The following is a 52,228-nucleotide window of genomic DNA, read 5'->3' as shown; positions in this document are numbered from 1 at the left end:
TGGGAAACTCGCGCTCCGACCAACTGAGCTACGTCCGCATCTGGATCCGCCAACATGGGCAAGATGGGTGAGGCCACCTTGCCCTTGCAGGCGGATCCATAAATACCTCTCCAGATTGTTAAAGACACGTCAGTGACCCCGGCCTCGCCGGCACTGGCCTGACGTTCACTACCCGTCAGGTCTTGATCAACTCGGGACGTCGCGTTTCGCCAGCCCCCTTGAAACTCGTTACTGCGACTGCCAGGAAAAACAAAAAGCCCGGAGTCCTGTTAGGGAGCATCCGGGCTTTTCGCCTGATCTTTCGATTGATCGCTGGACCTTACGTGGCTCCAGCGATCCGGGGTCTCCCCCCTCGGATGCTTCCTGTGCTTCCCTTCCACTGATAGCTACGCGGGTAGCCGACCGTGGTAAGACCAAACGTCGGAATGCAGATGGACTCATGGCGCTCATTGAGCGTGGGTCGCAACGATGACGACGACGGTTGGCCGGCGGCCGCGGCTTGTGCCGCTGCGCGATCGGTTCTGTCGTTCAGTTTCGTTGCCATGACGTTTGTCCGGACGAGACCGTTGAGCGCATCTCCGACGAGCGCAGACGACCGGGACGCATCGCGTCCGGCTATGGTCGTCAGGTTCATCAGATTTGCAGCCACAACACTCTCCACAGGTGGTTGGTTAAACCCCGCTTTGGGGTTCGATGGACTGCAGTATGCCGAGCCGAGTTTTCCGTGTCAACTACTTTTGTGCATGGGATGGATATTTTTTCCTCTGCACGCACACTTTAGACTTGTCATGGACATTCTCTGCCCCCACTCCGGTCAGGATGCGCTATCATTCGCCTGTCGTAGTGAGGGACGACATTATGGGACAACTGACTGAATTTAAAGACGAATCGCCAGCCGTCGAGTTGCGCGTGCGCGTTTGCATGGCCAAGCGCGGCATCAAAAGCATCGCCGAGTTAAACCGGCAACTGCAGGAAGAAGGTGTGGAAATTTCGCACCAGCAACTATCGCGTGTCGTCGATAACAAGGCGCAACACCTGAGCGTTGCACTGCTTGCTGGACTCATCAAAGTGCTGAGATGCAGGATAGACGAGCTGTTCTCAGTGAAATCGACACAAACCACATAGCGGCGTAATCACGCCCAACAGGCGGTTCGTATCGCCCGGGAACCAGCTCGACCTTGAGCCATTCCGGATCGGTCGGCCTCGTGAATCGCTGGGTCTTCCAGTATTCGCGTGAGCAGGCACGTACATCCTCGCGGTGATCCCGCCACCAGCCTTTGAACTTGGGGCGTTCAAGCTTGCCCAATTCGGCTCACTTGATGAGCGTGGTCCCGGTATCTCCCGCTTCCATTCCCGCGTCGGTCGGGAACAACCATTCGTCCGACTGAGGGGGAATGTCGCCGAAGCCCTCACCCCGGAGTAGGCATCCGGGGCGTAAGGGATGAAGGATGGATCAGGAGAAGAGACCGAGACTGTCGTCGGTGGAGATCGCCGTGCATTCCGCGGCGGCGAACGCGGCAGCGTCCGTATTCGGCGGGGCAGGCGTGTCGCAGGACGATTCCCAACCGGAACCGCTGCTGCCGGTGTCGATTGAAGCCGCCCGCTCCGCTACCTGCTCGCGAACGCGGTCCTCGGTGATCGATTCGATCATCAGCGTCCGGAAGCTCGTCGGGATATCGGTCATGAAATAGAACCAGAGGTCCGAATCATCGGTACTCGACGAGGCGGTCGATGTCAGGCGTGAAGAGGTTGTTGCTCCTGATGCTCCCACCGGAGCAACAGGACGGGGAGCGCCCCCCGTCGGCGCCGCACTCGCGCGGCCGACCGAAGCGATGTTGCGGATTTGCGCCGCCGCCGCGAGCGGAATCTTGATATTGGCCTTCTTCGCCTTCTGCATCACGTCCAGAAGATCGATCGCCTTCTCAGCCTGTTGGTTCAGCGCCCCCTTATCGGCGATCAGCGAGGCCATCTTGCCGGCGTTTTCCTCGTCCATCGCCTTCAGCTTGCCGAACTGTCTCTGATCCAGATAGCCGGCCAGACGAGTCTGCAGCATCTCGTAGTCCCTGTTGTAGGTTTCGCTGTGAAATCCAAGAACCGTCCAGTTGCGCTCAAATACCGCGAGCACATCACGCGTGAGGAAGGCAGGAATCACATCCTGGAGGGACCGCAGCGTCTTACCGGAGATCTTGGGCAGCAACGCCTCGACCGTGCTGTTCAGATACGCCTTGCGTTGCTGGTTCAGCCTCGCGATCTCGTCGTCAATACTCTCGATCCGGTGCTGGATCGATTCCAACGCACGCGATAGTGCCGCCTGGGCATTGTCGAAGTCGGGCTTGTTGTTTTGCGGCATGTGATCTTCTCCGTTACGCGGCGAGCGCACCGTCTTCCTGACGGCTCGCGAAATAGTTGGCGAAATACTGGACGAGGCCGGGCTTGTTCAGCCCTGGCGCCCATTCGAGAGGTTTCCCCGGCTGAATGAGCAGATCGGTCCACGGATCGAACCCGAGATCCGTGATGTCGTGCATGCGCAGGAAGTAGCGGCGGTTCACCGCATCTCCATGCCACAAATGGCGGATCTGTCCGGGAACAACTCCTAGACTACCCTGCACCAGCCGATGGAATCGATCGCCCCACTGTTTCAGATGCGCGATCTGGCGACGATCGTGCTTCAGCGCGTTCTGGATGCAGAAGTTGTAGTCGCCGAAGATGGCGTGCGCCATGAAATGGTCGGCGCTGCCCGAGATCGCATGCTCGTACAGGCCCACCTCAGCGAAGATTTCCCGGCGCATCGCCCAGCCATATCCGGTATGCCCGTGAAGATCGTAGCGGCCAGCATTGAGCAGGCTGGGCTTGCTGTTCATCATTGCCGCAAATGACCGGGCAATATCCGGCTTCGCACCTTCGATGTTGCCGCGCTCCAGGCGCAGACAGGTTTCGAATACCTGAGCAACTTTTTTTTCATGAAGGACCCGCAAGAGGTCTTCCGGCCACGTCTCGCTCTCGAACAAGATATCGCAATCGATCCAGATGACGCCTTTGCACGACGCCGGAAGCCACGGCTCGGCCATGTTCAACAGGCGCTCCTTTTGCCAGAGCAGCGTCCTAGAGCGTACCCGGATCACGTCCAGTGATTCCGGCAGTTCGAAAGGATCGTCGCCAAATGCACACTCAACGGTCAGGCACGGGACACCAGCGCGACGCATGCCTTCAATGAACAGATCGTAGTTCCGCCGGCGAGTGGCATATCCGCAAGGGTTGAAGTAGGTTGTGACCGCGAATAGCTCGCTCATAGAATCCTTGTCCTATTCCTTTTCGACGGTAATGCTGCCCAGCCCGCACATCTCGACGTGCACGCGGCAGCCGCACTTCGCACAGGAGGCATCGCCCTCGCAGCCCGTTCCGGCACGGCGACCACAGCGTTGCAGCTGAGATTCCCCGATCCAGATTCGCGCGCCACACCCCTCACCCGGGCACGACACGACGAGCGCAGATGACTCCCCTTCCGGGAAACCAGTTGCGCCCACATCCGGGGCAAGACGCTTGCTGTTCACGAGATTTCCTTCGGGTACCGAGTAAGGGTTGCTACTGCTAACAGAGCGAGCGTACCGGACAGGCGACCCGATTCAAGGGGCGCCGCGCACTCGAGAGCGAGATCTGGTCCATCAAGATGGAATCCGATATGCCAGCGGACGAACGTCGACGCGATCGAGGTAGTTGGCGATCTGCTCGTGGCCGAGTTCGCCACGCGCGAGGATGTCATCGGCCAGCTCAACCAACAACTCCCGGTTACCGGCGAAGAATTCACGCAGGTCGTTCCGCTGACGTTCCTGCAGGGCGTCGATCGTGTCCCGGTTGATCTGCCGTTGCCAGAAGCTAACCGGGCAACGATAGAAGGCGCCAGCGCTTCCAGCGATGGCAAACCGCGTAGCCGATTCCATCCATTCGGCGTAGTCGTCTGTTCCCCCATTGCCGCGGGAGCCCAACACTGCAAATTCCGCCTCGAGGCCCGCCAGATTGATCAGCATCGCGATATAGGCGTAGGTTGCCGGTACCTGCATCGGAGTGAGCTTGACCTCACCGCCTCTCGAGTTCTGTTCGTCGATCACCGCGCGGACAGAGACACGCATGTCGCTGGGCCGTTCGGGGAGTAGCCTGTAAAGCAGCGTATGGCCGGCCTCGTGGATTGCGACTCGCCGCATTTCCTGGGGGGATTGTGTGTAGGGCCGCACGATCACTTTCTTGGCGGCCGGGGCAGATCGACGCTTGGCCACCAAGGATTCCACAGCAGCAACAACGGCCACGGCCGCCAGAGCCGGAATTGCCGCTCGCGGCACGTCGCTCAACGCGGACAGTAGCGCGGAGATATCCGGAGCGCCAAGGCTCAAGAAGAGAATGACGACCGTGAGCGCAAGTGCGCGGAGCAGTGTCCTGCGACCGTCCGGTAGGATCAACTGAGTCAGCCCGATCCACATGAGGCCCACCAACACGATATCGGCACACAGGTCGAGCGTGAGAGTTCCCTGAAGCGGGGGACGCGGAAGCAGGAGGAGAACTCCCGCCGCGACGGCAAGCCATGTCGCCCCATCGCTCGCTACCCTAAGGGCACGTTCATGCCATTTGGGGGCCCGCAGGGCCAACCGATTGACTAGCTTGCTCATAGAGGAGTTCCAGAGAAACCGAAAAGCTGGCAGAGTCACATTGCCCCCTACCAGCGCCGACGCATCAGATTGCTGCGCCCGTCTTCGGATCGACGAGCTTGACCGTCACAACGACGTCTTGCTTGCCGCTCGCGTCGGACGCGGAGTTGACGACGGTTTCGACGCCGGCCTTGACCTTGACCGCGGATTTGAAGCCGTTCTTCGACACGTCGGGAAGCTGGATCGTGCCGATGTCGGCTTTGAAGTCGCGCATGGAGTTGAGGCGGGCACTGTCGTACACCAGATCGAGGAGCACGTCACCGTTCGGCAGCACACGCGGCAGCACGCCGAAGTCAAAGCCCGTCTTGAGATCCGCATACGACACGCAGTTCTTGGTCGGATTGTCCTTGCACGGAGCGATCGCGCTGACGTAGGAGATACTGGTGTGCTCGTCCACGTTGGTGCTCACGCCGTCGGCTGCGGTCAGCACGACCGAGGTCGCCTTGTCGCCCTTGTCGCTCTTGATGCTCAGCGTGATTTGCACGACCTTGGCGTTTGCCGACACCGAGGGAATGTCCGCAGACGCCGTAGCGCAGTAGCCGAACATCAGGGCACCGCACAATGCAAACAGGCCACGGGTGGATTTGAGATTCATGTTTCACTCCAGGTTAAGTCACGCCGGCAACATGCGAGCGCGCACGATTCAGTTCAAAGCAGAGCTTGTTTGCGGCTGGCAGAACACGGTACGAATACGGTCACGTCCACCGGGCGATTTGGAATCACTGCGAAGTGCTCGCGCCTCTGTCGACTACCTTGGCCAGCACAGAAATGGTTTGCGCCTTCGAATCGTTCGCACAGGACTCGACGACCGTATCAACGTCGGGCTTCAGCGTCACAGTGGATTCCAGGCCGCACGTGTATGTATTCGGAATCTGCACCGTACCCACCTCGTTGGTGACGTTCTCCAGTGAGATCAGCTGGCTGTTGGAGGCTTTCAGATCGAGCACGACGTAGCCGTTCTCCAGTACATGCGGCTCGGCGGCGATTTCCAGTCCAGTCACCAGCGGCGACGTAGTCACGCACATTTCGTTACCGATCGAGGTCGGACCGACTGAAAGTCCTCCGCTGGCTGTCGACGAATCTTCCTTTTTGCACGGCCCCACATCGCTGACGTAGCCCCCCTGGGTGACTGACCGGTAGTGAGTCGACTTCCCGTCATGCAGAACCAACGGGACGCTCGCCAGCGTCTCGTTCTTCGATTGGACGGTCACCGTGAGCATCACGACCTTGGAGCTTGCCGGCGGCACGGCCCGAGCAGCCGGCGCCTCCCACTTCTTGTCCCGGCACTCGACGACGGCGCCGCTGGCATCCAGCGTGATAGTTCCGTTGACAGTACAGGAGCTGTCGAGCTTCACATCGGAGGTGGCAGGTTTGCTGCTCGTCACACTTTGCGCATTTGCAGCAGCGCACATGCAGAGAGCGAGCACGGCACTGATAGCACCGAGGCGACGCGTAGCGTTCCACTTCATCACTTCACTCCTCAAAAAATGTTCAAAGCAGGCCGAGCAAATCTGCGCTGTTCACTCCAGCGAATCGCCGCGATTCGACACGAGGCCATCTAGATTCAAGTCCCCGCCTGCCCACGCGACTTCCACTTCGTTCTGGTCATCCCACAACACCAGATTTGCCTTGCAGCAGTGGCTGACCCAGACTTTGCAGGTCTTGCTCTTCAGCAGCACGTCGTCCTGAGTTTCCTCTCGGGAATATTCAAAGTCGGCCTGCACCGGACGACAATTCCCGCAACCGTTCTCACAGGTCCACTGTTGACTGTCGGCCAGATCGGGCAAGACCACATCCTCGATATGACGTTCTTTCGGCAAGGCGACAGCGGTATCCATAGGTGATCCTCTTAGGGATTGATACGTGACCGCTCACCGACCGACAGTAGCGGCCTGGTGCTTGGTCTGGACGAATTCGCTGATCTTCTGTCGCACCGGCGCCAATGCGGAGTTCACTTGCTCAACCTCGTTGGCCATGTCGACGCGATTTCCCGTGGTGTCGATCGGGCTGTCGCCGATGCAGAGCGTCCATTGGCCAGTGCTCGACTTGCAGGGATGCGGCAGATCCGTCTGCTGCGCCTGTGCGGCGGCTGGACCAACGATCAGGATGGAAGCGGCCAGCGTCGCGAACACGAATTTCATGGACAAGCCCTAGGCTGATGTGGAATCAGCCACCCATTATCGGGATCGGGAAAAATCCGACAATTCGGAAACAGGCTGCAAAATAGGGGGGATTTGCGCGATTGCGTGGGCTTTTTGCAAGCTTCTTAGGAAAGGATCGGGTGTGCTCGCGCGCCGCCCGATGGGCAAAAATGAAACCCGTTCGGGATGCGTTCGCCGCCATCGCAACCTGCCGCTGCGTGCTATGCACCAGCCGCGTGTGCTCGTCGATCCGAAACCAGAGCTCTCACCGCAGAGAGGTACCGGTGCAACGTCGGGTGCAGGGAGTGCTCGCGGGTTCCACGGCCGTCAATTCGGCCCGAGCAAACGCATCCTGAACGGGTTGAGGCGGCTCGCCCGCCACGGAGGACAACTTCGAAACCGGTGCGGGCGAATTCACGAGATAGACTACCGTGCCCGCCGGCTTCGACGACGAGCCAGCCGCGGCGATAGGCATGATCCACGCGTCTTTTGTGCCATGAACCTTGCCTTGCTCGTCCACCCATCCGCCCCAAGGGCCAAGCAGCGCAGCCTCGCGGGGTGCATCTTCCACCGGCACGATTCGGTCCGTCACGATCAGGGCGACTCCCGGCTTACCGCCAACCGGCGCCGCACGGAACGACACCTCGCTGCGCGCTCCTTGGTATTCGAGAGGCAGGTGCTTTTGTGCTTGTCTCTTGGCATCGTCCATGTCACAGACAAACGCCACGCTCTCGCCCATCGTCCAGCCTGGCATGTCGCAGGGATTCGACCTCGCGCCCGCCGGCGCCAGCCCGAGGAAAATCAGCAACGCACCAATCATGAATCGTCCTTTCTGTTTTTTCGGGCCGCCTGGCGGGCTTGCGCCAGCTTAGCCTCTCCCAACACCAACACCTGGCGAAGAACCAGCAGCTTGTACCGGCATCGCGGCAGAATCACATAGAGGTGTTCGTCTTCCGTGGCCTGACCGACCGTCCGCTCCTTGATCGCGATTCGCAGCGCGGTCTTACAAAGATCTTCGATCGCGAACAATACGATGATCGACAGCACGGCAAACGCATCCGCATCGTCGGGAAAGCAGACACCCAGGACCGTCATGAGGGCAGTGACGAAAACGGCTTCCTTCGCTTGCCATGGAATCCTGCGGATCACGGTCAGCACCTCGTCAAGCTCCGGTGGCCAGCACGGCGATCAGCGTCACATCGGCCGGATCTCCACCGCGAGCCTTCACCGCATCCACCCTTTCATTGAAGTCTTGATCTGCCCCGTCGAAGTCGTGGCCGTGATCTTCTACCGTTCCTGCGGAATCATCGCGCACTTCATAGCGCTCGATATATACGGTTGCCGCTCTCAGCATAGATTCCCTCACTCTCTCTCGGTCAAACCGCGCGCCCATAGGCCGCTTCCTTTCAATTCTGGAGGATTCGGCAAGATTGGACCGCTCGAAAACGACGCGCATCCGGGCGTACTTTCGCCTTTCAGATTACCGGCGATCGAGGCCGATTCAAGGGGGATCAGTTGGAGGGTCGAACCGGAAGCGGAGCTGCTCGCCGGCTTCGGCATCGAGGGGCTGCAGGATGACATCCTCGCGCCGAACCCATTGCGGGCTGACACGGCTCGACACGCCCTTCTGGAACTTGACGAAGTCGCCGTTCGGGTGAACCTCGACGATGTAGCCGTAGACGAAGCCACCCGTTGGCTCCGGCACCTTGCAGGCACGTCCTTCAGACTCAAGCGCTTCTTCACGGGTCAGGCTCAATCCGGCCTCCCCTTCGACTGCTCGTAGTTCGCCCAGGCCAGGATCGCGCCGTCGATATCCTCGTTCCGGTCCGGAAACCTGCGGACAAGCTCAGCCCTCAGCGTCGTCACCTTGCGGATCTGCTGGAACCGCGCGATGTTCACCGCTGCGAGCAGCATTTCGAACACGCCCTCAGTCATCGAGGCACCGGATCGCCAGTCGCGCTTCGGCGGTGATCTGCGCCTCGAGATCGTCCACGGCTTCCGCGACGATTTCATCATCGCCGGCCCGGTAGCGTTCGCGGGCCTGGTCCATCGGAAGCACGACAGCATTCGGCCAGCCGAACTGGTCCGCGGTGATGTCCGCGACGAAGCCCACGCCGCCCGGTGTTTTCCCTTCTACCCAGTAATGGCCATTCCACATGCCAGCCTGGTCGATGGCGCCTTCGCGGAGAGCTCCATCGCCCCCGCGCACGGCCGCCGCGCACTTGCCGAACTGCTCGAGCGAGTTTCGCAGCAGGATCGCGCCGTAAGCGCACGTCCCCCTCGTCCTTGCGATGTTGCTGGCAGAGAGCACGCGATCGAACACATCCCGCATCATTGTAGTAAGCCGAGCCACCTCTTGTAAGTCCGGGTCACAGTCAAGCGCGATTTGAGGGCCCGGCCAGTGACCCGTGGCCGACTTCCATTTTGGATTGTCAGGCTCGACTTTGCGCATGGTTTCCAGCGCGTCCGGATCACGGTAGTCCGCCATACACCGAACGCAATCACTGCCACAGTCACCGGTGTCCGGTTTCCCTGGCCGGTCGAACTGCTGGCCGCAAATCCGGCAGGCGTGCGATTCGGGTTGCTGTGGCATGACAAGTTTCCATGGCAATAGTCGGGCCAATGATAGCAGCGAGCACCGGCAGAACAAGCCGTTCCACAAAGGCAAACAGCCCATCCACCAAAAGGGTGAATGGGCTGTTTGGGTACGATTCAGACCTAGGTTATGCGGCCATGAGTCGATTGATGATGCCGTCGGCATCGCCACAGAACGGCGCCACCATGTCGAGCGTCAGGTCGATAGCCCGTTTCCGGGCTTCGAGCGTCAGCCACGGCTTGCCGATCGCCGCCAGATTCGGGAGCTCCGCCATCGCCGTCAGCAGCAGATTTTCGGCCTGGATGCGGGTGTTCTCGGCTTCGAGCAGCGGACAGTTGTCCGGCGCTCTGACCTTGAGCCCTGCCGCATCGCGTGCCTCGAAGCACTGCTTGAGGTAGATCGCGAAGTCCGACTCTTCCAGCATGTACGATCGCTTCCGGTCGAGAATGACCACGTCGTCACACCCGTGCTCGACATACTTCCGCGCGATGCGAAACTGATGACGAGTCAGGATCTCCGTTTCATACGCGACGACGACCGGGCGGACTACATCCTCATGAGACATCGAGAGCAGCAGGTTCTCTGCCGCCCGGATCATGTTGGCATTCGGGACAAACTCGCCCGACATGGCCTTCGTGATCTGCTCGTGGACCTCGGAATCGACCTTCTGCGCGATCGACTCCGGGATGTCCCCGATCTTACTGTCGCCGCCCATCCAGTCACTATCGGCATGCCATGCCTGACTGCCGACAGGACGGAACACGTGATGCTTTTCTGGCCGGCCCAACTCGCCTTGTCGAACCATGCATCGCCATTCGAAACCGTCGATCTCGACCGGCGTAGAAACGAAGAAATGCGTGCCGGCTTTGAGGCCGGACGATGCACCTTGAACTGCTTGAGTCATGTTCCTGCTCCTGAGTAACGCGAAGCAGGCCCCGTAGCGGGTGACTGCCCCGCTTGGGTAAAAAGTGCTTTCCAGATATGGCCGGTTAAACCTCGGTTCCGCCAATCCAACAATCGCCGAGATAGGCATCCGCTACGTCGCCGTCTACGGCATGCACAACGTCCTCATGATTGAGCGACTTGACTATCGCGTCAGCCGTCCATGGAACGGATGGCGAGACGCTGAACACGACATTTCCGGTTGGCCCCCGAACAGAAAGGATCTCGTTTTCACGTCCGATCAGCAGGTCCCGCTCGCCAATGTGGATCGGGAGCCCTACCAGCTTGATGCCGCATGCTGTCCCATCGTATGCGCCCTGCTCGATTCCACGCATCTGTACCGGCTTGGGATATCCGAACCTCTCGAATTCCGGAACGCCGCCACATTTCTGAATAAAGGCGTCACCGTCGACGCCGTTTTCGACAGCGTGGCCCCGAAACTCATCAAGTCTTTCCATAGCCTGCTTGATCTTCCCTTCGCGATCTTGCAGTTCCAATGCCAGAATATGGCCATTCCCACGCGCCAGTTGCACCCCGTGAAGAGCCGCCTCCTGCTCGCGCAAAACGTTCAAAGCGTGCTTGACGTAGAACTGAACAGACTGTGGGATCTTTGTTTCGTGCATTCTCCTTCTCCTTGAGTGACACGAAGCAGAAACCCGGGCGGGTAACTGCCCCGCCTAGGTTGACCTTCAGGCTTCGACGCTATTGCTTCTGCTCTTGCGCGACCGATGCAGCCCACGACTTGTACTCCGCCGTGCCATTCTTCTCCAGCCATCGCTGATGGTCTCGCATCGCGGCGACGCTTTCGAAGCCGAGAGCTTTCGCCTGTTCGAGGTTTTGGCAAACCGCAGTCCGCTCCCAGCCATCTTGTGGGAATTCCTCGCCCATCACCTCTGCAACTTCGTCGACGAGATCGATGCGTTTTACGGCGATGAAGGTCGCCAGATCGAGCCGCGTTACGCCATCGATGTTGTCTGCACGTACGGAGCTGAGTACGCGATACACATCCACCTTGCGCAACTGGTCGATCGAGTCGGCCGCGATCTTGATGAACTGCTCGAGGTCACTAGCTTGTCCGCGGTCGCCGTGCGCATGCACATTGACATGAGGCAGTTCCCGCTGAAGCGCTTCCCATGCGGCATATTCCGCCGGCAAAGTTGCCTTCACGTATGCGCGGTCGCCAAAATGGGACGCTTTACATCCAATCCCTGCTGCGCTTCTCGTTGGAATCGCGGCACAATGGCCTCGGGAGTTTGTGTAAATGTCCCAATTGCCGTGGTTACAGATGAACGTCGGGAAGTTCCCGGTGTTATACACATCATGCCTTTCGGGCTTGATCGTCGGTTCCGTCATTTTCCTGCTCCTGATGTCGCGCGAAGCAGGCTACCCGTGCGGGTAACTGCCCCGCTTGGGTTGAGATACTGCCCGAAGGCAGATTGATGAGAATGCGGCGGTGCCGCCAGGCTGGGTGATGGTCCAGCTACCAGTGAAATCGGGATCAAGTATATCGGAATTTCCCGCCAAGAAGTGAAGCCTAGTCCCGGAGTGCTGAAAACCAAACCTGGCCACACGGCTAACTCTGTTCGACGGAAAATCCGAACAAAAAAATGCCCGTCGGCACCCCAATAAAGGGATGCACGGCGGGCGGGTGATGCGGGTTAATGGTCACATGCCGAAAAATTTCGATGGGGTCTACTTGATCTCCTCCAGGTTCCCCGACAACGACGCTTCAGATCCACGCATTTTCCGGTGCGCCACCGGCTCTCCCGTCGACCGCCAATACCGAACGTTTCCATTCTTGGCAAAACGCACGTTGGCAGGAAGCACGTTCAGGTCGTCAATGTCCGTGGAGTCCTTCATCGCGGTTTCGGCCTCGTCTCGAGTCAAATGGAAGCTGCGGAGATGCGAACCGCTCCACCGGACCGCCGCCAGCACAAAGCCATCCACCGTACGTTCAACACCGTCAACGATAAGCATTTTCCCTTCGGTCTCCGAGGCTGCATGCTCCTGACTCAGCAGCCGGAAGTACTCCTCCTGCTGAGCTTCCGAATACTGGAAGCTCTCGTCAAGGCCAAAGTGCTCGCACACATAGGACCATGACGGCATTTCCGGCGCCTCCCGAATTTCATCGAGCCACATTGCCAAATCAGTGTCATCGTACGGCGTGGGACCATCGGGCGGCAAACCGCGAGCTGCTCGGAAATCGAACGCCATGCGAACCATTCTGCAACAGTGCAAATCGTCGAACAGCTGTTCATACTGCTCGGAGCCGACGCCATACCGCGCGTAGGCTTCGCACGTCTGCTTCTGCAAACGGTCGATCAACGAGTCGAGGTCCATTCCGCGCTTTACGATCAACAACACCTGCAACGTCGAAATCGACGGCTTTCGTCTTTGTCTCGGCGCAGGGCGGGTACCGGCCGGCGTTTCCAGCAGTGAAACTTGATTCATATGCTTCTCCCAAATCGATATGCGAGAAGCATCCCCCAAGCGGGAATGCTCCCCGCGAGGGTTTAAAAAGTCACTTTCGGCCCGACAAGCTGGCAGGGGTCTCGACAACCTCACCACACTTGCTGGCGACGTAACAGCGCATTGCGGCAACGTGTGGCGTGGGACCATACATTGGCGCAATCGGTGCAAGAGCGAGGGATTTCGCCATCCATGCCCGGTCTGCATCTGGCGTTACTGAAGGAGCCATATAGCGAGCGCTTGACAGCCACATATTCTCCCGGTCGATGATCGGACCAGCAGACTGCCAGGATGTCGAAAACGTCGGAATCGGTACAGCGTTGTGGGTAATGGGGTCAATGATCCACTGCTCGTTGGATATCTTTCCCAAATGCTCGACGATCTTCTCTTCGCTCCACGCTCCCGCAGCAATGCGGCGGAAGTGATCGTGCGCGCTGACAAGGCTACAGCCGAGAGCTTTAGCCACGGCCCAGTCGAGCCGGCTTCCGGACAATTCCTGAACCTTGACAGAAACGGTTTCAGACTGGATCCCCGGCAGTTTCAGCGTTGCCTTGCGAGCAGCGAGCAGCATGGATTCCGCGATGTCGGACAGGTCCTTCACCTCGAAAAAATCACAAATGCTGTCCTTGGCACGAACAGTGAACGGACCGTTATGACCGAGTGCAACAGTGTCTATCAGAGCATCTGTCGAATCAGAATAGTCGCGCAGAGCGTGGATCTTCTGCAGATCCATCTCCAGCACGACTTTCGTCACATCCACGGCTTGCTGGCCGTCGATGTACGTCGCGTAGTCGTTCACCCAGGCTTGCGGAAGAAAGACCGCGAGAATCCGCTTTTCCAGCAATTCCCCATCCGGCCGACCTTGACGGATCGTCTCGACCGAACCATCCCCAGCTTGACCATCTGCCAGCTCACCGAATGGGACGACTTCGGTGACCTTCCAGTTGCCTTCGAGGCTCACCAGGCATTCACCGGTTACGGTGGACGCCATCGCGTCCACGATTCGCGTCAACAGTGCCGCCGGCGGAGCCGTTCGAGACGCGTCTTCGACGCTCGCGGCGTAAACCCGCAACGTGACGCAGACGAACACCTTGCGATCGGTCGGCTTCTGCGCATCGTCTTCGGAAATCCATCCCCGGACGACGGAAAGGATTCCGGCCGGGAACTGTCCCTCGGTCATCGCAACTTCGCTGAACCCTCGCGCTTCTTCTTCAGCGAACTCGCAATTGCACAGATCAGCGTCGGTAAAGCCCGTCGCCTCGAACGTGACATTGAACGGGACCACGCCCCGTCGGGAAACCACGGTGGGTTGAGACATATCCTGCTCCTGAAAGATGCGAAGCAGGCCCCCGGCGGGAAACTGCCCCGCTAGGGTTGTGCACCGAATAGTGCGTTGTTGGCTGGTTTCGGTCCAGCTACCGTCGAAAATCAGGCATCAGTATATCGCGGAATTCCTGACGAGAAGTTCCTCGATGCTGCGCAGGTCAGTTCGAGTCTTGCGTTGGCTGCGACAGATACCTGGTCACGCTATCCGGCAGATGTACGACGCCGTTTTTCGACTCAGCAGCCGCCTTTTGCACCGCGTCGACGTTCGCCTTGAGCTTGGCGCTCTCGCCTTGTACGTAGCTCGGCCACGGCACGAACGGTTGGGCATAGTCGCGACCCAGTCTGATCGATTTCGGGCACCGATAGACGGCTGTATTGGCCTCCAGGCGCACAAGGATCTGGTCGCCACTGCAGGTCATCTGCTCACCCGTGAAGCCGACGTCCATCGAGCCGGATCTGTTCACGTCACGAAAGAAAATCCAGTGATCGATGGCCGTCCCGCAGACATAGAGTGCTGCGAAGACCGCCCAAAGCGATAGGCCGAACCTCAGATTCCCGCCCGACTGGCCGGCCCGCGCGGCCGAAACGAACTTGATCCCGAACAGGATCAGGCTCAGCAAGCCGACAACGAAATACGCAAGCGGCGTCCAGTTGTACGCAGCTCCGCCGATGCCGCCAAACAGGTTGAACTGAATCAGCTCCGTTCCACCGAGGAAGGCGATCGATGCCGCCAGGCACGTCAGCATGTGCGCGCCGCCGATCAGAGGTCCCTTTCCCGGCTTTCCGAGTTGCCGGATGGCGGCAAAGATATTCGCGTACATCAGGAAGGCGGTGATAGCAAGAAACGGCATAGTGGCCTCAGAAATTGGAGATCCCGCTCAATCGAGCGGACTGCGCGCCGCCCTTAGCGATCCATACAGCGCCATCCAGCGGCTCAGCATTTTACTTCGCCGGGGCTGTCATCCAGGTGGTACCACCGTATCAGACGGAAATCCCGATTCAAGGGGGAAGATCCGCGCGTGTTTTCCGCGCGGTACATCGTGCACGATTCCTTCGGTCAAAGCCGGCCTGCCCGCGCAAGCACAACCGCATCCGCGTGTTGGATCGGCTCGCCCAGATATTCAGATATCCGCGCATGGAGCAGCGACGACTCCTCCCATGGCTTGTCACTGATGTGTTTCAGCGCCTCGCGCAGAAGGCCGACCGCTTTTTCGTGTTGAACCGCATCGATCCAGTACTGCCCTACCATGTCCACTCCGTGGCCAGTCGTTAAGCCGGAAGGCTCTCGACCGGAATCGTTTTAGGCATCTGCTGCGCCGGGACGCCGAGGAAGACGTCTCGCCAAACCGCCACATGCATGATGATTTTTCGCCACACCAGACGAGCGCTCTCCCGCACCCAATCGAGGGCATCGCGCAGGGGAACGAATCGGGGATCGACGCCTTGCATAATGCGAAATTTTCCGTCAGAGAGTTCACATAAACAATCGATAAACGTTCACAAATAGCGGGGGATTTCCTAAACGGAAACGCCCGCAGCGTCCCTTGTGGGGAGGCTGCGGGCGTGGGTTACAGGTTCATACATCCGGGTTGGTAAATCCCCCCAAAGGGGGACTTACGTCACCCAAAACAAAGTTCCGCTTGTCGGGAAGCAACTTGTTCCACCACTCCCCCCTTGCCCTTGGCCTCTTTCAAAGCAAGCAAACTCGCATATCGGTCTTGGACGCTAACTGCGTCAATGCATTGCGCGTTAAAACCGAGCAGCGTTGACACCTGCCGGCGAACACGAGCCAGAAGTTCGGCTTCATCGCGAGTGGGCAAACAGGTCGGCCACCCAGACTCGTAAAGCAGATGCTTCGGGATCTCGGCTTCGATGGCCTGGCGCTGCGCAGCGATGGCTTTCGCCTCCTTCGCCTCGCTTCGCAGTGACGACGGCAGGATATGAGGCGCCACGTCCGACAACCAGCGGTTTCCCTGAAAGGCGAAGGACGACTTCACCTCAAGTTGGACCATGCGGATATACGGCTCATGGTTGTCCTCGCACATCGCAGACGCGATGAGATCGGCTTCCGACGACATGATGCAGAAACAGCAGCTGACGCGTGACAATCCGTACCGGGTGTAGGCCTCGTGCAGACTGAGACCAACATCGTGGATCGCATACGCCACGTCCTGAACAGGCCATTCGATGATGGCGTTCCAGGTAATCCCAACCCCACCCTTGCGGGTGAGCTCGGCGTTCGGAGCCCAGACCGGCATCTTGCTGCGGTTCGGGCTTTCCTGACGGCGAATGCCCGTCACGTTGATAATGTCCCCTTGCGGAAAACGCTTTTTCAACGCGCTGGAAATGAGGTGGGTCTTCATTTCGCTGGTACAGAACCGCATCGATGGCGTGCTCCAGGGAAGAATAAGCTTCACGCAGGACAGTTCCTCGTACCGCAGGACACTGTTGCGCCATCTCACCTCCCAGCGGTCCAGCATGTCGCCGGCCTGACGCCGAATCACGAGCAATTCCCACCCCAATCGATGAGCCAGACGCTCGCAACTCGGCAGGCTGTCTTTCCATTCGATACGGCCGAGGTCGGAATGCACCAGTAGACGCGGTCCCTTGTGGCCGATCGCATCCAGGTGCTTTGCCACCGCGATGGCACAGGCATCCGAGTCCTTGCCGCCCGATACCCCGACCGCTACTACGGCATCGCGGTCGAGCAACGCTTCGACTTCCGGGGACAAACAGACCTGATTGGGCTTTCCTTGTGGGGCACCCTCCAGAAACCGGGGTGTGATGAAGTGAACCGGTTCTTCGATAATTCCCATTTCGTTTCTCAAATTATTGAGAGAAACGCTCCCGTGGGGGAGCGCGTCCCCGCACGGGTAAAAGTGAAGCGAGCATCCCTCCTTGCGGAAGCGATGTCCCGCCAAGAATGGATGCAACTTATGCCGCGACAGCCTCGGCTCGCACAAACGACGCAAACGAAATCGACGTCGCTTGTTTGAACGCCAAAAGCGCATGGCCAAGGGCCTTGAACACCGAGACGAAAGGCGGAACGCTGACAGCCTGGCCACATACTTCATGACCGAACGTCTGCGTGACTCCTGTCACCATATCCTCCCAAATCCCCTTGCAGCGAGCATGCTCGCGTACCGTGGGAATTCGGAGAAGATCCGGATCGGCCGGATGCTGCAGGAAGGTTCCGGTGCTCTGACGCTTCGCGAGCGTCTTGTTGAGCGTCGGCACCTTTGGAGATTCTTCGTTGACGATCGTCATCTTGAATCCCTTCCCTGCCGCTTCGTCGCGTTCCTGCTTGTCCTTCAGGTACGTGAGAGGCGACCAGCACTTATCGTCCAGCGCGACGACTTCCATGATCTCGCCCAGCTTGCGAGCCTGAGGCTCGGGCCGCTCGACCAGATCGAAGGAGAACTCAACGCCCTGTGTGACCGCGACCATGCACATGCGCTCGCGATGCTCGAGCATGTTCCATTCGGCCGCATTCAGCACGGTCTCGTGGACGACATACCCGAGGTCTCGGAACATCGAGCGTGCGATCGCCGCCGACGCCGTGTTCAGCCAGCCGGGCACGCACTCGATGGCGACGAAGGCCGGCGAGGCCTGTGCCACAGCCGCAAGTGCCGGTACGATCAGATGCCCAACGTCAGGGTGCGACTCCGGGAACTCCAGCTTGCGCTTCGTCCGCCCGGCGTTCGACGCCCCGCTGCACGGGATACCGAGCACCATGCCGTCGAGCTTGGGCAGTTGAGACATCACCCAGTTGTCGAACACCACTTCTTGCATCGGAGCCGTCAGCAGGATGGTCTGCGCGTCGAAAACCGGGTTGTGCTCGACCGCATGCTGCATGCAATCGTCCCGGATCTCGTTCGCGACTGCCAGCCGTGAGCGGATGCCTGCCTCTTCCAGCCCCGTATGAGCGGCTCGGTCGAGGATGCCGATTCCCGACGAGAACGAAACCATAAGCAGCGGTTCGTCATTCGCGAGCTTCGACTTCAGCCGGTCGAGCCGTTCCTTCGCACGGACTTCCGAGGCGATCGGAAGTACGAAGATTCGGCGCAGCTGCACCACGATGCGGACGGCCGTCAGGCCCATGCGAACGAAGATGCCGAGAAGGCTTTCGTTCTGGATGTCGATCACCGGAACCTCGCGCTCGCGCACGACCTTCTTGGATACGACACGCTCGCCATCGTCCGCCGCCTCGAGGACCAACATACAGCGGTCCTCATCGAGCTTGACTCTGAGCTTCATGCCCGGCAGGAAGCCAGCACGGCTCGCCTGAGAGCCTTCGATCCACAGGCGCGGCGTGCCTTTGTTGCTGCCGAGCTTGCGGATCTCCATGCCTTGAAGGGATTTCATATGCTTCTCCAGGGGAACGTGCGAGAAGCGCTCCCTGCGGGAACGGCTCCCGCAAGGGTTGAAAGACAAAGTGGATTACTTCGTGAACCAAGCCGCCGTCTCGAAGAGGTGCCGCGCGGCGTGGTCGTGTTCGTCGAATGCGACCATCTTGCCGCCGTAGCCTTCAGCGACGGCACGCTCGATCGCGACCTCGTAGTGCTCGCCCTCGTCCATATCGACGTCGGCAACGGGCAATTCGAACGTGCGGATCTCGGGAATGCCTTGCGAGCTTTCACAAAGGACCGCCACCTTGATGCTGGTGCGCTCCTCGTCGATGTTCGGCTTCAGACCGAGCAGACGGTACAGGTTGTCTTCGGCCTGACTGAGCTCGGCAGACAGCCGTGCACCTTCCGCGTGCCCATCGTCGGAGAGACGATGGTCGCCGCGCAGGAACGACGCTTCGCCGTGAGCCGCGATCGCCGCCTTAACGCGATCGGCCCAGCTCGACGGATACGAGATCTCTTCCCAGGCTTCGCCGCGGGCCAGTTCGGTCCCGTCGGGCAACACGGCCGTGGTGATATCGATCTGGTAATGATTCGCCGGATCGCCGCCTTCGACCGTGGCCTGCTCGATACTCTGCCCCGGACGACGGAACGGGTATTCGATCAGCACGTGGCCGTTTTCGTACATCAGGCCATTGGCCTCGAACTCGCCCGGGCCATCGGCATCGGTTGCCTTGACCAAGACTGCGTACGGAAAGACCTTCCCCACGAGAATCGGGGCGATGAACGACTTGATGTTTTGCTGTTTCATGTGTGCTCCAATGAACCGCGAAGCACACGCCCACCAGGGCCGAGATGCCCCGCATGGGTTTAAAATCACCGGATGGTGAGAATCGACTGCGGTCAGAACGCACCGCAATATGGCTAGATTTCGGACTAGCTGCCGTTGGGAAAACGGACCTATTCTGCCACAAACTTCCTGATGGGAAAATTCCCCAGCTCGGCACAAAAAAATCCCGCCGGCACTCCCGAAAGGGAGCACACGGCGGGCGGGTTTCAGGCTGATCGATTACACGTCGATAGATGGGATCGACGGCTTGTGCCCAGGCTCCGGCTCAAGTTCCGAGCGCGAAATCACTGCGCAGCTACGCACGTGCGGGTGCTCGTCATGCAAGAGCGCGTTTCGGGCGACGTCATCACATTTCGCATACAGCATGCTTGCGACGACAGCCCTTCCGCCTCGATCAAGTTCGCGGAGGTCAAACTCCAAGATCACCGCTCGTTGACTCAGGGTGGAGATCTCGGCTTCGCGCAGCTGATACAGCTGATGCACGACCGAATGGGGCATCGAGCCTTTCACCGGATATTGCTCAGCGAGCATTCGTGATGTAACCGGCTTTTCCGGCAGTTTCCGGTCGCCGATTGCGCTGTTGTGACTCGCGCGAGACGCCGCCAGATAGCTTCGGGTCGCCTCGCCGGCTTCCTCCAGTGCCTCCTGTATCATGCCGTCCTCGTCCGGAAACAGCCCTTTCATCTGGTTAACCTGAGTCTCCAGCGAATCGACTGCACCGTAAAGCGATCCGGCCACTTCCTTCCAGTTCGCCTCGGTAGACGCGATTTCAGGCTTGCGCCCTTCCCGCGCCGCCGGCAGTTCCCCCTCGTTTGCTCCGGCTTCGCAAGCCAAGGCATTTTCGAGAGCAACAGCCTCCTCTCGCAGCCAGGACGGAGTATCCCCGCCAAAAGCTTTGAGCAGTGCCTGTGCCGCGTCGCGGACGGTCACTTCCGGCCGTTTCCGATCATGTGACTGATACGCCAGCAACGCCCCGGAATCCAACATCGGAGGGGCACCAGCGAGAATCGCCGATCGAGCCTTTTCACCGTCCTGTCGCGTGCCGAACGGGCCAGCGATGTTTTCTTGCCGCTCGACATCAAAGACAACGAACGGGGCATTTTCGCCGTCACCAGCGAAATTGCCGTGCTGATCCGTTCCATCGACAACAAGACTTCTCTGGGCATTGACCGAATTGATCGCGTCTCGCACGGTGTCTGGCAATTCGATGAACTCATCAAGGTAGCCGTGCACGATGAACGCTATCGCTTCGTCAAACGTCACCGTCTCGGCAAGGCTGACGTAGGCGCTGGCCTCCGAAATCAGGCCATCTGCACGCTCGCCCACAACCGTGAAAATTCCGTCTTGCCTAACGTGCGGGACCGCGTGGGCGTCGATCTTGACAGACGGCGCTGCCTCATTGACCTCGACCACCACGTTCAACGCCCGCATGCGCTCCACCGCTGCGATGATGCTCGTAGCAATGCGATTCGGAGGTGCTTTCAACGCGGCGGAATCCGCTTCAGCCGGAACTTCCCGCGTATACACACTGGTCTCACGAAATGCATCGCCGCGAAATTCAGCCTCAGCAGCCAGTTTCCACGCCAAATTCCAGAGAGGATGCAGTTCGTCGCCGATACAGGATTCCTGATTCTCGGCAAGGCCGCATTCTACAAAGGCATCGAGCATCAGCATGTTCGCGTCACAGAAGTCGTGGGTATGGCATACCCCAGCGATTTCTTCGACGCGGTTCCGTTCACGGACTTGTGTGAGCTCCGCTCCCGTCAACGACAACGCCAATTGACGGCAGAAGGCGATTGCTACACGCACTGCCGCTTCGTGAAACTGGGCCAAAAACGACTTGCCACTTTGCTCGGTCATATGTGCTCCGTTGATTGAATAGCGAAGCACACAGCCCACCGGGACTGAGATGCCCCGCATGGGTTTGAAATAGTGGCCGGTGAACCCAGCCTAAGGATCAAATCCCGATCCCGGGCGACGGCGGAATTCCGCCATCGGCCCGGCACCGGTTTCTCGTCATCTCCTGACGTAGAGCCAGTAGAGAACGCACGCTACGAGCCACAGCAGCCACGCGACACAGAAGACGCCGTCGAACGCCGGCTTCAGTGTCTTGTGCCTGGCTGTCGCCCTGCCCAGTTGGGCGCCCACGAAACCACCTCCGAGGGTGATCAGATGCAGCCATGCTTCCTTGATGCGCTTCTCCCGCTCCACTGCCCGGCGTTTGTCTTCGACGAACATCACGAAGGCAACGACGTTGATGCAGAGGAACAGGATGCGGAACGCACCGGGAAACAATGGCGACAACACGACCAATCCTGACGCGAAGGCAAGTCCGGTCAGTTCCCGAAACGGTTTCGGCTTTGCTTGTGTCTGCATACCCCTCCTTTCGGGATTGAACATGACGAAGCTCATCCCCGATCCAGGCCGGGAAGCTCGTCGAACTTGGTGAAACGGATGCCTGCGCCGGTGTAGGTTGCGATTTCGCCGTACACGACGACGCGATCGACCTGCAGCTGCGCAGCACGCGCTTCCTCGAGCAGCTTCTTGTAGGTTGCGCGATTCAGTACGCCGTTGACGACGAAGATACCGGTCCCCTTGGAGACGGTGGTAGCCCTTACGAAGCCTGCGAGGTACTGGTACCCATCCAACGAAGAGACCGCGGCGTAGCTATACATCCCCAGCACCTGCAACTTCAATGAGGCCGACGGCACATTGTCTACCGCTGCGGATTCAGCTTGCTTCGCAGCCTCGCGGCGAGCTTCATTCTTCACCACCGTGTAGTCGCCATAGGCCATTCGGTCGATTCGAGCGAAATCGAGCCCATGTTCGTCACATAGAAAGCGAAGGTCCGACAGCATGCCGAGAACCGTCTGCTCGATACCTTCCGGTGTCGTCGGATCGGATTCGAACGTCTGGTCTGCAACACGCCACGTCTTGAGGGATTGCCCGACGCGTACAACCCGCATGCGCGGACTGTAGATCAGGTCCTCGGAGAACTCCGGCATCTCTGCCGGAACTTTGATATCGACAGAAACCGTGTCTGCCGTGTTGGTCTGCATATCCCGCTCCTGACACAAAGGGCGAAGCAGGATCCCAAGCGGGAACGTGCCCCGCATGGGTTGAGTAAAGGCGGCAACGCCGCTTCTGGCTGGAAATGGCCCAGCTACCGTCGAAACTGCCGAGAATATTACCAGAACAGCGGCATTTCGAGCTTAATCGGACTTGGAGTCACTGGTGGTGTCGGAATCCGGTTGCGGGGGGCTGTTCCGGCGCGTCTGGGTTATCGATTCGGATTTGCCGTTCAAAGCCCGTGCGACGTCGGTGTCCACCTTCGGATCCATAACAATCACCCTGCCGCCTTCGGCGATGATCCGGCTCATTTCATCCATTCGCTCCTTCGTCAGTACGTCATTCAGCGGGCCATGCAGCGCATGATGACTGTGTCCGAAAAAGCTTGCCGACGAGGGCGCCCAACTGCCGTCCTCAGCCTGCGTCCAGTGCTTCGGCGTGAACGAAAGACCATCCTGGTAAGGTTGCCCATCCCGCATGCGCAGATCGTCGTGGATGAACGGCATATCCGGACTGAGGGGAACCTGATCGCCGGCCGAAAATCGCTCGGACACAAGTCGCCTCAAATCCTGCAGGACGTAGCGACCGACGTCCTCGGGAGGCGGCATCCGAAGATTTGCCGGCTCACGCCATTCCTGCGAGAATTCCGGCGGCTCGGAGCCATGCTGAAGTTCGGTCCAGTTGACGATCTCCGCGACCCGCGGCTTGTCGCTGCGCTCCATGCGGACGACTATATCAATGGCTTCATGAATCGACCCGACGCCACGACCGCCCAGCAATTCCGTCAGCGTTGGGATCACGTCCTCTACGCTGCGCGCGTACAGGGTCCCTAAACCCCCGCCGTAAGCGGTCCAGGAGCGCAGAACGTTGGAGGCGATGCCATCCCGGAGCTCGTCGAAAGCTACTCGACGATGGCCAAAGTGCGGGGGTTCGTCCGGCCCGCGTTCACTCTTCACGAATCGGTCGACATTTGGCGGATATTCCGCGTCGCTGCGTGTCACCTCCAAGACCACGAATGCGTCCCCGGGAGCTCGAATCGCCATTTCGTTGAGCAGCACATGCATCAGAAGCGATTTGCCCGACGAGGTAGCTCCGATGATCAGAATCGACTTTCGTTGGTCGATCAACTGATCGAAACGACGGCGGTGCTCGAGCGAAATGATTCCGTCGGCAAGCAAGGCATCGAGGGTCGACGGAAATGGTCGCTTCACCCTGAAGACATCCGTGACGCAGGAGAAATCGAGATCCCACGTCAGGGCGTCCGAATACCCGAGTTCGGCGAGCCGTATGCGCAGGTCGTGGTAGGAAAACAGAAAGAATCGTACTGCGGTATCTTCACCAACCGCCAACGCGGCGTTCAGCGCAGCCAGGTTATTGTGGCCAAGAGCACGGGCGAGAGCTTCAAGCACATGGGAGTGCTGAACGCCCGGCAACTGTTGCCTGGCCGCCCGCTTGAGTTGATTGAAGGAATTCCGGCTGAGAAATGCTGACGGCATGACGAGTCCTTTTGATCGAGGTCTACATACCGGCGATTCCATGCAGACCTGACAAAAGGTCGTCTTGCGAGAAGAAAGTAAGCCGCCTGTTTAACCCGCCGGCAGGTTGGGATGGCATCCAGCGGATAGCCTAGCACACGGCCCTAGGCGCAGCAATTCCCCCGCGGAAATGAAAAACCCGCCGCACACCCCGAAGATCGGGATGTGCGGCGGGTTCATTCAGAGCTGGACCAGCTTGTAGTCATCGAGCACGACGCTGCGTGCCTTGCGAAGCTTTGCCCGGATCTGGGCGTCCGTCGGGTCCTGCATGTAGTAAGAGACAGCCACGTCGTCACCGTCGTTACGGTGAATCCACGCGTCGACGCGATGTGTGTAACCTTGCTTCTTGTACTTCGCGTCATTCTCGGCCGTTCGACGGGCTTCCTTCTTCCGCCCTTCCTCGAACTCCGCATTGAGCTTGGCCATGAAACAGCGCTCGCACTGCTTCTCCCGGTTCGTTCGCACGGTATCGGGATCGAAGGCGGGCTTACCGCACTTCACACAAGCGATAACGCCGATCGTCTCGAGTAGTCGGCTCATGTCACCGACCGTCGCATCAGCGAAAGCAAGTTCCTTCTCGTGCACGTACGCCTTGCCACCGCCCTCCGACATGGTCACCGAGATTTGGAACCCGTACGTCGGATTCATCCAGGAACAAGGGGAGACCTCGGCCGTCAGGATTGCACCAGCGATTTCGCGCGAGACGCTCGCCTTCTTGAGGTCCGTTTCCGGACTGGATTGCTGATTCATATTTCTGCTCCTGTATGAGATACGCGAAGCAGACACCCCAGCGGGATGAATGCCCCGCATGGGTAAATAGCCGGTTTTCCGGCCAACATGAGAAAGCGGGGAACCCGCGTTTCGGCTGGTATATGGCCCAGCTACCAATCAAAACTAAGTCATTTTGCCATAGTTTCCTGACAGGAAGTAATCGCTCAAAAAGGACACCCGCCAGCACCCTCAAAAAGGATGTGGCGGGTCGTTATCTGCACCGGATCAATACCGGCGATGCTTCGCAGCGGACTGCGCGGCCGCGTACTTCTCGGCCATCGTATCGAGTCGGTCGGTTTCGACGCTCGGCGTGTCGTACGAGTTCATGCCTCCCGGATTCGACCCACGCCAGGCGGCGCAGGCGGCTTCCATCGTCGGATGCCCCGTCGAACACCACATGAAGGTGTCATAGTCGTACTCGACATCCCATTCCGGATCGTCACCCGTCTGGTAGTAGTCGAAGAATCCCCGACTCCAGGTACCGTTCCGGCTGGGCCACACTACGTTTTCGCGATTTCGGCTCATTGCGATTTCAAAGATGACGAGGACGTCTCCCGCGCGGGGAGCGGTCCCCGCGTGGGTTGGACATCAAGCCCGGTCACGCCTACGCGACCAGGCCATCTTGAACGGACCAAATCTCCGCACGTTTCAGAACAGCGCTGCCTGCTGCAACTGACGTTGCGGAACCGGCAACGGTACGGCCACCGCAACGACCGGCACAACATCTGCCAGTCGCCCTTCCACCTCGAACGGGTTTGTATCCCACGTCGAGCGTTTCAGCTTGGCATTGAAGACAGCTTCTCCGTCTCCGACCAGCGGGGTCAACCGCCGGGCACGCCCCCATTCACGGACACGAAAACGTTGGGTCGTTACGGTCTCGTTTCCGATCTGGAAATCGATCGGATCGCGGAACACGATGACGTCTCCGGCGTTCGGCGCCGCGGCACTTTCGAGCGACTTCTGCTCGTATGCCCTGCGCTGAGCGTCACGCCAAGCTGCGGCGTTTTCCAGGTTCCGGCCCGAGCCGGCGGGTATCTTCTCGATCGGCGTGAGCTGATTGAAAAGCGACCTCGGCATGGACGTTTCGCCCGGGTCGGAGAACTCCCAAATCGGCTTCCAGCAGAACTCCTTCTGGTCACGGGAGATCTTCACGAATTCCGCATAGTTGAAGCCCTCCCCCGTCGCCTTGATCGTCATGCGCACGACGAACCAGAGACCGCCTCGTCCGGGTTTTCCATCGACAACCTCGTAGGTCGCCACGTCGTTTTCCACCCTTTTCCCGGCGTAGTGGGTATCGACATGACGCAACATCTCCATTGCCGATTTGCCCGGAATATTCCGGGTACCGCTGTAACCCATGATCTGCTCCTGAGTAGATCGAAGAGGCAGACACCCCATCCGGGATGCCTGCTCCCCGATGAGTTAATGAACAACAGACGACGCGACGGCCCCGATGAGATTCGTCCGGCTCGCAACTCGCTGATCCGGGATACACCACGGCGCCGACTCGTATCCGGGTAACATCCGGATCGCCCTGGCACGGATGGCCGAGATGATCTTGCCGGCGAGCAACGACGAGTAGTCGTCGAGCCCTTCGACCTGGCACTCGTATCCCTCGCAAAGCTTCAGGATTGCCACCGGCTCCGGCAGAGTCGCCATCGGCAGATAGGCGTGCGGGACGTGGATCTCGCACTTGCCATACTGCTTGGTGACCGCCTTGACGTTCGCCTTGAACAGCTCGCCCGCGATCCATGTACCGGCCGCTGCACCGCGGTAATCCAGCTTCAGATGCGGCAGGCAGATCTGGTGCTGCACGGCGTAGGCCGCGAGCGTGCTGATGTGGGCGTTCGAGCAGAGAAAAATTGCCATCTTGTACTCCTCATTTGAAATCGCAAGGAGCACACACCCTGAGGGATGTGCGCCCCCACAGGGTTAAAACATGAGCGCAGCCTCGATGGCGGCTCTAAAAAAGCGAATCAGGCTGCAGCTTGAAACGTAACGCTGCCGCGCTCGATCAGCCGTTCTGCGAAGTCCTCGACCTGGTAGTTCGGATACCACCAGACGTTCCCGAGAACAACGATGCTGCCATCGTCCTGCAAATCGATTGCATCGGAGAGCATCGGCGCGTCCGTCAGGGCACCGACGTCGACAGGGGCGATCCCGAAGAGCTTCGCGTTACCCAGAAAGCCCAACTGATCGAGCATGTCGTCCAGGAACCGGACGTCATTACCACCCACGCGGTCCTTGATGTCCTCGAGTATCTCGAGGTCACGATCGTTTTCGATCAGGAACGTGAGATTTCCCGTGGCTTCGATAATGTGTTTCATGACGCTTCCTATAACTTCGGCAAGGAAGCGTCCCCGGCGGGAATGCTTCCCCACCAGGGTTGAGTTGTGAATCAGCGCCTGTCGCCTTGCGAACGAGCGGCGCTGACTTCGAAATCGAAACTGAGTTTATTCACTGCGCCGACAAACGGACAATCTTTCCCGACTTGTATGCAATAAACTCGGTCGATGTGTTCCACTGCCCGCCCGGATGCCCGAGGGAATCGGTGAACTTCAGAGCCCTCGCAACACGCTCGACTTCGGTTCCGTATTGCGACCTGTCGAGATCACAAATCCGGAACTTCATGCCCAGATCGGCAACACGCGCTCTCATTCCAGCCGCTCGGAACGCCTGTCGTACGTCCGCGCTGGTGACAGCGGTCTGAAGACCGGTTGCAGCATTGGAGCAGAGAATAGCGGCCATCTTGTACTCCTCAATGGAAATCGTGAGGAGCACACACCCAGCGGGGATGTGCGTCCCCACAGGGTTAAAAAATCGACGGTCAGCTATTGAGCCATTCGTCGCGTGTCTTGATTTTCCAGCCGAGTGCCTTGGCCGACTCGACGTAGATCTGGTACTCGTCGTCGTTCGTGCCGCGCCACCCAGCGATCCCGCGTTCCGCCAGCGTAACCTCCGCGCTGCCTTCCCGCGACATGAGCGCCGCCTCGAAGACGGCTCTGCAACGCCAGGCGATCAGGTACTCCTTGCCGGGCTCTGCGCAGTGGAGCTTCACAACATTGCCTTCCACGGCGACCGGCTCGGCACAAAAAGCCATCGTGTGTCCGTTGTAACCGTCCGGAAGAAACACGACACGCGCGGGCCGTGATGCGACGCCCGACAGCGGAGATTCCTGATGGATAGCAGGCTGGATATTCATACGCTACTCCTGAGACGAGCGAGAAGCGCCCACGCGGGAGCAACATCCCGCAGGGGTAAAATGGGGCGCACCGTTGTCGGTGCAGAGAGATCCCGGCCGAGAACACGGCCGGGAATGGCTGGTTACGGTCCAGCTACCGGGTAAATCAAGCGAAATTATACCCGAGAATTTCTTGACAGGAAGCCAAGGACGGCTCCCGACCGCCGCAGCCAGTCGGAAGGCATTCGCCCGGAGGCAGGACTTCAGCATGGGAAGAATGTGGAACGGCCCGGAAACCTGCTGCAACGGGGTTTCCGGGCCTGTCTGAAACAGCGTGGCGCGATCTTGCCGGCTTAGAAGCCCGACGTCTTACGGTTGTCGGTTTCCTGCGTGAGGGTCAGAAATTTGCCGCGCTTGTCGAAATTCACGACGGTGATGATGTCCCGCCCCGTGGCGGCACCGACGCCGACCAGCGCAAGGGCTCCCAGGTGCGCTTCACCATAGTGGAACGTGGCCGTGGTGGATCCGTCCGCGTTCGTGACCGTCTTCATCGGCTGGCCGAGCTTGGCTTCGACGTCGCTCAGCGTGCTCACGCCTTTGACGAAGCAGGTGCTGACACTGGCGTCCGGCTTGACGCCTTGCGTGAAAGAGCAGGCGGCGACGTTCAGCAGAGCAGCGGCGGCAATCGAAGCGACAAGCAGTTTGCGAATCATGTTTTTGTCCTCGTAAGCGGTTTGTATCGACGCGGGTGCGTCGGATGTAAAGTCATCTTATCGGTGGCGAGCCCGGATTCAAGTGCCCATCTTCGCCGGAGGCAGACGCATCATGCGGCGAGCAGCATATTAACGGTCCCGATACCCTTCTGCGTCGACTTCCTGGGTCCAAAACGCGAGCTCTGGCCATACCGGAAGCCGGTGACCGGGCCGTAGCGCGCAGAAGCCGGCGTGCGCGAGTCCGTTGATGCCAGCGTAGGAGCGTAAGAACAAGGCCAGTCGGATCGTTTCGCCATCCCCGTCGTACTGGTCGTCCTCGATGATCTCCTCTCGGGAGAAACCGAGGTGCAGTCCCGCCGCGAAGGCCCACGCGGTCGCTTCCGGATCGGAACTCTGAATGACCGCCCGGTAGAGCGCAGTGTCCGGGGGCAGGCCCAGTTCCCCCACTTGGCGGAACATTTCACGGCGACCGGCGTACAGGTTGCCGCACATGAGATGTCGATAGCGCCTGGGGGTGATCGCTAGATGCGCGCCCTCGTGCAACAGAACGGAAATCCGGCACGTCGGATCCACCATCAACTCGCCGCGCTCGATGCGCACGCCCTCGGTGAAGCCGGTCGCACCCGGCTCATACCGCGTCGGAATGCCAATTTCGTTGAAGAAGGCGAGTACGCGATCAAGCGTACCCGGCCTGTATTTGGGTCGTTTGTTCATTGGATCGAATATCGGCTTTCGCTGCTTCCAGCCGTCTGCCACACCCTCGTTATATCCACGGGACGCCCCGACGATACCGATAATCTCACCGGTTTCTAGACCTTTCGCGGCTCACCCAAAATGCGATCGCCCGCGCTCAAGGGCGCGGGCGACAAGGTATTGTGATGATCAGCGTGCGCGGCTCGGTGTCAGCCGGCCGGCGCCGCGGTCGCCTCGTGTCTTGGAATGACCTGCTGATCGTCACTCAGCAACCTGTTCGAGACCTGGATCATAGTGCCGACTTCGAGCTTCTTCATCGGCCGGACGAACGGTGCGAGCCCCTGACTGAGCTCGCCTGCGACCAGCTCTCCCCTCAGGCCAATGAGAAAGTCTCGCCACCAGTGATCGACGTGCGGGCCAAGATCGCGGAGACCAGCCATCTCCTTCTTCAGCGCATCGAGATTCTTGTTCAGTTGCTCAGCCTTAGCATGCAGTTCTTCACGGCTATCGCTCAACTCAATGAGCCGGTACAGTTGCCCTGGTCGGACAATGAGTTCGAACCTCTCCACGTACTCCTCGCCGCTCGTAAAGGCATCAAACAGATCTCGAAAAGCGGCCAAGTCAGCGGCCAGGCCTTTGAGGAGGTAGTCTTGTGTCTCCGGACTCCACTCGGAGTAAGGCTTAGATGCAGCGAGGAGACGATCGAGGTCGAATCTGGACGTCTCGAAATTTCGGGGCATCGCGCGTGGAATCGCGTCCCTTCCGCCGAACTGCGTCACCTCGGAGAGTCTGATCAGAATTGCCCAAACAACTCCTGCGGCGGTCTCAATCTTGCCACAGATGCTCTCTACGGCCTGTTCGTGATCATGCACCCGACCGCTTTGCTCGCGTAGATCCTTGATTCGCTCCTGCACCTTCTCGTCCATCAGGCCTCGAGCGATGCGTGATAGACAATCGGACTGCTCCAGCATGGCGAGCTCCGAGCTTCCGCTGGATATTTCCCGAGCCTCCGCCAGCAGTGCACCCGCAACAGCGCCCGGCTCTACTCTCTGCAACAGATCCATCAGCACATATGCTGCGTCGAAATCATACCCACGATCGCTTGCCATGATCCCCTCTCGCCGAATCGGTTCCCGCCACGAAGTCTCCGTCAGCATACCCGAAATGCAAACGCCCGCATCCGGTTTGGACCAGAGTGCGGGCGTCTATTTCGTGCTTTGGGGAATCAGTGCGCCAGGCTCGTGGCGAACAACTGGCGCGACACCGACTCGCGCATGGAATTCAGCTTCTGAACGCAGGCCTCGACGAGGTCCTTGTCCTTGGCTTCCTCTGCGTTTTCCTTCACCGTCGAAACGAGGAAGTACTGCCGGGGCGACTTGCTGTCCGTACTGAAACCATAGTCGGCCAGAATCCGGTCGAGACGGTCCATTGCCGATTCGCCGGATACCGCTGCTTTCACTGCGTTTTCTGCCATGACGTTCTCCTTCTGGTGCTTTGCGAAGCACTCACCCCGGACCGAGATGGGTGCCCCGCCCGGGGGAAAGGAGTCCGCCACCCTTACGGGATGGCCGGCTCCAGGAAGTCGGCCTTGCGGCCACGTCAAATGCGACCAACCAGCATCGCTGGCTGGCTGCGAACGGACACATCACGCGGCATCGAGCGCTTGGGCAGGGTCGCCGCAATGGTCCGCCGGCGCGAACGTGATTTCGTAGGGATCGACTGGTTTCGAAGCCGCACGGCCCGCGCGAACGGACGCCTCCCGCTGAGCGCGCTGTCTGGCCAGCAGCTCATCGAGATAAGCGATCGCACGCTTCTTCGATTTGCTCATGATGGATTCCTAAAAGAAAGTGACTTTTCGGAGTCCACGTTCCCTCCGGGGAAACACGGACCCCAGGGGGCTGAAGAAGGGATGGCTTACTCAGCCGTTTCCGCGATTTGCCAGCCGGCCGTGCCGAACTGGGCGTCGAGCTGGTCGCCGGTCAGGCGATCAGCGTTGTCCCGGCAGTCACCATCGGACTTATGAGGGTGAAAAAAGCCGCAGCAACCGCAGTCAATCACTTCGATGAAGGGCATCGTCTACTCCTTGATGAAAAACGCGAAGCAGACTTCCCGCGCGGGATGAATGCCCCGCGAGGGTGAGCACCGAACGGTGCGAGGAAGGTTACGGCCCAAGATCGGCCGATTTGGCTGGCTTCGGTCCAGCTACCGTGAGAATCGCCCCCATCATATCAAAAAATTTCCTGACAGGAAGCTGTGATTCCGTCGCTGCGGCCGGGTCAGTGCTGGAAAATCGCCGCGCCGATCACGACAACGACGCCGGCTGCCAAGATCGCCACGCAGACGTACCACTGCCGCTTCAACTTCTTGATCCCGGAAACCTCGTCCAAGACCTTAAAGACCTCGGCTACCTCTTTTGCGTTTGCCCGGGACACCCTGTAGTGCGTTTCGCTGACTGACACGAAAAGGTACGTATCCTCGCCAACAATCGTGCTGCCGGCCGACGTCAGCGCATTGTTCCATGCGCGCGATCGCGGCTTGACCTGCGCCGTCTCGGTCAGCCATTTTTCAATCTCTCTCTTCGAGTACACCCGGTCATCAAGCAGTTCGACCGACATTCCCTTCCCCCTAATAGCCAGTAGCCGTGACCAGGCCGATCATGCCCGCGCAGACCAGCGGTGCAAGGCCCTATTTAACTCGACAGTGCATGCACCCTATCACTGGTCCGCGCCGCACATTCTATCGCCAGAACACGTGGAGACAAGCGATCCTCATAAATGCTTTCCAGTTCCATTGAGGAACTCGGACCGCCACAAAAACAAAACCCGCCAAACGCCCCCTGAATTGGGACGTTTGGCGGGCGGAATTACCACTTCGGTTACGGGCGCGATGACTCGCCTTGCGTAACCTGGTTCCGGAGAACCAGGTTTGCGTGGCGGGCCATGTCCTCGATATGACTGGCCCGCAATGTTTCTGCGAGTCGCAGGCCTTCGAGAAACGACGCCACCTCGAACTGCTCAGTGGAAAAATTGTGCTCGACAATCCATTGGCTGCTGGACTGTCTAACGATACAGATCCACTGGCGAACCTCGTCGTTGCTCTCCACGGTCAGGCGAAATGCACCGTCCGGCAGCAGTTCGAGGCTGGGGAAAAGCTCCTGAATCGCCGCGAACATCTCCGGTGCCGCCACGAACAAAGGACGGATGGCTGCGTATTCGGCCTGGCGCTCGACCAGTTCCGGATCCGCGCCGCCGTCTCGGCGATCGTCTCGATCGGTCTCCTTCCAGTCCTCGAGGAACTGGTCGGCCAGACCGAGGAGGCGGTCAGCATCGGCTGTCGAGAAGCCCGAGGCGGCGGGCTTTGGGGAGGCGACCGCGACGGTGCTCTTGCCAACCGACAGATAGTTGATCTCCGCTTGTTGAGCGAGTTCCGCGAGAAAAGCGACATCCTTTTGAGCTGCCGTCGCGCCGGCAGGCGCCTGAAACCCGACATCGATACGAATACCGTCGTAGGCCAGGTAACCCTCGAAGGCTTCGACGACTTGGGATTGAGTGTTGTTCATGCGCTACTCCAAGTAAAGTGCGAGAAGCGCCCCCTTTCGGGAGTGAGCTTCCCGCAAGGGTGAAAAAATTCAGGCACCGGAAGTGGTGCCGACATGCCTGCCTAGCAGGCGAAAAGATCCGCAGCTCGCCGGAAATCACCGATGCCGTGCCGTGTCAGTACTGCATCCGGAAAGCGGTTTGCTCCCCCCAACACGTAGTCAAGCATCAATTCGCTTCCGATCCAGTTTCGGCCAAGCCGCTCAGCCTCAGCGCCAGTCTTGAACGAACCCGAGAACGGGTCGTAGACCGTGTCGCCTTCCATCGTGCACAGCTTGATGAAATGTTCCGGGACTGCGCCCGGAAACCGCGCCGGATGGACCGGCAGATTCTGCTCACGGCAAGCCTTCATGTAATGACTGTTCGACTCGGTATTAGCCGCGACGATCAGGTTGGGCGGAATCGCCCCGCCGTTGTCGACGTCGAAAGCGCCGGCCGACAGCTCGTGGCCACTGGGTCGTACAGCCCCCTTCTCACCACCAGCGGCAATGCGCGATCGCATGGACTCGCTGTACGGCACGAGTACCTGCGAATTGTCGGCATACGGCTCGCCGTTTGGTGCGAGCCAGTAGATCTGCTCGAGCGACGGCTTGACGCGGACGCGGCGCACGGTGACCCACTCCGCCGGCGCTGGCATCTTCGACGGGTTGTGCCAGGCGTACCGGGAACACAGCTTCCATCCCAGATCGTCTTCGAGTCGGATGATCAGCCGTTCCTGATACGTCGAAAGCATAGGCTCGCCGCTCTGGAATACGTCCCCAAGGTTGAGCACCACCGAGCCGTCGTCCGCCAGCTTCCGCGGCCACAGTTCAGCAATCCGCATCAACCAGTCGAGATACTCTTCGACCGGCTTATTGCCATACTGCTTTTCGCGCAGAAGCGGATACGGGGGCGACGTCAGGATCAGTCTGAGAGATCCGTCGTCGATGTGTGCGACGGCCTCCTTCGCTTCGCCGAACAGCGCCACGCCTTTGCTCGTCGTGAAGATGGTGATGACGATGCCAGGTGCGGCCTGACGCAGTGCGTCTCGCCCCTTGCCTGTCAACTCCCATTCGCCGCGACCAGACGAGTTGACCAGTCCCATCAAACGGGCGCGCTGCTGCGCCCACCTGACAGATCGCTGGTACACGTTGACATTTCGTCCGGCGAGTAGCGTCGTTTCCTGTTGTTCGACTTCCGGCACGCCGCACTTGAGTGCGATCGCGTCGTAAAGGTCGTGGGTATGCGCCTTGCCGCCGCCGTTTTCGATGCAGTCGAGTAACGGCAGCACAATCTGGTCTTGCGAGACCTTGCGGCGTGGCCGCGAACGAGGTTGATTCATGGTCTGCTTCTCCGGGAAACGCGAAGCAGACAACCCTGCAGGCTGTGTGCCCCGCTAGGGTTCAAGATTCGGCACCAGCTAAGGATGCCAGGATTGCAGCCGCAGAAGGGCCGAGGCTGGATACGGACCAGCTACCGTGGGAAATCAGGTTGATTGTACACGATAACTTCTTGATGGGAATCCGCCAAGCGGAGCACCGACAGTCGGGCGGTCGAGCTACTTGGCCGACGAAAATTCCGGCGCCCGCTCGAGGTCCCGGATGTCCATGAACTCCTTGAGACGCTGACGTCTTTGCCGCGGGCGCAAGTCGAAGTCCACATAAACGTGATCTTCGAAGGGGCGGCAGCACTGGGAATTGACGGTACCAGTCCACCCGGCCCGGCGGGCCTGCTCCGACTGAGGGAAGTATCTGGTTTTCACGTCGTCGGAGACGCGCACCCGATCTCCGGGAGCAAACGGATGGACTTTGGCTTGGATGTTCGTAGCACGTGAATCTCGGTCTACGTCACTGGCACTATGCTCTCTACCACCCAAAACGGCGACCGCGTCTTTTTCTCTCATCATTTTCCCCAGCAGTGCTTGTTACCGTCAGGCTAGCAAGGCGCTTCACGAAAGCAAGTCCCTTGGCCTGCAGCAATGGCGAATCGCCCCTATTCGAATCTGCCGATGCGCTTCGTGCTTCCCGGGGGAATTTATCTGGGGAGCCAACCTCATGAGCGGGAGACTACTTTTTCGCGGAGACGGGTAACGGCCCGCATCGCATCGGTTTCCTGCAGCGCAATGAATCGACCGAAGACCCCGTTGATCACCTGCACACCGTCGTAGACCTTCATACTGTCGCGGTACACGAAAGCGTCGTTCTCGCGGACGTGCCCGTTGCGCAAAAGATGATCCACCACGGCGAATATGTCGTTCGTGACGCTGCACCCACCCTCGTCCCGATCGATCACGACCGCGACCTGGTCGACGCGCTCGATGTCGATGTTGGATCGTAGCGGTATGGGCTTCCGGGTGCGTTGAACGAATTTCCCATCGCTGGCCATGGTGATGATTGTTGCCGCCGTAGCCACGATGCTCGACATCACTCCGGGCGAGAACACAGTCATCCGCCCGTAGACGTCGTGAACTTCCAGTTTCATGCCGGAATCAATATCGACGACATCGGCGCAGCCATGCTTGCGGAGCAGATCCTCCAGCTCGTCCAGGCCAAACACCACGTCGAACAGCCCTTGCCGTCGCCGTCTTATCTCGATCACATATCCTCCCCTGCCATTCGAAACCCGCGATTGAGCCATTATCCTGAACGCGCCCTCGTTTTCAATGGGCGGCAGCGTGGAATTCACTCTCCATTAACGGAGAATCCCCTCGTACAGCTTTGGGCAACCTGGGGGCATCAGGTACGTCGTGGTAAGGATCTGCTGACACGAGCCGCCGAGATTCAGGACCGGCATACCCGACAAAAGGAAAAGGCCCGTGGAACCCCCAAAACGGGTGCGCCACGGGCCGTATGAACGACACTTAAAGACAGATGTGTCGAGACAGGTGGCAGGAGATTCCCGAAGGATTCTCCTGCCCTACGCTGGTCGTGAACTTAAAAGACCGCGGGCGCCTAGCTGTTGAGCCATTCGTCGTAGGTCTTGACATTCCACCCCAACTCGATTGCGTTGGCAACGTAGATCTGATACTCGTCGTCGTTAGCACCGCGGACCGGCGTTTGACAGTCCGCCGCCGGCGTGAGCTTCGGATCAGACATACGTCACCTCCAACTGGTCGAGGCCGGCTTTCACCACCCTAGTGAAATCGCGGGGGCCGCTATTCACGGGGATGGCCTTCAGAACGGCGTCAAGTTGCTCGCCGTCGTCGCTCTCGATCATTTCGATGATTGCCGTGGCCACATCGCCGCGCACCCACCCAGCCGCATAGCGGGGCGCCGTGAAATACACGACCTTCGGACATACCGCGAAGCAGAAACTACCCACGCGACGTGTCGTGAGCGGGTTCGCATCCGCGAAGATCATCGCGGCAAGCTTAGCCTTGCGACGCTTGTCTTCGTCACCGGTTGGGTACGGAAACTGAATCATCGCGCAGGCCTGCACAAGCACGTAGCGTGAGAGAGCGTCGAGCGTCCCCTCGTAAAGCCATGGATCGTGCTGGCACAGACTCCAGCCGCGATGCTTCGAAATCGCCAGCAGTTCCATCCCCCTCCGCTCGTGCGGGTTGAGATCGAAAATCTGCGGATATTCCTGCTCGCGGATCTTGGAAGGATCCGGGGTCCACTCGAGCGCGACGTTCACGATTTCATTTTTCGTGACCTCGCGCAGCTTGTAATCCCCAATCTCGTTCCTGGCCGCATAGCTGATAGCAGCCGATGCGGACAGAAAGTGCTTGATCGCACTACCGTTTCGATACTGGATACCGTCCATGGTGACTGCTCCTTGAGTTCAGCGGAATTAGCCCTGGCGGGCGTGCTCCGCAGGGGATCATGTGAACAGTCACTTGGACGACTTGCGGATCTGCCTGCAGGCGGGTCCGAAATAAGCGTCGAAATGGTCGCCGGTCAGGCGTTCGCTGTTGTGACGGCAATCCCCGTTGGATACCTCACGGTGGGAACGGCCGTAGCTATCGAATTGCACAACGTACGTGAAAGGCATGGTCTGCTCCTAGAGGGTAGCGAAGCAGACGCCCCTCCGGGACGAATGCCCCGCGAGGGTAAGACACCAGAGTGGCGTGAATGGATGACGGCGATACAGCTGCCGTACTGGCTGGGTTTGGGTCCAGCTACCGTTGAATACGCCTTAAATATAGGCGACAAACTTCCTGACAGGAAATAAATTGCAGTGCCGATCCGCAGACCTCGCGACGTGGACCTGAAGCGATCACAGCCCGTCTGCTGAATCGGCAATTATGAGATCCGGCGGGCACCAGCCAATCCGTAGAATCCACCGCCACCGACGATCTCAGCGACCATGTGGGCCAGGGCGCCCAAATGAGGTCCGCTGGGGTAGTCGCAATACCATTCGCCCAGCAGACAAAAGGAAACGGGCTCACGAGGGCGCTGAAAATCAGCCATCAGATAATAGCCGGGTGGGGGACCGGAAAACACGCCGCCGGTGACCTCGATCCTGTCGAACTTGTAGGGGAACGCCCCCTTGACGTAGTCGCTTGCAGTTTTTGCGTCGTACATGAGTTGCTGCTCCTGGGAATTACGAAGCAGACGCCCAGCAGGACAGAATGCCCCGTATGGGTTGAGGTGAGTGACGCCGTGATGGCGTCGGAAGTTCACGGCCAGAGGCCAATTTGGCTGGTTGCGGCCCAGCTGCCGGTAGGTCGAATCTACACCGATTATACAAACACTTTTTGGTAGGACGCATCTCTTGCGTTCTCGTCAGGAAGTATCGGACACTAAGAATGAGCACAACCCATCTAGGACCGCCTAGGAATAGGATCGCTTGCAACGGCCCTAAACAATCGGCATCTGCTGCCGTAATTTACGGGCACATCCCGCACGATCGCGCTCGCCGGCTGCATTGGAGAATGAATGCTGACTCAACTACTTTCTGGAAACATCCCGCTGTCTGGGCCAAACCAGGTAACGCTTTCACCGCTGGCTGCTCTGGCTCGCATATTGGTTCTGCATGGATTCCCGGCGGGTTCTCCCGCAGGTGGTACGCCTGAAGTCGAACCGGCGCCAGTGCAGAACGAGCCGGCGGCAATACCGGACTTCGCGTACTTATTCCACGAGGAAATGTCGATGATGCCGGCAACCTCGGAGCTCGTGCTGTTCCTGCCGCAGAATGAGACCCGCCCGCATCCCGTCCGGGTAGTTGAGCGAAGCGCATGCAAGGTGAAATGGTATGCGATCGAGACCTGGCACGAGAACGTGCAGCGGTGGGTCGATCGAGACACAGCGACGAAGAAGGATGCCGCCGAAGACAAGGCGCGTGAGATGCCTTGGCTCGCCACCGTAGAAAGCGAGTAACGCAGTCACACACATTCAGCCATGAAAAAACGATTCGAATGCGGCCATTCAGGCTTGGGAAAGTTCTGCCATCGATGCGCAAACGAGGCACGTCCTGCACTGATGGCGGCAAAGGCCGCTGAGTCACGCCGGGTCCGTCACGCCGAAGCAGTGGCCATGGCGGCGGCCGAGGTCGCTGCACGGCGTGCTGCGATCGCGGATGAATCTCGCCGCGCCGCGGAGAAAGCTGCTGCGCACCGCTCAAAGCTAGTCGCGGCCGCCGCGAACGCGCCGATCGATCTGAGCCCAGCAATGCATCTGCCGGCCGTTCTCGAGCGTGCGTTAGAGGTTCTAGGCAGACTCAAGCAGGGAGCACACCCCCTTACTCTTGGCGGGAAGATGCTGACGTCCCGACGCGGCGATTTTTCGATCCCGCTGGGATTGCGATACCGCCTGCTGGTCGACGCGGCATCTCTCAAGCCTCTGAAGTTTCTCTCGCACGAAAACTACAACCTGCTGGTCTAGCCGGGCAGGCAGATTACGTCTTCCTCGCGCGGAGCGTATATCCTCGCGCCGCCCGGATACACAGGACGAATGCGACTGCGCCGGCGATCGGCAATTGAGGTGAGCACTTCGGTTCGAGCCTCATGACGATGGGGATGCTGACGGCGATGAAGACCGCCAGACCGAGAGAGAGCCAACGCTGTCGGTTATACAGGGCGAGAGACTTAATCATGGCGATGGTCACCGGATTTTCCCAATCTCGATCACGTCCACTGGCGATCATTGAGCAGCGAGGCGAACGTCCGCAATTCCGCGTCGATCCTTCGCCTGGCGATCGGTAGGTAATGCCAGCCCGGAATCGTCGGCGCTTCGATGAGCCACTGTAGCTGCCCATTGTCCCGAAAGTTTGCCGTCATATTCCACCAGTAATTTAGCGCGCCGCCGGCATGCCCATCCCCAATCATTCGGTGGATCTGCAGCGCGATCGTCTCAGGCGCCTCGAACACGACATAGGGGCGGGATGGCCGTGAGGCATGGCCCTCGCATGACCAGAGTGTGTGGACGTCCGCGATGGCGTTCAGCGCATCACATACCGGGCGAATCTTCGGTTCGATCAGATCCATGCTAACGCCGTTTCGCAATACACTCGACCCAGGAAAGCACCATAGTTAACCGCGCTCGCGCGCCGGTTGATACTTGCGCTCCAGCCATCGCTCCAGAAGCGCGCCAATGACGATCGCGGCGATCGCAGCTGGGATCCCTACTTTCCACGAGAGGGCTTGATCTTGGCACGCCACCAAAATCATCGGCGCAACGACCCAGCCCAGCAACCCGACCAACAGCGTCCAACCAGGCACGTGGCCGTCGCTTTCCTTTCCTTTCAACCCTCCGACTCTTTTCATGCCTTGTATCCCCGCAACAGTCATCCGTTTATCGGCCTACACCAGCCAAGCTTGAACCTCAATGCGAAATACTGGAGACGTCCGTTCAAGAAATCAACTCCGATTAAGGCCTGCCGAGCTATGCCCAGTACGGTTCAGCTGTTGATCTTTCAACTTGTTTCCGGACAGCCTTCAAGATAGTTCCGAATCCATCTGCCCCACTATTCCAGCCCCCTGACCTTGTCGATGGCCTCCTCAATCCGGTCGACAGCGACCACGGTAAGCCCGTCGATGGGTTGTTTCGGGGCGTTCGCCTTTGGGATCAGCGCCACCGAGAAACCGAGTTTAGCGGCCTCTTTCAGTCGTTCCTGCCCGCGCGGTGACGGCCGTATCTCGCCCGCCAGGCCGACCTCCCCAAAGGAGATCAGCCCTTTCGGCAGCGCCTTGTTTCGCATGGACGAATGGATCGAGAGCAGCACGGCAAGATCCGCAGCCGGCTCGGTGATTTTCACGCCACCAACCGCATTGAGAAATACGTCCTGATCAAAGCATGCGACGCCGGCGTGTCGATGAAGCACCGCCAGCAGCATCGCGAGCCGGTTCTGCTCGAGGCCGACAGCGAGACGCCGCGGATTTGGGGAGTGAGTGCCATCGACCAGCGCCTGAATTTCCACGAGGAGCGGCCTCGTTCCCTCCTGCGTGACCATCACGCAGGATCCCGGCACCGTCTGATCGTGACGAGACAGGAACAGCGCCGACGGGTTCGCCACGCCTCGCAGTCCCTTTTCCGTCATAGCGAACACGCCGAGCTCATTCACGGCGCCGAAGCGGTTCTTGAACGCCCGGACAAGCCGGAATGACGAATGGGTATCGCCTTCGAAATACAGCACCGTATCGACGATGTGTTCGAGCACGCGCGGACCCGCAAGGTTGCCCTCTTTCGTCACGTGGCCAACCATGATGATCGCGGTACCGGACTGTTTGGCGATCCGAGTGAGCTGAGCCGCACACTCGCGCACCTGAGCCACCGACCCCGGTGCGGAGGTCAGCGCCTCCGAATAGATCGTCTGAATCGAATCGATCACTGCCACGTCGGGCTTTTCAACCTCGATCGTCGCCTGGATACGCTCCAGTTGAATTTCCGCGAGTAGCTGAAGGTCACTGGCCTTCGAATCGTCTTCGAGCAGCGACAGGCGCTGGGCGCGGAGGGCAATTTGCGCTGCCGACTCTTCACCACTCACGTAGAGCGTCTTGCGCTCGCCAGCGATCGCGCCAAGGGATTGCAGCAGAAGGGTCGATTTGCCGATGCCCGGGTCGCCGCCGATCAGCACCACGCCGCCAGCTACGAGACCGCCACCGAGGACGCGGTCAAATTCGCCAACGCCAGTCGAGAATCGCGGCACATCAGCTGCTTCGATGTCCGCCAGCTTTTGGACCGGGGCGCTCTTTGCGAGTGACTGGAAGCGGTGCGATCCGGAACCGGTGTCGGCAGCAGTTTCAACCAGCGTATTCCAGGCGCTGCACCCGGGACACTGGCCTTGCCACTTGGGAGCGGTTGCCCCGCACTCGGTACAGCTATAGACGGTCTTTGCTTTTGCCACGGATGGTTCCTGTCAGGATTGAATCGGGAACAGCCTGAAAGGCCGTGCCTCGATGGGTTGGAACCATGCTGGCAGACAGAAGTGTGATTTCAAGGGGGCTCAGGTAACCTTCTATTGGGGGCGGCATCAGCCCCCCGCAGGTTCGACCGGTCGCCGAAGTGCCCGAGGGCACCCTATGTCGTCACGTTTCAGTGCTGAAATGCGGCGCGCTTTCGCATCCGCCCCACCGCCGCGCGATACGCATCCTCGTATTCTTCGATCTGGAGCCACAGATCGTCGTCACCGCGCTTGCGGCTCACACCTTTCGCTCGCGTCATCCATGAATCGGCCTTGGGGTCATACATCGCGTGGAAGGCGTTGAACGCGCCGCCAGTTCCCTCCAGGATTCGGCCGACGACGTAGAGGGTTTCGACTTTTGGCTGTCCTTTCTGGAAAGCAGGAACGAGATCCACGGCCTGAACCTCCAGTCCGCCGTCGTACATGAGCGAGACAGAAATCCCGGTCGTGACGCTCGCGAGTTGAGCATCCCGCGCACGCTGCGTGAAGCAGAAGCTCAGGTCGAGCACTCGAAAGATACGCCGAATCATGGGGCATTCCTCAATCGATTGCGGCCGCGCACGCGTTGGTCGGGGCCGCCAGGACGTGCCCAACCACCGGGATCATATCGAGGCCGGCTGCCGTGATCCGACACGGTGCCGCGGCAACGCCGCAACCGGAGAGTGCGGCAAAGATCGGGGCCAACAGCAATACTCGTTTCATCAGCGATTTCCTGCTCAGAAGGTTCCCAGCCGCATTGGCGGTCGACTGATTGACTATCGGCGTCATGACTGGCTACCCGGTGCATTAAATTGAACTTGACGGTTGGGCCGGATTCCCTTCGGGACCTAGGGCTAGAGGCGTTTTCGGATGAACGCCAGTCGAGCGGCCTTGTCATGGCTGAGCGTATCAGTCTGGCCGGATCGCCTGCGGATCTCCTGGCGTTCCCGTTCGACCCATTGGAGAATATCGTCAGAGTTCAGAGAGCCAGTCTCGGCTTCACTTTGAATCAAGCGGAAGCCATCGGTGTCGACCGGCTCATACTCCGAGAGCAACCCATATATCTTTCCGGAATACGTCTTGTATGGGGACCGTCGATACGCGACCACGCCCGCTAGTATGGCGGCCGCCGCGCTGATGAGGATGCCCACATCGCCACCGACGTGCCACCGGGTGTGATCCAGGCTCGCCTCGAGAGCGTTCACCAGCACCGCGTACAGACCAGCTGCAAAAAGAGCCGCATAGCCGGCCGGTCCAAGCTTGATTGGATGAGCTGCCAACTGTCGAGAAAGCCGAATCGTCGATTCGATCTTTGCAAGTTGCCGACAACGGTCCTGATCCGTCATCCGGCCGTCGGGTATGTCCTTCTTGAGCGAATCGGTCATCACGAGCTCGTGCGAATCAGCCTTCGACGCGGCGCAGCTTGACCAGATAGTCCTGGCCGTTGAGCCCATGCACGACAGCAGTATCCTCGCCGGCGTTCAGCCACACTCGCCGGTTCACCACGAGTTCGCTGCCGGAATCCTTTTCCCTCAGTTGGAGGTGGAAAGATGTGAGGCCAGACGACGTCGGCTGGATGTCGCTGACCTCCAATTTCCGATACCCGTCCAGCCCGTCGCGCGGGCCATTCGTTGCGACGAGATAGCTGAACTGCTCGTCGAAGTTCACGGACTCGCCATGCGTCAGGCGTTCGCCGAAGTTGCTGATCGCGCCGCGAGCATCTCGCCGCATCACCTCGACATCGTATCCCTTGATCGGCGTGGCCACCGCCGGCACGATCTGGCTGGGCGCGTCGATCACACCAAGCGGATCGGCGTTTACGGTCGCGGCAGAGAACAAAAGCAGGACTGCGGCAGCAGAAGCCTGGATCTGATTTTTCATGAAAATTCCTTACGGACGGTCATGCTCAGGAGCCGAGCATTAGGGATGAAGGGAAACTGGGGGCCCGCGCTGGACGATCGCCCAAATCGGCGATCACCATCTGGTCAACGTTGCTTAGCGAATTCCTTTCCGGAAGGACGATGCCTGCCGTGTCCGATTCGCGCCGCCGATAAGCCAACACACCATCGAGGAAGGCAAGCGCCCGACGTCGCGCCGCGCGGCGGGTGACCAGCCGGCGAATCCGACGTGATACTTCGCATGCACCCTGCAAACTTCCAATCAGGAATTTCGGCACGGGGCTACGTTCTGCCTCGGCTCTGAAATTGATCATCGCAGATGCCTCCCGGTTGTTTTACTTCTGTACGTTTGCGCGTTGGACTGCGAGCAGCTCCGTGAGCCTCGCAAGAATTTGCGTATCCGTGGAGTTCAGCTGATCGAGCTTACGGGTGACGCGATCGACATCACTTTCAGCCACGTACTGCCAAGATCCCGAACCGTTTTTGTCGGTATGGGCGCACTGCATCGGATGGCCGTCGGGATCATAGGCCATCAGGGGCACCGGCCCAAACCCGGAGTTGCAATGGGCACCTTGGGCTGTCGCAACGAGCGGCGTTTTGGCCACATATTGCGCATGAGCAGCCGAGAACATACCAATGGCAGCAACGAAAATGAGGAGCTTCTTCATTCTTGCCTTCCCAAAAAAGTTATTTCCCGAAGGGGCCACCTTACGCAACTTCCAAGCCCCAAACAATCGTCAAACAGGCGCTATTCAAGGGGGGAAATGTTCGAAATTTGGGTTATCGGTAAAAACTTCCTAATGGGAAGTCCTCAGCGGATGTGAGGTCCAGGAGCCCGGCTACCGTCCCCTCTTGTTTCAGAAGGCGCACTTGTTATCGTGATTTCAAGGCCATCGAGCCTAAGAACAAAGGACCATGAACACATGAAGCGCGATGCCTTTACCTACCCGCTAGATCTCGGTCACGAGTTGATCATCGATAACTTCGCCGGAGGTGGCGGTACCAGCACCGGTCTGGAAGCGGCCTTCGGACGGCCGGTAGACATCGCCATCAACCATGATCCCGAGGCCCTGGCGATGCACGCGCTGAATCACCCCAAGACGAAACACCTGTGCGAGAGCGTGTGGGATGTCGATCCCATCGTGGTTACTCAAAATCGGCCGGTCGGGCTGGTCTGGCTTTCGCCAGACTGCAAGCATTTCTCCAAAGCCAAGGGCGGTACGCCGGTTGCGAAACACATTCGGGGCCTTGCCTGGGTTGGCTTGCGCTGGGTTGCTCTGACCAAACCGCGAGTTCTCATGTTAGAAAATGTTGAGGAGTTCAAAACATGGGGTCCGCTAATTATTGGCAAGGATGGCAAAGCTTTTCCCGATCCGAAGCGAAAAGGGAAGACGTTCAACAGCTTCGTCCGCCAGTTGCGTGAACATGGATACACCGTGGACTGGCGCGAGTTGCGCGCCTGCGACAATGGTGCCCCAACGATCCGCAAGCGCCTGTTCCTCGTGGCTCGCCGCGACGGGTTGCCCATCGTGTTCCCCGAGCAGTCTCACGGCGACCCCGCCTCGCGCGAGGTTCTGGCCGGCATGCTCTCTCCGTATCGCACCGCAGCGGAATGCATCGACTTTGATCTCCCGGCGGAAAGCATCTTCGACCGAAAAAAGGAGCTCGCTGTCAACACGCAGCGCCGAGTGGCCAAGGGTCTCTGGCGCCACGTGCTTGCGAGCGCAAAGCCGTTTATCGTCACAAATACGAGCGGGCACCCTGGCGCTGGATCGGATCAACCGTTGCCGACGATCACCACCGGCAACCATCACATGCTGGGCCAGCCCGTGTTGAAGCCGCTGATGACGAGCGTCTCGAGTGCCGGTGGCTGGAAGTACGAACCCATTTTCCCGACGCCGCCGGCTACGGCAGAACGGCCTCATGAATTCCACTGCACCACTTGTGGCAACACCTTTCCGTCATGGCAACCCGAGGATGCTGGCATCCCGGGAGCATGCCCGACCTGCGGCAACGAGACCGGTATCTACCCCCTCGACGGCGCATTGACGGCTCCGTTCCTGACGGAACACGCAAATGCCAGCAACCAGCGCACCATGCCTGCCGACGAGCCGCTGCGTACGATCTGCGCTCAAGTCAAAGGAGGGCACTTCTCCGTCGTCTCACCGGCGTTCGCACCGCTCGTCGCGGAGCGCGGCAGCATCTCGCCCGACACGCCGGCGCACGATGAGGGCTTCACGGAGCAGGACGTGCGCTTTTTCCAGCGGGTCAATGAGTTCGACGCGGCCGTCGATGCAGAGCAGATGGCTGCATCCACGATCGTCACTATGCGCGGCACGAGCGAGGCCCATCTCGGCGCCGATAGCGTCGAGCAGCCGCTTTCGACCGTGTCCGCCGGCGGCAATCATCACGCACTCGCCGGCGCGCACCTGATCACGATCGGCTACGGGGAGCGCGCGGGTCAGGAGCCTCGTACCCAGACCATCGAAGGACCGCTCGGCACGGCTGTCGCAGGGGGCGTCAAGCAGGCGCTTGTCGCTACGCATATCACGAAGTTTCGTACGGGCAGCGCGGGCAGCGACATGAACAAGCCGATGCCAACCGTCACCGCGAACAGCTTTATCAAGCGCCCTGGCGGCAGTGCGCCGCTCGGGGTGGTCGCTGCACATCTCACGCACCTGACGCACCATGGCGAGCGCGCGGGCACCTCGCCTGCTCAGCCTCTGCCAACGGTGACTGGCGCGCACCGCGGCGAGCAGGCACTCATCGCGGCCAACCTGATCGATATCGGGCACGGTGAGTCCTGTGGTACCGACGCGAAGCGTTGGAGCAGCGGTGTCCGCTCCGTGGAAACGCCCCTCAATTCGGTGACAGGGAGTAGCGTGCCTAGCGCCCTAGAATCGGCATTCCTCGAGCAAGCCAACGGCGGATTTTGGGCCGAAAACGATGGTCGCCCGATGGGGGCCCCAGTATCCACGATCGCCTCGAAGGGCGCGAACCAGCGTCTGGTGACCGCCTGCCTGGTCAAGTACTACAGCTCTGGTGGTCAGTGGCAAGCGGTCAACGAGCCGATGCATACCCTGCCGACGAAGGCGCGCATGGGGCTCGTGGAAACCGTACAGGTTCCTGCCGACTGCCTTGCAGAAGAGCACCGCGAGAAGGCCCGCCGCTGCGCGGAGCTGCTGCATGAGCACCTGCCCGAGCAGTTCCCCGCCGGCGCCGAAATGATCCTGATGTCCTACGACGGCATCCTGTGGGTGCTGGCTGACATCACCCTGCGGATGCTCAAAGCACGTGAGTTGTTCCGCGCGCAGTCCTTTCCGGAGAACTACATCATCCACGAGATTCCTGATCCGAAGCTGCTGTTCAAGGATGGAGTGCAAGTCGCGGACCCGCTGTCAGTGCCGCGTATTCCGCTGTCGACCACGGCTCAGATCCGGATGTGCGGGAACAGTGTCTCGCCTGTCCAGGCGGAGGCTCTGGTTCGAGCCAACTTCGGCCACGAGCGACTGTTCGCCCGCACGGCTGCTTGATCGAGGCGAAAATGTCGATGAAGATCACCACGAACGCTTGCCCGGTCCAACGCTGGCGCCTCGGCCGAGACTACTGGCGCGTTGATCGGGACGAAGGTTTCCGGAAGCAGGACTACGCCGTCGACGTGATCAGCGATTCCGTCGCGAAACAGTTTGTCGTCCAAAATCACTACTCCGCCAGCTATCCCGCCGCGATCGAGCGCGTGGGCCTGTTTCGCGGCACGGAGCTCGTGGGAGTTTGCGTGTTCAGCGTGCCTATGAACAACGCGGCAATCCCGAAGTACACCGGCCTGCCCCCGTCCGCCGGTGTCGAACTCGGTCGCTTCATATTGGTGGACAGCGTCCCGTACAACGGCGAGACGTACTTCCTCAAACGGGCGTTTGCTGCACTCCAACAGTCCAAGCCCCAGGTCAAGGGCGTGATTGCCTACTCCGATCCGGTGCCGAGGCACACAGCTTCCGGGCGGGTTGTCCTTCCGGGCCACGTCGGCATCATCTACCAGGCCGGTAGCGCCCGCTACGTCGGGCGGTCGGCCTCCCGCATCCTGCACCTTTCGGCGAGCGGGCATGTGCTCAGCCCCCGGGCGATCTCGAAGATCCGCCGGCAGGAGCAAGGCGCCCAGGGAGCGGAAAGGAATCTGGTGCGTCTTGGTGCTCCGGAGCGAGGATTCGGGCAGGAGCCGGCGGAATGGATCGATCAGGTGCTATCCAGTGGGACGTTCGCCCGCGTCAAGCACCCTGGCAACCACTGCTACGTCTTCAGCATCGGTCGACCAGGAGAAAAGCGGTTGCTCGAGCGTACATTCGCGGCGGCAAAGCCCTACCCGAAGATGCTCGACCCTCAGCAGCAAGCTCTTTCGCTTGCAGCCGCCTGAAGGCGTCGATCTGAGGCCCGGGGACTACCTGGACACCGTTCTGAAATTGAGTGGATTCGGCATTCACGGACAGCAACTCTGCCCGGCAGTCCAGCTATCGCTTCCGGTCGAACCCACTCTCCATCAGCCGGAGAAGTCCGATCCGGATTGGGCCCAAGATGATCAGCACGATCGCGAACCACAGGATTATCCCGTCGAAGCCTAGAGGCTCATTCCAGAATCGGTGTTTGAACCATAGACAGAACAGCAGCGCGCCGCCCGCGATCACGCAGAAGATGAAGTACCCGACAAAGCGTCGCGAGGTGTGGTGCCAATCGAACGGCCCGGGGGGCTTGTTCCGCCGACGCCGACCGCCGTTCTCGTTCTTCATGCTTCCTGTCCGGATGTGTTGACACCCGGATGATACATCTCGTCTGCTCGCTCCGCGCATGGCCTTGAAACGCGAACTTCCCCAGGTATCGTGGATTTCATGACAAACGGAACCATCATGCACGACACCAACCAACCCCGCCTCGCCCTGCTTATCGACGCAGACAATGCATCCGCATCGGTCATTTCCGAAGTGATCAAGGCCGCCTCGAAGTTCGGCAAGGTGATCATCCGCCGCGCGTTCGGCGACTGGACCACCTCGAACCTCGGTAGCTGGAAATCGCAGCTCCACCGCAACGCGATCCAGCCGGTGCAGCAATTCGCGTACTGCTCGGGCAAGAACGCTACCGACTCGGCCCTGATCATCGACGCCATGGACACCCTCTACACGGAGAACGTCGACGGCTTCTGCATCGTCTCAAGCGATAGCGACTTCACTCGCCTGGCGACGCGCCTGCGTGAGTCAGGCAAAGCCGTCTACGGTTTCGGCGAGCGCAAGGCTTGCGAAGCGTTCGTGGCTGCGTGCGACACGTTCACGTGGGTGGAGGACCTGAGAACGCCGGCGGAGCCGCCCAAGGTCACGCCGCAGGTCAAGGCCGACATTCAAGGGCTCTTCGCGAGCGCCGTGCGCGCCGCGTCGAAGGATGGCAACTGGGTGAACCTGTCTCACGTCGGCGCCGAACTCCGCAAGGCTCAACCGGGCTTCGATGCACGCATCTATGGTGCCTCCTCGTTAAGCGTCCTCGCGAGCAGCCAGAAGCACATCGAGTGCCGCCGCGTTCCGGATGCGCCGGGAAGCCAGAATACCCATCATGAAGTCCGGCTTCTTCCCGGAAAGAATCACACCATCGTGGAAATCGACGAACTGGCCGTCGCCTAGCCCTAGCGCAGTCGCGTTCAAGGAATCCGGATTGGATCGGAGACAAGCACGAAATCTTTCGTGAACTTCAGAGCAAACACGTGCGGTTGCATTCTTGTCCTTCTTTTAGACGTCGGCGACGATCCAACGCCCTTCTTCGTAGCGGAACCTTTGGTCTTTAATCGCCTGCGCCCAAGGAAGAAGGTCAATGCTCAAGTCCGGGCCCATGACCATCTGGCTACCTTGATTTTCGATCAACGCAAATGGGAGTTCGGGCAATCCGAAGCCCTTGGGACTCGGATCAGGCCAGCGACCGCCGTATCGCTCCTTGATGACTCGCGTCGCAACTGCCTTGGCCAGCGTGAAAAACCGTGGTCTATACAACAACCAGTAGCACTCCCAGCCGCCCTCATGGTAGCGACGTTGCCTGCGCAGATATTCGGCCAATGTCTGCTGCGAATGTTGAATCTCGATTGCAATCTGCCTATTTCCGACGCGAACATGCACGTCCGCTATCCATCGACCGACGGCGCCGCGCCCCGGCGACTCAACTGACGCCAATGAGGCCACAGACGCGAAGGCGTCGAAGACGCTGGCCTTCGTTTCTTCGTGCCACACCGACTCCGGTGCGTTCCCACATTCCCCGGACGCATGCGCGAAGAAACGGAGCCCACCCAGGCTCGTCTTGGGGACCATTGCTGCGTTACAACATGCAGCCTTAAATTGGCCCACGACGTGACGTTGCTTCATGGCTGACCAGTCACTTTCGCTTATTTCACTTGCATACACGACCTGCGTCGTTGCTGCGATGATTGCTTCGTCTGACACTGCACCCTCCAAATCGACCGGTAGTTCCCCGACTTCTTCCCGATCGCTATCTGATCCGGATTCTGAATTATGAGGCACTCGCCACTTGGGCGCTCCACCAGACAGCGAATCCCCCCAATTTCAGGTCACGAATCACCATTGCTGATGCGAGTCAGGTTGGTATCGTCTGTAGCTTCTGCGAACAAACACGCAATCAGCTATGAGCATTGTCACCGCGCCGACCGGCGCCCAGCGCCGCGCGTTCAAGATCCACTCTTCTATCATCAAGACGCTTATCCATGAGCAGTCTGGCAGTCTGCCGAAAGCTGTCGCCGAGCTCGTGATGAACAGTATTGACGCCGGCGCGACCCGCATTGACCTGACGGTCGATGCCACGGGAGCGTTCGAGTTCGTCGATGACGGCAAGGGGTTCCAGTCTCGGGACGAAATCGAGCAGTTCTTCGAGACTTTCGGTACTCCGCACGTCAACGGCGACGCCCTTTATGGTCGTTTTAGGTGCGGCCGCGGCCAGATCATGTCCTATGCCTCGACCGTATGGCGCAGCGGTCAATTCGAAATGCGAGTCGATCTGGAAGACGAATCCATTGATTCTGGGTACGACCTGGTTGAGCACGCCGAGCCGTACGCCGGCTGCCGCATCACGGGCCAGTTCTACAATTTCAAGGTTGGATTCCAGACGAGCGACTACTCCCTTCGGACGTATTTCGTCGGTAGCACTCGGGACGATGAGGGCTTTCCCGTTGGGCCGGGCGGCGAGTTCGGCCAGATTGTCCGGTACGCTCCGATTCCGATCTTCGTCAACGGACAACAGATCAATACGCTTCCGGCCGACGCGAAGTGGGATCTCGAAGACGAGCATGCGCGATATCGCTTCGATCGGGAGTCGCACGAGTTGCGTGTCTACAACCGCGGGATCCTCGTCAACAGCTATCCGAGCAATCGATACGGCATCGGCGGGGCAATCACGTCGAACGTGCCCCTAGCGGTCAACCTTGCTCGCAACAGCGTTCTTGAGGACCGGTGCGCAGTGTGGCAGGCAATCGACAAGGTCGTGCGTGAGAGATTTGCGTTTCAGCTCACGCGCGTGAAAAAACTCAATGACAACGAGGCCGCCGCCCTCCTCCGCGACATCTACTTCTCCCCTGTCAATCTGGATGGGAAAACTGTCAAAGCCATCTTCAAACTGCGATTCATCCCCGATATTTTCGGGAAACTCGTTTCGCCGGAAGAAGGTTTGGCCGGCCGGTGCTTCACTCTCTTTGATGGCCGCCATACGGGGATTGCCGAGCGAGTTGAGCGCGATGGGCTAGCGAAAGTCGTCATGCCGAAGCTGCTGACAATCGCCAACGCTGCCGCGACCGACGACAATCTCCCGCGTGTCCTCACAAAGCTACGAACGAAGCTTCACCTTAGCTGGGATGGCGACGCGCCGATCAAGGTCATACCGTTTTTCCACTTCGTCGAGCAGCTGAACGATACGGCGTCATTCGTCGACGACGAGAATCTCGGCAAAGAGGAGCGACTTGTACTCGAGTGCCTGCGTTCGATCAACCATCGAGTCCAGCGCATCGTCTACCCGGGCAGCGACTGGCGTACCGAGCCCCGGAAGATCGTTGCGGGCCTCTCGGACACCAAGGAAGCGTGGACGGACGGATCAACGTTCATCGCCCTAGCACGCGAATCCCTCCTCGGAATCCGCCAGCGTGGCGCAGCCTGGCTGGTATCCCTATTGGTGCATGAATACGCACACCCCGAGACGTCGGCGGGCGAGCATCATCACGACTTCGACTTTCTCTCGCGCTTTCATGAGGCGATGTTCCGGGTCGATACCGGCATGTGCGTCGATGACGTGCTTCGCTACTATGTTCAAGGCCTCGCCAAGCTCGGACTCTGGCCGTCCTCGCACCACGGCAAGCATGTACGCGCGATCGCCGACTACGTGCCCCAATTGCCAAAGCGCAAGAAGTAGCAAAGGAGGCAAGTTGATTCGGTCGCTTGGCTGACAAGCGTCGCCAGCTTCCTCATCCGATTTGTTCCCCGCCGCTGCCAGTGTGTCCTGCGCACTTCCCGTCCTGGGCGACGTGATCACATTCGCCCACGACCAGGAATCGCTTTCCCGCCGCCTTCTTGCAAATCAGGTGGACCCGGATTTCGACCGGAGTTCCGCCGTTGAGTATCTCGGTGAGCATGGCGTCGGATTGGGCAAGCAGGTAGTCGATCTCGAAGTGACAGTGCCACCTCGTGAAGCGCGGCCCGGGGTCGGCAGGATGCTCCATAGTCTCGATCACGTCGCCTGAAATTGCGATAAATCCTGCTTTGCCACGATCACCGAGCTCGCCTTCCGCCCCGTCCGGAACATGTCTCCGATGGTCCAGATTTGGCTTCCTCTCAGATCAACCGCCTTCGCATCCTTGGCCAGGAACATCATGACATCACGGATCCAATTCGCGATCTCGTATGCTGTGTTGCTGCAGTAGCGAACCGTCGTGGCGAACTGCATGGCGCCGTCAAGCGAATGGCCATGAAGCCACGCCCATGCCATCCATTTGCCAAGTGAGATCGAGTAGTAGTCGCTCCCGTCCGGGTCGACCAGGCGACCAAGCAGATAGAAGATGAACTCCTCATCGCGGCTCGGCTCCC

General features: G+C 59.5%; 68 protein-coding genes and 1 tRNA gene (2 of these 69 cut by a window edge). 7 read left to right on the top strand and 62 right to left on the bottom strand.

Annotation, left to right across the window (positions count from 1 at the left end):
- A tRNA-Gly gene (locus KH616_RS01405) sits at positions 1-38 on the bottom strand; it reaches 39 nt to the left of the window's first position.
- Between the two features lie 820 nt (positions 39-858).
- On the opposite strand from KH616_RS01405, the gene KH616_RS01400 reads away from it, so the two are divergent.
- Positions 859-1,125 (top strand): helix-turn-helix transcriptional regulator, encoded by a 267-nt coding sequence (locus tag KH616_RS01400; protein ID WP_021158896.1) that lies wholly within the window; start codon positions 859-861, stop codon positions 1,123-1,125.
- A gap of 328 nt (positions 1,126-1,453) precedes the next feature.
- Here KH616_RS01400 and KH616_RS01395 read toward each other — a convergent pair whose 3' ends face one another.
- The 48 genes from KH616_RS01395 to KH616_RS01160 all read right to left on the bottom strand — a co-directional run bounded on the left by KH616_RS01395 (position 1,454) and on the right by KH616_RS01160 (position 37,430).
- A complete protein-coding gene (locus KH616_RS01395; RefSeq protein WP_292233045.1) occupies positions 1,454-2,350 on the bottom strand; it encodes a hypothetical protein in 897 nt (298 codons plus the stop codon).
- 13 nt (positions 2,351-2,363) lie between these two features.
- A complete protein-coding gene (locus tag KH616_RS01390) occupies positions 2,364-3,290 on the bottom strand; it encodes a hypothetical protein (RefSeq protein ID WP_046196393.1) in 927 nt (308 codons plus the stop codon).
- Between the two features lie 372 nt (positions 3,291-3,662).
- The gene (locus tag KH616_RS01385; protein ID WP_292233043.1) at positions 3,663-4,658 is read right to left on the bottom strand and encodes a hypothetical protein; all 996 of its coding nucleotides are present in this window, start codon (positions 4,656-4,658) and stop codon (positions 3,663-3,665) included.
- Between the two features lie 64 nt (positions 4,659-4,722).
- Positions 4,723-5,292: a hypothetical protein gene (locus KH616_RS01380; RefSeq protein ID WP_131754404.1), complete on the bottom strand. Its 570-nt coding sequence runs from the start codon at positions 5,290-5,292 to the stop codon at positions 4,723-4,725.
- 124 nt (positions 5,293-5,416) lie between these two features.
- On the bottom strand, positions 5,417-6,166 hold the full coding sequence (locus KH616_RS01375) for a hypothetical protein (protein ID WP_046196396.1): 750 nt from the start codon (positions 6,164-6,166) through the stop codon (positions 5,417-5,419).
- A gap of 51 nt (positions 6,167-6,217) precedes the next feature.
- Positions 6,218-6,535: a hypothetical protein gene (locus KH616_RS01370; protein WP_046196397.1), complete on the bottom strand. Its 318-nt coding sequence runs from the start codon at positions 6,533-6,535 to the stop codon at positions 6,218-6,220.
- Positions 6,536-6,568: 33 nt separating this feature from the next.
- Positions 6,569-6,838 (bottom strand): hypothetical protein, encoded by a 270-nt coding sequence (locus KH616_RS01365; RefSeq protein WP_046196398.1) that lies wholly within the window; start codon positions 6,836-6,838, stop codon positions 6,569-6,571.
- Positions 6,839-7,103: 265 nt separating this feature from the next.
- Positions 7,104-7,658, bottom strand: coding sequence for a hypothetical protein (locus KH616_RS01360; RefSeq protein WP_080324304.1), 555 nt, complete (start codon positions 7,656-7,658; stop codon positions 7,104-7,106).
- Entirely contained in the window at positions 7,655-7,996 is a 342-nt protein-coding gene (locus KH616_RS01355; protein WP_080324305.1) for a hypothetical protein, read from the bottom strand. The genes KH616_RS01360 and KH616_RS01355 overlap by 4 nt, the downstream gene beginning before the upstream one ends.
- A gap of 4 nt (positions 7,997-8,000) precedes the next feature.
- Positions 8,001-8,192 carry a hypothetical protein gene (locus tag KH616_RS01350; protein WP_021158906.1) on the bottom strand — a complete coding sequence of 64 codons (192 nt, stop codon included), beginning with the start codon at positions 8,190-8,192 and terminating at the stop codon, positions 8,001-8,003.
- Positions 8,193-8,339: 147 nt separating this feature from the next.
- Positions 8,340-8,594, bottom strand: a complete 255-nt coding sequence (locus KH616_RS01345; protein WP_080324306.1) for a hypothetical protein — start codon at positions 8,592-8,594, stop codon at positions 8,340-8,342.
- Complete coding sequence (locus KH616_RS01340) at positions 8,591-8,773, bottom strand: hypothetical protein (protein WP_046196402.1); 183 nt, start codon at positions 8,771-8,773, stop codon at positions 8,591-8,593. Before KH616_RS01340 ends, KH616_RS01345 begins: the two co-directional genes overlap by 4 nt.
- Positions 8,766-9,431: a hypothetical protein gene (locus KH616_RS01335; protein ID WP_285518968.1), complete on the bottom strand. Its 666-nt coding sequence runs from the start codon at positions 9,429-9,431 to the stop codon at positions 8,766-8,768. Before KH616_RS01335 ends, KH616_RS01340 begins: the two co-directional genes overlap by 8 nt.
- Positions 9,432-9,561: 130 nt before the next feature.
- On the bottom strand, positions 9,562-10,467 hold the full coding sequence (locus KH616_RS01330) for a hypothetical protein (protein WP_292233034.1): 906 nt from the start codon (positions 10,465-10,467) through the stop codon (positions 9,562-9,564).
- Positions 10,424-10,999, bottom strand: a complete 576-nt coding sequence (locus KH616_RS01325) for a hypothetical protein (protein ID WP_080324308.1) — start codon at positions 10,997-10,999, stop codon at positions 10,424-10,426. Before KH616_RS01325 ends, KH616_RS01330 begins: the two co-directional genes overlap by 44 nt.
- A 79-nt stretch (positions 11,000-11,078) precedes the next feature.
- Entirely contained in the window at positions 11,079-11,729 is a 651-nt protein-coding gene (locus tag KH616_RS01320; protein ID WP_131754402.1) for a hypothetical protein, read from the bottom strand.
- 339 nt (positions 11,730-12,068) lie between these two features.
- A complete protein-coding gene (locus KH616_RS01315) occupies positions 12,069-12,827 on the bottom strand; it encodes a hypothetical protein (RefSeq protein ID WP_174924694.1) in 759 nt (252 codons plus the stop codon).
- 70 nt (positions 12,828-12,897) lie between these two features.
- Positions 12,898-14,163, bottom strand: a complete 1,266-nt coding sequence (locus tag KH616_RS01310; RefSeq protein ID WP_292233029.1) for a phage protein NinX family protein — start codon at positions 14,161-14,163, stop codon at positions 12,898-12,900.
- Positions 14,164-14,329: 166 nt separating this feature from the next.
- Positions 14,330-15,022, bottom strand: coding sequence for a hypothetical protein (locus KH616_RS01305; RefSeq protein WP_046196408.1), 693 nt, complete (start codon positions 15,020-15,022; stop codon positions 14,330-14,332).
- A gap of 206 nt (positions 15,023-15,228) precedes the next feature.
- A complete protein-coding gene (locus KH616_RS01300) occupies positions 15,229-15,420 on the bottom strand; it encodes a hypothetical protein (RefSeq protein ID WP_021158917.1) in 192 nt (63 codons plus the stop codon).
- 20 nt (positions 15,421-15,440) lie between these two features.
- Positions 15,441-15,620 (bottom strand): hypothetical protein, encoded by a 180-nt coding sequence (locus KH616_RS01295; protein WP_046196409.1) that lies wholly within the window; start codon positions 15,618-15,620, stop codon positions 15,441-15,443.
- 170 nt (positions 15,621-15,790) lie between these two features.
- Positions 15,791-16,987, bottom strand: coding sequence for a phosphoadenosine phosphosulfate reductase family protein (locus KH616_RS01290; protein WP_080324312.1), 1,197 nt, complete (start codon positions 16,985-16,987; stop codon positions 15,791-15,793).
- A 118-nt stretch (positions 16,988-17,105) separates the two neighbouring features.
- The gene (locus KH616_RS01285; protein ID WP_292233025.1) at positions 17,106-18,536 is read right to left on the bottom strand and encodes a DNA cytosine methyltransferase; all 1,431 of its coding nucleotides are present in this window, start codon (positions 18,534-18,536) and stop codon (positions 17,106-17,108) included.
- A 75-nt stretch (positions 18,537-18,611) separates the two neighbouring features.
- A complete protein-coding gene (locus KH616_RS01280) occupies positions 18,612-19,328 on the bottom strand; it encodes a hypothetical protein (RefSeq protein ID WP_046196410.1) in 717 nt (238 codons plus the stop codon).
- 258 nt (positions 19,329-19,586) lie between these two features.
- Positions 19,587-21,227 carry a hypothetical protein gene (locus KH616_RS01275; protein WP_080324315.1) on the bottom strand — a complete coding sequence of 547 codons (1,641 nt, stop codon included), beginning with the start codon at positions 21,225-21,227 and terminating at the stop codon, positions 19,587-19,589.
- A gap of 156 nt (positions 21,228-21,383) precedes the next feature.
- Complete coding sequence (locus KH616_RS01270; protein ID WP_242610633.1) at positions 21,384-21,779, bottom strand: DUF1294 domain-containing protein; 396 nt, start codon at positions 21,777-21,779, stop codon at positions 21,384-21,386.
- On the bottom strand, positions 21,776-22,426 hold the full coding sequence (locus tag KH616_RS01265) for a hypothetical protein (RefSeq protein WP_174924693.1): 651 nt from the start codon (positions 22,424-22,426) through the stop codon (positions 21,776-21,778). Before KH616_RS01265 ends, KH616_RS01270 begins: the two co-directional genes overlap by 4 nt.
- 153 nt (positions 22,427-22,579) lie before the next feature.
- Positions 22,580-23,932 (bottom strand): hypothetical protein, encoded by a 1,353-nt coding sequence (locus tag KH616_RS01260; RefSeq protein WP_046196235.1) that lies wholly within the window; start codon positions 23,930-23,932, stop codon positions 22,580-22,582.
- A gap of 219 nt (positions 23,933-24,151) precedes the next feature.
- On the bottom strand, positions 24,152-24,721 hold the full coding sequence (locus KH616_RS01255) for a hypothetical protein (RefSeq protein WP_046196234.1): 570 nt from the start codon (positions 24,719-24,721) through the stop codon (positions 24,152-24,154).
- Positions 24,722-24,967: 246 nt separating this feature from the next.
- The gene (locus tag KH616_RS01250; protein ID WP_046196233.1) at positions 24,968-25,267 is read right to left on the bottom strand and encodes a hypothetical protein; all 300 of its coding nucleotides are present in this window, start codon (positions 25,265-25,267) and stop codon (positions 24,968-24,970) included.
- A 123-nt stretch (positions 25,268-25,390) separates the two neighbouring features.
- A complete protein-coding gene (locus KH616_RS01245) occupies positions 25,391-26,101 on the bottom strand; it encodes a hypothetical protein (protein WP_292233018.1) in 711 nt (236 codons plus the stop codon).
- A gap of 63 nt (positions 26,102-26,164) precedes the next feature.
- A complete protein-coding gene (locus KH616_RS01240) occupies positions 26,165-26,611 on the bottom strand; it encodes a hypothetical protein (protein WP_080324317.1) in 447 nt (148 codons plus the stop codon).
- Between the two features lie 107 nt (positions 26,612-26,718).
- Positions 26,719-27,069 (bottom strand): hypothetical protein, encoded by a 351-nt coding sequence (locus tag KH616_RS01235; RefSeq protein ID WP_046196230.1) that lies wholly within the window; start codon positions 27,067-27,069, stop codon positions 26,719-26,721.
- Between the two features lie 130 nt (positions 27,070-27,199).
- On the bottom strand, positions 27,200-27,490 hold the full coding sequence (locus tag KH616_RS01230; protein WP_285518496.1) for a hypothetical protein: 291 nt from the start codon (positions 27,488-27,490) through the stop codon (positions 27,200-27,202).
- Between the two features lie 79 nt (positions 27,491-27,569).
- Positions 27,570-27,944 carry a hypothetical protein gene (locus KH616_RS01225; RefSeq protein ID WP_080324319.1) on the bottom strand — a complete coding sequence of 125 codons (375 nt, stop codon included), beginning with the start codon at positions 27,942-27,944 and terminating at the stop codon, positions 27,570-27,572.
- A 332-nt stretch (positions 27,945-28,276) separates the two neighbouring features.
- On the bottom strand, positions 28,277-28,636 hold the full coding sequence (locus tag KH616_RS01220) for a hypothetical protein (protein ID WP_046196227.1): 360 nt from the start codon (positions 28,634-28,636) through the stop codon (positions 28,277-28,279).
- A gap of 129 nt (positions 28,637-28,765) precedes the next feature.
- The gene (locus tag KH616_RS01215) at positions 28,766-29,350 is read right to left on the bottom strand and encodes a hypothetical protein (RefSeq protein WP_046196226.1); all 585 of its coding nucleotides are present in this window, start codon (positions 29,348-29,350) and stop codon (positions 28,766-28,768) included.
- 188 nt (positions 29,351-29,538) lie between these two features.
- A complete protein-coding gene (locus KH616_RS01210; RefSeq protein ID WP_131754397.1) occupies positions 29,539-30,438 on the bottom strand; it encodes a hypothetical protein in 900 nt (299 codons plus the stop codon).
- 116 nt (positions 30,439-30,554) lie between these two features.
- On the bottom strand, positions 30,555-30,803 hold the full coding sequence (locus KH616_RS01205) for a hypothetical protein (RefSeq protein WP_021158934.1): 249 nt from the start codon (positions 30,801-30,803) through the stop codon (positions 30,555-30,557).
- A 171-nt stretch (positions 30,804-30,974) separates the two neighbouring features.
- Entirely contained in the window at positions 30,975-31,157 is a 183-nt protein-coding gene (locus tag KH616_RS01200; protein ID WP_046196224.1) for a hypothetical protein, read from the bottom strand.
- 86 nt (positions 31,158-31,243) lie between these two features.
- Positions 31,244-31,402, bottom strand: a complete 159-nt coding sequence (locus tag KH616_RS01195) for a hypothetical protein (RefSeq protein WP_165487672.1) — start codon at positions 31,400-31,402, stop codon at positions 31,244-31,246.
- Between the two features lie 203 nt (positions 31,403-31,605).
- Positions 31,606-31,944 (bottom strand): hypothetical protein, encoded by a 339-nt coding sequence (locus KH616_RS01190; RefSeq protein WP_046196223.1) that lies wholly within the window; start codon positions 31,942-31,944, stop codon positions 31,606-31,608.
- A 260-nt stretch (positions 31,945-32,204) separates the two neighbouring features.
- A complete protein-coding gene (locus KH616_RS01185; protein WP_080324321.1) occupies positions 32,205-32,888 on the bottom strand; it encodes a hypothetical protein in 684 nt (227 codons plus the stop codon).
- Between the two features lie 101 nt (positions 32,889-32,989).
- A complete protein-coding gene (locus tag KH616_RS01180) occupies positions 32,990-34,246 on the bottom strand; it encodes a site-specific DNA-methyltransferase (protein ID WP_292233011.1) in 1,257 nt (418 codons plus the stop codon).
- Between the two features lie 710 nt (positions 34,247-34,956).
- On the bottom strand, positions 34,957-35,589 hold the full coding sequence (locus KH616_RS01175) for a hypothetical protein (protein ID WP_131754395.1): 633 nt from the start codon (positions 35,587-35,589) through the stop codon (positions 34,957-34,959).
- A 266-nt stretch (positions 35,590-35,855) separates the two neighbouring features.
- The gene (locus KH616_RS01170) at positions 35,856-35,999 is read right to left on the bottom strand and encodes a hypothetical protein (protein ID WP_155836207.1); all 144 of its coding nucleotides are present in this window, start codon (positions 35,997-35,999) and stop codon (positions 35,856-35,858) included.
- On the bottom strand, positions 35,992-36,669 hold the full coding sequence (locus KH616_RS01165; RefSeq protein ID WP_046196220.1) for a hypothetical protein: 678 nt from the start codon (positions 36,667-36,669) through the stop codon (positions 35,992-35,994). The genes KH616_RS01170 and KH616_RS01165 overlap by 8 nt, the downstream gene beginning before the upstream one ends.
- A gap of 479 nt (positions 36,670-37,148) precedes the next feature.
- A complete protein-coding gene (locus tag KH616_RS01160) occupies positions 37,149-37,430 on the bottom strand; it encodes a hypothetical protein (protein ID WP_046196219.1) in 282 nt (93 codons plus the stop codon).
- Positions 37,431-37,784: 354 nt separating this feature from the next.
- On the opposite strand from KH616_RS01160, the gene KH616_RS01155 reads away from it, so the two are divergent.
- Both KH616_RS01155 and KH616_RS01150 read left to right on the top strand, forming a co-directional pair.
- Positions 37,785-38,225, top strand: coding sequence for a hypothetical protein (locus KH616_RS01155; protein ID WP_143262276.1), 441 nt, complete (start codon positions 37,785-37,787; stop codon positions 38,223-38,225).
- 21 nt (positions 38,226-38,246) lie between these two features.
- A complete protein-coding gene (locus KH616_RS01150) occupies positions 38,247-38,729 on the top strand; it encodes a hypothetical protein (RefSeq protein WP_143262274.1) in 483 nt (160 codons plus the stop codon).
- A gap of 242 nt (positions 38,730-38,971) precedes the next feature.
- Here KH616_RS01150 and KH616_RS01145 read toward each other — a convergent pair whose 3' ends face one another.
- The 9 genes from KH616_RS01145 to KH616_RS01105 all read right to left on the bottom strand — a co-directional run bounded on the left by KH616_RS01145 (position 38,972) and on the right by KH616_RS01105 (position 43,792).
- Complete coding sequence (locus tag KH616_RS01145; protein WP_046196216.1) at positions 38,972-39,331, bottom strand: hypothetical protein; 360 nt, start codon at positions 39,329-39,331, stop codon at positions 38,972-38,974.
- Between the two features lie 45 nt (positions 39,332-39,376).
- The gene (locus KH616_RS01140) at positions 39,377-39,610 is read right to left on the bottom strand and encodes a hypothetical protein (RefSeq protein ID WP_080324334.1); all 234 of its coding nucleotides are present in this window, start codon (positions 39,608-39,610) and stop codon (positions 39,377-39,379) included.
- Between the two features lie 200 nt (positions 39,611-39,810).
- Complete coding sequence (gene radA, locus KH616_RS01135; protein WP_080324325.1) at positions 39,811-41,190, bottom strand: DNA repair protein RadA; 1,380 nt, start codon at positions 41,188-41,190, stop codon at positions 39,811-39,813.
- 188 nt (positions 41,191-41,378) lie between these two features.
- Positions 41,379-41,777 carry a hypothetical protein gene (locus KH616_RS01130; protein ID WP_046196213.1) on the bottom strand — a complete coding sequence of 133 codons (399 nt, stop codon included), beginning with the start codon at positions 41,775-41,777 and terminating at the stop codon, positions 41,379-41,381.
- Between the two features lie 10 nt (positions 41,778-41,787).
- Positions 41,788-41,949: a DUF6726 family protein gene (locus tag KH616_RS01125; RefSeq protein WP_165487670.1), complete on the bottom strand. Its 162-nt coding sequence runs from the start codon at positions 41,947-41,949 to the stop codon at positions 41,788-41,790.
- A gap of 131 nt (positions 41,950-42,080) precedes the next feature.
- Positions 42,081-42,611, bottom strand: coding sequence for a hypothetical protein (locus KH616_RS01120; RefSeq protein WP_046196211.1), 531 nt, complete (start codon positions 42,609-42,611; stop codon positions 42,081-42,083).
- Between the two features lie 16 nt (positions 42,612-42,627).
- Positions 42,628-43,107: a hypothetical protein gene (locus KH616_RS01115; protein ID WP_131754388.1), complete on the bottom strand. Its 480-nt coding sequence runs from the start codon at positions 43,105-43,107 to the stop codon at positions 42,628-42,630.
- 25 nt (positions 43,108-43,132) lie between these two features.
- A complete protein-coding gene (locus tag KH616_RS01110; protein WP_285518488.1) occupies positions 43,133-43,438 on the bottom strand; it encodes a hypothetical protein in 306 nt (101 codons plus the stop codon).
- Between the two features lie 21 nt (positions 43,439-43,459).
- A complete protein-coding gene (locus KH616_RS01105; RefSeq protein ID WP_131754387.1) occupies positions 43,460-43,792 on the bottom strand; it encodes a hypothetical protein in 333 nt (110 codons plus the stop codon).
- Between the two features lie 255 nt (positions 43,793-44,047).
- On the opposite strand from KH616_RS01105, the gene KH616_RS01100 reads away from it, so the two are divergent.
- Both KH616_RS01100 and KH616_RS01095 read left to right on the top strand, forming a co-directional pair.
- Positions 44,048-46,657 carry a DNA cytosine methyltransferase gene (locus tag KH616_RS01100; protein ID WP_292232995.1) on the top strand — a complete coding sequence of 870 codons (2,610 nt, stop codon included), beginning with the start codon at positions 44,048-44,050 and terminating at the stop codon, positions 46,655-46,657.
- Positions 46,658-46,668: 11 nt separating this feature from the next.
- Positions 46,669-47,532, top strand: coding sequence for a hypothetical protein (locus KH616_RS01095; RefSeq protein ID WP_046196257.1), 864 nt, complete (start codon positions 46,669-46,671; stop codon positions 47,530-47,532).
- Between the two features lie 94 nt (positions 47,533-47,626).
- On the opposite strand, the gene KH616_RS01090 is transcribed toward KH616_RS01095, so the two are convergent.
- Positions 47,627-47,902 carry a hypothetical protein gene (locus KH616_RS01090; protein ID WP_046196207.1) on the bottom strand — a complete coding sequence of 92 codons (276 nt, stop codon included), beginning with the start codon at positions 47,900-47,902 and terminating at the stop codon, positions 47,627-47,629.
- 117 nt (positions 47,903-48,019) lie between these two features.
- On the opposite strand from KH616_RS01090, the gene KH616_RS01085 reads away from it, so the two are divergent.
- Positions 48,020-48,781: an NYN domain-containing protein gene (locus tag KH616_RS01085; RefSeq protein WP_292232992.1), complete on the top strand. Its 762-nt coding sequence runs from the start codon at positions 48,020-48,022 to the stop codon at positions 48,779-48,781.
- Positions 48,782-48,886: 105 nt separating this feature from the next.
- On the opposite strand, the gene KH616_RS01080 is transcribed toward KH616_RS01085, so the two are convergent.
- Positions 48,887-49,588: a hypothetical protein gene (locus KH616_RS01080; protein WP_155836212.1), complete on the bottom strand. Its 702-nt coding sequence runs from the start codon at positions 49,586-49,588 to the stop codon at positions 48,887-48,889.
- Between the two features lie 199 nt (positions 49,589-49,787).
- Between KH616_RS01080 and KH616_RS01075 the strand changes: the two genes are divergently transcribed.
- Positions 49,788-51,557 (top strand): ATP-binding protein, encoded by a 1,770-nt coding sequence (locus KH616_RS01075; protein ID WP_046196205.1) that lies wholly within the window; start codon positions 49,788-49,790, stop codon positions 51,555-51,557.
- Positions 51,558-51,609: 52 nt separating this feature from the next.
- On the opposite strand, the gene KH616_RS01070 is transcribed toward KH616_RS01075, so the two are convergent.
- The gene (locus KH616_RS01070) at positions 51,610-51,864 is read right to left on the bottom strand and encodes a hypothetical protein (protein WP_046196255.1); all 255 of its coding nucleotides are present in this window, start codon (positions 51,862-51,864) and stop codon (positions 51,610-51,612) included.
- A gap of 8 nt (positions 51,865-51,872) precedes the next feature.
- A protein-coding gene (locus KH616_RS01065) for a hypothetical protein (RefSeq protein ID WP_046196204.1) crosses the window boundary here: on the bottom strand, positions 51,873-52,228 show its 3' end. The gene runs 898 nt beyond the window's last position; only the last 356 of its 1,254 coding nucleotides appear in the window; its start codon lies beyond the right edge, outside the window; it ends in the stop codon at positions 51,873-51,875.

It is taken from the genome of Burkholderia sp. (assembly GCF_018375725.1).
Taxonomy (GTDB): Bacteria; Pseudomonadota; Gammaproteobacteria; order Burkholderiales; family Burkholderiaceae; genus Burkholderia.
This window is presented reverse-complemented; position numbering and strand designations above follow the sequence as displayed.

Excerpts from the sequence above, each read along its gene's own strand:
- KH616_RS01400 (WP_021158896.1), top strand. The coding sequence starts at position 859 with ATGGGACAACTGACTGAATTTAAAGACGAATCGCCAGCCGTCGAGTTG.
- KH616_RS01395 (WP_292233045.1), bottom strand. The coding sequence starts at position 2,350 with ATGCCGCAAAACAACAAGCCCGACTTCGACAATGCCCAGGCGGCACTA.
- KH616_RS01390 (WP_046196393.1), bottom strand. The coding sequence starts at position 3,290 with ATGAGCGAGCTATTCGCGGTCACAACCTACTTCAACCCTTGCGGATAT.
- KH616_RS01385 (WP_292233043.1), bottom strand. The coding sequence starts at position 4,658 with ATGAGCAAGCTAGTCAATCGGTTGGCCCTGCGGGCCCCCAAATGGCAT.
- KH616_RS01380 (WP_131754404.1), bottom strand. The coding sequence starts at position 5,292 with ATGAATCTCAAATCCACCCGTGGCCTGTTTGCATTGTGCGGTGCCCTG.
- KH616_RS01375 (WP_046196396.1), bottom strand. The coding sequence starts at position 6,166 with ATGAAGTGGAACGCTACGCGTCGCCTCGGTGCTATCAGTGCCGTGCTC.
- KH616_RS01370 (WP_046196397.1), bottom strand. The coding sequence starts at position 6,535 with ATGGATACCGCTGTCGCCTTGCCGAAAGAACGTCATATCGAGGATGTG.
- KH616_RS01365 (WP_046196398.1), bottom strand. The coding sequence starts at position 6,838 with ATGAAATTCGTGTTCGCGACGCTGGCCGCTTCCATCCTGATCGTTGGT.
- KH616_RS01360 (WP_080324304.1), bottom strand. The coding sequence starts at position 7,658 with ATGATTGGTGCGTTGCTGATTTTCCTCGGGCTGGCGCCGGCGGGCGCG.
- KH616_RS01350 (WP_021158906.1), bottom strand. The coding sequence starts at position 8,192 with ATGCTGAGAGCGGCAACCGTATATATCGAGCGCTATGAAGTGCGCGAT.
- KH616_RS01340 (WP_046196402.1), bottom strand. The coding sequence starts at position 8,773 with ATGACTGAGGGCGTGTTCGAAATGCTGCTCGCAGCGGTGAACATCGCG.
- KH616_RS01335 (WP_285518968.1), bottom strand. The coding sequence starts at position 9,431 with ATGCCACAGCAACCCGAATCGCACGCCTGCCGGATTTGCGGCCAGCAG.
- KH616_RS01330 (WP_292233034.1), bottom strand. The coding sequence starts at position 10,467 with ATGCCTATCTCGGCGATTGTTGGATTGGCGGAACCGAGGTTTAACCGG.
- KH616_RS01325 (WP_080324308.1), bottom strand. The coding sequence starts at position 10,999 with ATGCACGAAACAAAGATCCCACAGTCTGTTCAGTTCTACGTCAAGCAC.
- KH616_RS01320 (WP_131754402.1), bottom strand. The coding sequence starts at position 11,729 with ATGACGGAACCGACGATCAAGCCCGAAAGGCATGATGTGTATAACACC.
- KH616_RS01315 (WP_174924694.1), bottom strand. The coding sequence starts at position 12,827 with ATGAATCAAGTTTCACTGCTGGAAACGCCGGCCGGTACCCGCCCTGCG.
- KH616_RS01310 (WP_292233029.1), bottom strand. The coding sequence starts at position 14,163 with ATGTCTCAACCCACCGTGGTTTCCCGACGGGGCGTGGTCCCGTTCAAT.
- KH616_RS01305 (WP_046196408.1), bottom strand. The coding sequence starts at position 15,022 with ATGCCGTTTCTTGCTATCACCGCCTTCCTGATGTACGCGAATATCTTT.
- KH616_RS01300 (WP_021158917.1), bottom strand. The coding sequence starts at position 15,420 with ATGGTAGGGCAGTACTGGATCGATGCGGTTCAACACGAAAAAGCGGTC.
- KH616_RS01295 (WP_046196409.1), bottom strand. The coding sequence starts at position 15,620 with ATGCAAGGCGTCGATCCCCGATTCGTTCCCCTGCGCGATGCCCTCGAT.
- KH616_RS01290 (WP_080324312.1), bottom strand. The coding sequence starts at position 16,987 with ATGGGAATTATCGAAGAACCGGTTCACTTCATCACACCCCGGTTTCTG.
- KH616_RS01285 (WP_292233025.1), bottom strand. The coding sequence starts at position 18,536 with ATGAAATCCCTTCAAGGCATGGAGATCCGCAAGCTCGGCAGCAACAAA.
- KH616_RS01280 (WP_046196410.1), bottom strand. The coding sequence starts at position 19,328 with ATGAAACAGCAAAACATCAAGTCGTTCATCGCCCCGATTCTCGTGGGG.
- KH616_RS01275 (WP_080324315.1), bottom strand. The coding sequence starts at position 21,227 with ATGACCGAGCAAAGTGGCAAGTCGTTTTTGGCCCAGTTTCACGAAGCG.
- KH616_RS01270 (WP_242610633.1), bottom strand. The coding sequence starts at position 21,779 with ATGAGCTTCGTCATGTTCAATCCCGAAAGGAGGGGTATGCAGACACAA.
- KH616_RS01265 (WP_174924693.1), bottom strand. The coding sequence starts at position 22,426 with ATGCAGACCAACACGGCAGACACGGTTTCTGTCGATATCAAAGTTCCG.
- KH616_RS01260 (WP_046196235.1), bottom strand. The coding sequence starts at position 23,932 with ATGCCGTCAGCATTTCTCAGCCGGAATTCCTTCAATCAACTCAAGCGG.
- KH616_RS01255 (WP_046196234.1), bottom strand. The coding sequence starts at position 24,721 with ATGAATCAGCAATCCAGTCCGGAAACGGACCTCAAGAAGGCGAGCGTC.
- KH616_RS01250 (WP_046196233.1), bottom strand. The coding sequence starts at position 25,267 with ATGAGCCGAAATCGCGAAAACGTAGTGTGGCCCAGCCGGAACGGTACC.
- KH616_RS01245 (WP_292233018.1), bottom strand. The coding sequence starts at position 26,101 with ATGGGTTACAGCGGTACCCGGAATATTCCGGGCAAATCGGCAATGGAG.
- KH616_RS01240 (WP_080324317.1), bottom strand. The coding sequence starts at position 26,611 with ATGGCAATTTTTCTCTGCTCGAACGCCCACATCAGCACGCTCGCGGCC.
- KH616_RS01235 (WP_046196230.1), bottom strand. The coding sequence starts at position 27,069 with ATGAAACACATTATCGAAGCCACGGGAAATCTCACGTTCCTGATCGAA.
- KH616_RS01230 (WP_285518496.1), bottom strand. The coding sequence starts at position 27,490 with ATGGCCGCTATTCTCTGCTCCAATGCTGCAACCGGTCTTCAGACCGCT.
- KH616_RS01225 (WP_080324319.1), bottom strand. The coding sequence starts at position 27,944 with ATGAATATCCAGCCTGCTATCCATCAGGAATCTCCGCTGTCGGGCGTC.
- KH616_RS01220 (WP_046196227.1), bottom strand. The coding sequence starts at position 28,636 with ATGATTCGCAAACTGCTTGTCGCTTCGATTGCCGCCGCTGCTCTGCTG.
- KH616_RS01215 (WP_046196226.1), bottom strand. The coding sequence starts at position 29,350 with ATGAACAAACGACCCAAATACAGGCCGGGTACGCTTGATCGCGTACTC.
- KH616_RS01210 (WP_131754397.1), bottom strand. The coding sequence starts at position 30,438 with ATGGCAAGCGATCGTGGGTATGATTTCGACGCAGCATATGTGCTGATG.
- KH616_RS01205 (WP_021158934.1), bottom strand. The coding sequence starts at position 30,803 with ATGGCAGAAAACGCAGTGAAAGCAGCGGTATCCGGCGAATCGGCAATG.
- KH616_RS01200 (WP_046196224.1), bottom strand. The coding sequence starts at position 31,157 with ATGAGCAAATCGAAGAAGCGTGCGATCGCTTATCTCGATGAGCTGCTG.
- KH616_RS01195 (WP_165487672.1), bottom strand. The coding sequence starts at position 31,402 with ATGCCCTTCATCGAAGTGATTGACTGCGGTTGCTGCGGCTTTTTTCAC.
- KH616_RS01190 (WP_046196223.1), bottom strand. The coding sequence starts at position 31,944 with ATGTCGGTCGAACTGCTTGATGACCGGGTGTACTCGAAGAGAGAGATT.
- KH616_RS01185 (WP_080324321.1), bottom strand. The coding sequence starts at position 32,888 with ATGAACAACACTCAATCCCAAGTCGTCGAAGCCTTCGAGGGTTACCTG.
- KH616_RS01180 (WP_292233011.1), bottom strand. The coding sequence starts at position 34,246 with ATGAATCAACCTCGTTCGCGGCCACGCCGCAAGGTCTCGCAAGACCAG.
- KH616_RS01170 (WP_155836207.1), bottom strand. The coding sequence starts at position 35,999 with ATGTCTGATCCGAAGCTCACGCCGGCGGCGGACTGTCAAACGCCGGTC.
- KH616_RS01165 (WP_046196220.1), bottom strand. The coding sequence starts at position 36,669 with ATGGACGGTATCCAGTATCGAAACGGTAGTGCGATCAAGCACTTTCTG.
- KH616_RS01160 (WP_046196219.1), bottom strand. The coding sequence starts at position 37,430 with ATGTACGACGCAAAAACTGCAAGCGACTACGTCAAGGGGGCGTTCCCC.
- KH616_RS01155 (WP_143262276.1), top strand. The coding sequence starts at position 37,785 with ATGCTGACTCAACTACTTTCTGGAAACATCCCGCTGTCTGGGCCAAAC.
- KH616_RS01150 (WP_143262274.1), top strand. The coding sequence starts at position 38,247 with ATGAAAAAACGATTCGAATGCGGCCATTCAGGCTTGGGAAAGTTCTGC.
- KH616_RS01145 (WP_046196216.1), bottom strand. The coding sequence starts at position 39,331 with ATGGATCTGATCGAACCGAAGATTCGCCCGGTATGTGATGCGCTGAAC.
- KH616_RS01140 (WP_080324334.1), bottom strand. The coding sequence starts at position 39,610 with ATGAAAAGAGTCGGAGGGTTGAAAGGAAAGGAAAGCGACGGCCACGTG.
- KH616_RS01130 (WP_046196213.1), bottom strand. The coding sequence starts at position 41,777 with ATGATTCGGCGTATCTTTCGAGTGCTCGACCTGAGCTTCTGCTTCACG.
- KH616_RS01125 (WP_165487670.1), bottom strand. The coding sequence starts at position 41,949 with ATGAAACGAGTATTGCTGTTGGCCCCGATCTTTGCCGCACTCTCCGGT.
- KH616_RS01120 (WP_046196211.1), bottom strand. The coding sequence starts at position 42,611 with ATGACCGATTCGCTCAAGAAGGACATACCCGACGGCCGGATGACGGAT.
- KH616_RS01115 (WP_131754388.1), bottom strand. The coding sequence starts at position 43,107 with ATGAAAAATCAGATCCAGGCTTCTGCTGCCGCAGTCCTGCTTTTGTTC.
- KH616_RS01110 (WP_285518488.1), bottom strand. The coding sequence starts at position 43,438 with ATGATCAATTTCAGAGCCGAGGCAGAACGTAGCCCCGTGCCGAAATTC.
- KH616_RS01105 (WP_131754387.1), bottom strand. The coding sequence starts at position 43,792 with ATGAAGAAGCTCCTCATTTTCGTTGCTGCCATTGGTATGTTCTCGGCT.
- KH616_RS01100 (WP_292232995.1), top strand. The coding sequence starts at position 44,048 with ATGAAGCGCGATGCCTTTACCTACCCGCTAGATCTCGGTCACGAGTTG.
- KH616_RS01095 (WP_046196257.1), top strand. The coding sequence starts at position 46,669 with ATGTCGATGAAGATCACCACGAACGCTTGCCCGGTCCAACGCTGGCGC.
- KH616_RS01090 (WP_046196207.1), bottom strand. The coding sequence starts at position 47,902 with ATGAAGAACGAGAACGGCGGTCGGCGTCGGCGGAACAAGCCCCCCGGG.
- KH616_RS01085 (WP_292232992.1), top strand. The coding sequence starts at position 48,020 with ATGCACGACACCAACCAACCCCGCCTCGCCCTGCTTATCGACGCAGAC.
- KH616_RS01075 (WP_046196205.1), top strand. The coding sequence starts at position 49,788 with ATGAGCATTGTCACCGCGCCGACCGGCGCCCAGCGCCGCGCGTTCAAG.
- KH616_RS01070 (WP_046196255.1), bottom strand. The coding sequence starts at position 51,864 with ATGGAGCATCCTGCCGACCCCGGGCCGCGCTTCACGAGGTGGCACTGT.